A 57,644-nucleotide genomic window follows, 5' to 3' on the forward strand; every position below is an offset into this window, starting at 1 on the left:
TCTACAGTATAGTAATTTTTTCCAAGATCAAAGCTTTGAGGAACATTGTAATTATCCGGGGAATTGGAAGCGCCTTCTGCGCATGATATCATAGCAAGCAATAGAAAAGAGATTATTATCATTTTTTTCATTTTATGCCTCCCTCCTGAAGAGACGGACACCTGCAGTGAAAGTAACAATAGCAAATAGTGAAAGTATTATCAAATCCGTAGATATGGCGTTCAAACCCTGACCCTTGATCATAATAATACGCATAGCATCTATTGCATATGTCAGAGGCAAACAGTAAGCTATATAGCGCATCCAGTCAGGAACCGAACTCAAGGGAAAAAACACACCTGTAACAAACATTGATGGCATAGTAACCAGCATGTTTAACTGAAAGAAAGATTCCATATCTTCTACCCTTGAAGACATGACTATCCCCATCCCTACGCCACCTAGAGTGAAAACAATAAGCACCAGAGAAATAAGAAGCCAGCTACCATTCATATTGAATCCCAACAGAAAATATGCTGCAAGTATCAGGATAACAGCTCTGCCCAATTGCAGTATTAGCTGATATATCGTTTTCCCGAGAATTACAGATCTCTTGCTGATAGGCGTCATTAACATACGAACAAGTGTACCATCTTCTTTTTCTCCTGCAATAGCAGAACCTGTGGTTGCTACAGAACCCATAAAAACGGTGAGGGCTATAACACCTGGTATAAGGAAGTCCAGATATTCCAGATTACCGTAAATGTTGGGAATGTTTAAAGACACTGACCCTGTTTTCGACAACAATTGTCTCATATAATTTACAATTATGCTACTTGTGGTAGTGTCTGAGGAATCAGTAAGGAGTGTCAAAGTCGTACTTTCGTTTTTCGTTGCGCTCTCACTATATTCCGGCGGAATGATCAGAACGCCTTTATACATTCCATCATTTATTTTACTTTCAGCTTCTGACTGTGACATGTCCTTTGTGTAGGTTACAGAGAACATCGGGTCTCCGTTGTATTTCTCAGTAAAGCTTCCAATTTCCTGAACAAGAGAACTTGAGGCTCTGCCGGTATCATCATTGACTATGAGAATAGGAGCTTCTTTGACTGTTCCACCCATGCCGTAGCCAAAAAAAACTATCATGATTATAGGGAATAAAACAAGAGGGATTATGAGCGCTTTTTTTCTAAAAAGTATTTTGAATTCTTTTTTTGCTACAATTAAGGAATCCATTAGCTCAGTTTTTATTGTCATTTAATCACGTACCTCTTCTCCTGTAAAGCGTACAAAAACTTCTTCAAGATTTGTACTCCCAGTTTTTTCCTTTAAAATCTCCGGGTTATCGAGAGCTACCAATTTGCCTGAGTCCATCACAGCAACCCTGTCACAGAGATTATCTGCCTCCTCCATGTAATGGGTTGTAAAAATAAGGGTTTTCCCTTCGTCGTTGAACTTTCTGGCAAGTTTCCAGATAACATTTCTGGTCTGGGGATCAAGCCCGGTTGAAGGCTCGTCCCAGAATAAAATTTCAGGATCATGTAATACTGCAGCGATTACTGATAGTCGCTGCTTCATGCCTCCAGAAAAGCCTCCAGTAAAACGATCGGCACTCGCTTCAAGACCTACAAGTTTCAGATAATAATCAATTTTTTCTTCCATTTCCTTTTTTGGAACATTATAGAGATTACCCATAAGTTCCAGGTTCTCTCTTGCTGTAAGGAGTGGGTAAAGGCTGAGCTTCTGAGGGACTATACCTATTAGTGGTCTTATTTTATCGTCCTGTTTGTCAACATTAAAGCCTGAAACTTTTATACTGCCGCTTGTAGGCTTTATTAACGTGGTAAGCATGGAAAATGTGGTGGATTTGCCAGCTCCGTTTGGTCCTATCATGCCAAAAATTTCTCCTTTGAATACATCGAAGCTGACATCGTTCACTGCGGTTATTTTCCTTCCTCGTGAATGAAAAACTTTAACAAGATTTTTAACCTCAATAATTGGTTCCATTTACTCACCTGTTTTTCAGTTCTCTTCAACCTTCAGGATACCTTTAGTAAATATGTCAATAAACCGTTCAATTTCCTCATCATGTTCACCAAAAAAACTGTCACCAAATACTTCTCTTAGTAAAGATGTATAAACAAAATAACTGACAAAAGTTATTGCTGCAGACCTGGAGTTTGTAGTACGCATTTTTCCGTTTTTAATTTGCAAATCGAAATATTCGCTCAAAGGCTTGATATTCATTTGAAGAAAAGATGATAGAGCCTCAGAAACTTCAGGTCTCCGTCTTCCTTCTTCAAACAACATGAACATAAACATCCGGCGTTTGCTATCCTTCTTTTTATCTCTCATAGCTTTTGCAATATTTTTTCCCAAAATACGAAGCTCTGTTTCAAGGTCTACATCTTTTTCGTTTTGAAACAATTGGAATAAGTCCTCCAGTGATGAAAAAACAGTTTGATTGTTAATTAACACCTCTTTCAGCAGGTTTTTTTTTGACTTGAACTTTCGGAACAAAGTTACCTCGGCAACGTTTGCCTCTTCCGCAATTCTTCGGGTAGTCGCACCCGTAAATCCTTCACTGGCGAATACTCTCAAAGCTGCGTCTAAGATTCTTTGTTCTGTATCATCCATGTAAGTAAGTAATTACTTACTTACATTTAAATATATTGTTAGTATACTAAATAATTTTTTTTAATCTACATAAAACATCGAAGCTTGTTTTAACTCGATTGTGAACAAAATAAAGCGGAACTTTGAGATATCCGTTTGAAAATACAGATTCTAAAACACGTATCTCATTATATATTGATTAAACTATATATAAACTGTTATGGTACTTACTTTCTTAGACTTTATTCGACACATTTTTTATATTATTATATTTATACTTAGGATCTAATAAAATCGATATGATTTAACTGAAAAATCAATAGCATCAAACCGCTTTGAATCTTTAACTGTTAAAATTGGAGGGAAATGAAATGTCAAAAAGTAAACTTATATATGCAATTTTCATTTGTATTCGGTTAAGGATTTTGAGCTGCTGATCTCGATTTCGACGGAAAAACTCAAACCCAAATGTTTAGTGTTTAAATTGAAATCGATATCAGATTCCAGTTTTGCATTTGATGAATAATTTAACAAATTTTATGAAAATCAATTCAATTGATAACGATTTTTCCTTAACCGATGACCAATGATGCAATTTTAGTGCTTTCTCTGATAGTGGGGGCAATTCCACTTGTGTTTGGTCAAATTGCTGAGAAAAAAGCTTCACCAAAAAACACATCAAATAATACATCTTTAGAAACAAGAGAATCCTTGTCAGAAAATGTATCGGTATCCACACCTTTGGAAACGACAGAAGATAAATTATCATCATCACCTGAAAATGTCACGGAAGCACCTGTTAATGCCACAGTCGCCAGTTATGGTTATACACAAGACGTGTATTATGATGTACAGGTACGAACCATAGACACAGTAGACGATACAGGTCTTACAAGTGTTATGCTTCAGGATAGTTCCGGTAATCCACTAGGTTGGTTCTGGATTAAGTGTCCGCACGATACCCAAGAAATAGAAGTGTATTCAACGCTGCTATTATCCAGACAATTTCATGATTACGTAACTGTATATACAGATGAAGATGGATATATTTATCGGGTGACATATTAACACAAGATAACATAAGGATTACATATTAACACAATAAAACAAATCTGTAAAATCTCAGGAAACTGAACTCATATAGGTTCGAATCTATATGAAAAAAGACTGTAAGATATCTAAGGCTTTACAGAATTACACTTCAGAACTACACTTCTACAAAACTATTTATTTTTCTTTTTAAGAGCATATAATATATTTATAAAACTCTTCCACTAGTCATCGGTTAAATAATTTTCGTGCTGAAAGTTATCGATTTTGCATTAGAGGTCGGCTTTAAATTTTGGTCTATTTGCATGGAATCTATACTTTGTTCCATCTCGTAATTTATTAAAATATTTGACAAATATTGAGGAAATTGATGAATTTGTCACGATTTCTCACTTAACCGAAGACTCATGAATTCCATCCAAGTAATTCTCTCTCAGAGGTAATTCAATATTTGAAAGGAGGCAGTTCTTACAGCTATTCAAGCTCCATCCTGATCTAAAAAACAATATTGGAATAGAAGTCTATGGTTAAATGGCAAATTCTATCGATTCATTGGAAAAGTACTGCTGATACAATCAAGCATTACATTAAAAAATCGCAAGGAAAACCGGGTGAAGAGTCTCAATTACATAGGTTCGTGAGATCAGAGCAAGGAAGACTTGATGATTTCTAACTGCCAGACTACCGGGCGGGCGGCCCGAAGCATACCCCATCCTTTTTTAGGGTGGGGTGGCTGCACGCAATTTGATTTCAATCGTAAGTCACGAGTATAAAGTTCAGGCTCTATAAAAATCCTCTAATCAATCACTAAAATCTAACTTTGTACCTTTAGTTATCTATTTGGAAATTCATAAGCCCGAAGATTTCTACGAAAGCCCGGATATGCCATATGAATCTCCTTACAGGTAATGAGGATAATTAGTTAACCATTTTTCAGAATCAATTACAACTGGATATTCTGCATTTACCCATGCTGTAAGGCCGTCTTGAATATTATATACTCTCTTGTAACCGGCATCAACTATTATTTGACTTGCAATGCTGCCTCGTTTCCCGGTATAGCAATAAACAACGATTTTTGTGTTTTTGTTTTTTGGCAGTTCATTAATTCGATTGGGCAGTAACTGGTCGTCGGACAAATTAACAGGATCATGTGCAGGCACGTTTTTTAATGGTATTAATATCGCTCCTTCAATGTGAGAATAGTTATATTCTGCAGGCGTACGAACGTCCAAAAGAAATACGTTTTTATTTTCCAGTATGTTTTTAGCTTGACAAGCTGTGATATTCTTATAATCTGGGACAATACAATCAGTCTTAGGTGCTGCTCCTGCAATGCTCGGAGCAATTATGAGAAGTGCAATCAGAATTGCAATAAAATATGATATATATTGTTTATTCAACTCTACTCCTCCAGTAATACATTTTACCTTCTTTAAACTTCAGGGAGAACATAGAGCCTTAGAAATACTTTGAAATAGCGCGTTATATAACGTTTTACTTCTTAAAACACCGCCAAACCTAGCTCTCCCTTAAAAATATTTTTATTTTAGGTAAAATATTTATTGAGCCTATCCCAAAACATTATCTAATCTACTATTACCGCCAATATTATAACTACTATTCTGGCATTATATTGGTTTTGGGATAGGTTCATTTTAAAAAATACAAAATCCACCAGGAGACAAGTGATATTTTCCGATAAATATTTTTGAAACCTTCAGTTACTAAGTAAACGAAGATTATAACTGAAATACATTCAAAGATATTTAATAATTTGGTTTTCAATTCAGAGAGTCGAACATTACACAATAAGAGAAATTGCCCTTTAAAAAATAAGTTTTGAAGGAATCCTAAACTTTAAGGTTTTATAGATTTTAATGAGAATTTAATTCCAGTTAATATCGATAAAAGGATAATTCTAAAACTTAAAAATGTTTAAAAAGAGAAAATAACGTTTATTTTTGCCAAAAAACGTTTTCAGAACCAGGACAGTAAAGAGTTGTTTTTCTCTTTTTCATCCTCTGCCATTAAACTATCAACCTTTCCTTCTTCGTTAGACATATAATACGATTCTGCAATTAATTTTTTCAGCTCTGGTGTTTCTTCAGTGAGATTTGTTAGGCCCATGATTCCGTAATAAACTATGAAATAATCTTCTCGAGTTTCAAGGAAAGGTTTCTCATACACTAGAAAATATCCCGAAGTCTCAGGGCTTTGATATCCAGTTGCATTAAACGAGTGAGAACCAATAGTTGGACCCCAGGAATTATTAGCTTCATCTCTCTTAATCTTTTCTTGAAGCTCTGTACTAATATTTAGTTTCTGCTGGAAAACACTACCATTTGCGTTTAGACATCGATAAAGAGTATCTTCCCCTTTTAAAAATTCAGATTCATCGTCAAAGTACCAGACATTTATAAATTTACCTTCGGAGTACTTTCCTAAATTACAGTAAGGGGAAATTTGCGGAAAGAATGAAGTACATCTCTGCACATTTCCTCGCCAGGCTCCAGGTATGTACCATTTAGGCATTGACTCTGAACGGGGCAGCCCTGGCCCGATTAAAAGAGTATCGAGAATAAACCATATTCCAACAAGAGCGACTATTAAGAATACCAGAAAAGCTATCTTTTTATTCACTTTGTTGTAAAACATATGCTTGGACCAGTCCAATGAAATTATAAAGTGATTAAGTCTGACCTGGATAATTTTTATGAAAAATTTATCCATTTAACATAAAGAATCTATTTCTGTTATCTATGCAGTAAAAAGAATAAGAAATTTATTACTACGGGAACGCAGAGGGTCACGAATACCCGTCCTTCAGGAGTTGTCCGACAATTCAAATTCAGGGCAAAAATCTGTAAAAAAATAAGGCTTTTAAAGCCTTTAAATAAAAAAAGGAGGAATTTTATCGCTAACTACGGTTGTGAAACAGCCTGTGGAGGTTTGGGTATTCATAATTCTTCGCGCTCCCAATTTAATTGTTGGGAGTTGTGAGATCAGCTCAAAATTACTTTTCTAGATCTTGTATCCCACTTTCCGCACTTGAACACAAATGTAGAATTTATTTGCCTAATTGCCCAAAATAATTCGTTTAAGGATAGGCTAATCTTAATCTACTGCCATACTGGGAAAGTTGATTGCGTTTTTGTGTGCATCTGCGGAAAGTGGTTTTTTTGTAAGTAACTGTTCGAGCTTCTGAATTTTGGATTCCAATCTTTGATGCCACCTCTGATTGAATTCCAAACATTACAATTTTTAAACACCTATATAATCTGTATTACCAAAGTCTCTAACAATTAACACTTTAATCAACTTTATAAACATTGGTGATTGAAACAAATCAGTGTGTTAATTTTTATCAATGCATCCGTTGTGGGATGAGTTCATAATAAATGTATAACGAATTAAGGGGAAATCAAGAGAATAATAATCTCTATCTAATTCCTTTAAGTTGAAAAGCTACGAAGGAGAAATCATCCTACTAAACGTTAGATGGTATATCACATATCTTGTAAGTTATGGAAAAATGATTTCAGAGTATGCTGGATAACACCGTTTTTGGCTGTCCTGTAGGACTTCTCTGTAAGTTCCACACTTCCTTTTACTTCCATAATTTCCGTGTTGAAAGTGCGGGCAAAATCCTGGACATTTTTATGGAAATCAGGATCGTATGAAAGGCCAGTATCAAGTTTTACAACTCGTGAGTACCTAGGGTCCTTCAGGAAATTATCTCTGAAATTCCGGGATTTCTTTCTTTCTTCTTCCATCTGCTTCCAGCTCGAAGCCCACATGGACGTGAAGTAGAGGGCGCCAGTCCCCCTGCAGGCGTACATGATTTCGTCGTAGGCGGCGTTTCCACCGAGAGCGGCGCTTATGCAGTCTGCCACAACTTCCCCATTTCCGTCTTTCAGCCAGTAAAGGGGGCAGTCAAGTTCCGAAAAGTTTTCTTCCAGATTCTCAAAGGCTTCTCCGCAGCTGCAGTAAAAGAGGAGGATTCCATCCGAAAACGAGGCCATTTCTTTGATATTTTTGTAGATTTCAGACTTAAGGATATTAAGATCATCATGAAGCCCCAGTCTAAGGGGGGGGTTTACGACCACCGTCACCCTGTGAGCCGCTTTGAGTTTTATCTTCTCGTGAATTTTTCTGAAAAAAGGAAGTATAAACAGGAGTTTTGAAATCGTCATCAAGCCAGAGTCGTTCCCGTTTCCCAGGAGAAAGGGAACCTTGTCCAGGGGCGTTGTTCTGGGCAGGCAGTTATCGGATTTGAGCTTCTGGAGTAGCCCGAAACTATCCTTGCCTTCCACCACAATCAACTGCTCCAGTTCTCTATCACTCTAAATGATATGGGAAAGTTCGTCCTCAAACATCCTGCAGGCGATAATACTCAGTATGGGCATGTGAAAACCTCTTTCAGACTGTTTTTTATTCTGCTTCCAATTTAGGTAGTTTTGCATATCCCGTCATAACGGTATATTTGCATTTTGTATGCTAATATCACTGTTTTGGGTTACGTTGCAAAAATTGTGAGGAAATTCAATGGGATAAACAGAAGCTCAGGAGTGAGCTATTCCAAAACTCAGTATTGAATCTCTAAGTTTCAAATTCCTATAAAATTAAGTTTTTAATCATGAAAATTATTCCGAAATTCACCTTATAATCTGAAGTTCTCTATTGATTATCCTTAATTTGACAAGTCATTTTGAGTTTTGGGATTAACTCCTATAAAAAAATAGGTGTCATCAGTTACCTGTTAAAATTAAATTTTTCTTTATAAGGTTATAAAAGTATAAATAACATTATCATGTTACAAGGTAATAACAAAAACGACATAATTTAAATGAATATATTACGAATTAATATAAATATGATAAAAATGAGGTGTTAATTATTATGTTAAGCCAAGAATGTATGTTAATTACTGAAAGTAAAATCGATATACACAATATTCAAGACACGTGGAACGCAGCGATTGCTCATCAAAAAAATGGTGATTATGATACAACAGCAATGGCTGACATATACAGGCGTATGGATCCCAGCCTAACGATGAAAGATATTGCTAATGTATTCAGTGCGGTATATGCGGATAATTATTGGAATGGAATAAAAATGGATTCGTCTTTACTTGCTGCTTGTATGGTGAAGTCTGTAGGCTATGATCCAACACTGGCTCAACAATATGCGTCTTCTGCCATGCTTCAGTGGAGAGGTATATTGATCAGAAGGCTTCAATCGGATCAAGGAAAAATTCCAGAAAATGACAATTGTAATTGCCTGGATATAGTGTGCAACGAAAATACTCCTCTTGATGCAGAACAGTTAATTACAAATTGGAACAATAAATTCTGGAATAGATCGCAAACTGACAAAAATTATGTATATGTTCGTTGTCAAAATCTTCAATTTTTGGGAGCCCTTACTCCAAAAGTAAAGGTGTTTAATGCTGATCCCGGTTTTAATCAAAGGCCATCAGACTGGGTACAGCTGGAAACTGTAAACACTGGAGATATTGAAGGAGTTGTAAATCTTATTAATGGAAGTCCGGGTCCTATGAATATTAATGTTCGTGGAGTTAGTGAAGCATTTATGTTTGACCCTAAAACTGCAAAACATTCATGCTTAGTTGCTGCAATTACCACGGATTTCTTTACCAAATCCGATCCTTTAACGATATCCGGGAATTGGGACGCAGCAACCTGGCGTAGAAATAACGGAGCGAGTGGGTGGCTTAACGTAGATCCTATTGCAGTTGAGTCAACTCTCAAATTTAATAACCTGGATGGCCGTCCTGAAAAATTTGCTTTTGAAGCCCATTGCAATAAAGTGCCGGAAGGTACAGTGGTAGCTCTTAGATGCAAGGACCCTCAATTGTCTGATATAGATAGCGGCGATGTTAAAGTATCGCGTGGATTCCAAATTGTCTCTACCGAAGGTGTGGTTCCTGCGAATTATAAAGGTGATCTGGAAGTGTTGATAAAAACTCCAGATAACATGCCAATTCCTAAAGAATCTTCTGTTGAGGTGAAGATGATATGGATTTTAGATCATAATCATGACCGATATTTAGATGCCGCTGATATGCTTGATTTTAATGAAGGGGCTAGAGCATTGAGAAGTGTAAGAGTACCTATGGGCAGCTTCACTTTCATGGGGTCTCTTAAAGAATAGATGTGATAACGTAGCGATGTAATTATGGATCATATTAACTGGATGGCTCTTCATAAGCAAAAAGGATTTTAGAGTCTGTTGATTGGTCCATATAGGACTTACGCGGTTAAACCCAAAAAAGTGACATGGAACATTAAACTTCACTTCATGCGTCTTCGGTTAAGTGAAGAATCTTGATAAATTGCCCCCACTTCCTCAATAGTTGTAAAATTTTTGATTCTATTGTAGGCTGGAACAGGGTATCGATTTCATGTGAATTGGCCAAAATTTAAGGTAGGCTTCTGGTGCAAAATCGATAGATTTCGGGCAAGAAAATTCCTTAACCGATAACCAATGAACTTCACTTTCTACATTACTTATTGCAGAACGGCTTATACTTTATATAGTTCATTTACTGCGTAAGTCCTACCACAATTAAATCTTAACATCCTTACTATTTTTCATGATTAGGTTAAATTAGGTTAAACAGTAAGGATGGCAATGTAACCCATATTTCACAGTACTTTTTTTGAAAATCAATACTTTTGTAAAACTAGTCGAATTTTGAGACAGCCTGAAAAGGATTTTTTAGTTTGGTTCTTAACAAACTTTCTCAATAATCTCTTCCAGCGTCAGAAGTTCCTGTTCTCCTGATACCATATCCCTCAGCGTAAGCTTCCCTGCTTCTAATTCTTTTTCTCCGACTATGACCACGTAGTCGGCATTGATGGTATTTGCATAGGAGAGCTGGGCTTTGAAGTTACGTTCCATGAGGTCTACATGGACCGGCACATATTTTCTTAATTCATTTACAAAACCTATCGCTTCCAGATGGACATCGGGTTTCGAGATCAACATAATGGTTTTAGGGGCAGGAGGAGTGAGAGGGCAGATCTCCATAATCCTGTCAAAACCTATCCCGAAGCCGGTTGAAGGCACATCTCCGCCTCCGAAAAGCTGGATAAGCTGGTAAGAGCCTCCACCGCATACCTGTTTCTGGGCACCGAGGCCTTCGGCATAGACCTCAAAAACCATGCCTGTGTAGTAGTCAAGCCCGCGTGCAATCCCGAAATCAAGGGAGTAATCGACTTCGTATGCGTCGAGAAGCTTGAGGGTCCTTTCAAAGCTCACAAGCTCAGGAATATTTCCTACGATTTTTATTACTTCAGGAAGAATATGCCTGCCTTCAAGCTTGATCAGGTGAAAAAGGTCGGATTTGAGCTGTTTTTCGGCCCCTATCTCTTCAAGCAGGGCTTCGAGACCTGCATACTCTTTCTTGTCCACAAGCCGCATGACATTGCTCACGATTTCGGGTTCAAAACCGCTCAAGAGCGTACGTATGACTGCAAGGTTTCCGAGCTTCATGTCACCCTTCACTCCTACGGCTTTTAACATGGCGTCGGCAAGGGCAATAACCTCGGCATCGGAATCGGGTTTTCCGCTTCCTATAAGTTCAACCCCGAACTGCCAGAACTCCCTGAAACGACCTTTCTGGGGACGCTCATAGCGGAAACAATTCTCGAAATAAAACAATTTCAAAGGTTTTGGAAACGGCTGAAGTTCGTTTATATACAGGCGCATGACAGGAGCAGTAAGCTCAGGCCTGAGAGTCATTTCCCTGCCGCCTTTGTCCGTAAAGTTGTAGAGTTCCCCTATAATCCCTTCCCCTGACTTCAGGGTGAAAAGATCTAGATGTTCAAACGTGGGTGTAATAATCTCACTGTAGTCCCATTTGCGGGCAACGTCTCGCATAACACTTTCCACGTATCTTCTCCGGGCAGTATCGGCGGGTAAAAAGTCCCGGGTACCTCTTGGTCTATTAACTGTCATTCTTAAATGCACCTGATAATAAATTAAAACAATTATTTTAAAACATAATGTTGTAAGGCATAACTTTAGGGCATAATATTAAGGAGCAGTATTAAGGCATAGGCATGAGATTAGGCATAAATTGCCAGTCCATAAGATAATCTGGGTAATCTCTGGTTTACTGACACACATATTTCTGATTTACTGATATTCTAATAAGGGCCTTATTACTTATCCGAATTTTACGCTGCTTAGCTTAATTGATGATATGCTTTTTAGCGATTCTGGAAGGTAGTAGTTAAAAGCAAACTATTTTACTTTTTCGATACTATATAAATTCGGCAAAAAATAGTAACTTGAAGTTGGCAAAAAAATGGCAGCTCAAGGAAGAAGTTTGAATGAACCGAAAAAGGCTGAAAGAAATGAAATTTTTGAGTAGTGAAGAAAGAGTCTTAAGTAACAAAGATTAAAGTTGGAAAAATAAGTAAAAAATAGTTCAATGAGTTTTGTAATTTGAGATTCACGGCTCTAATGCAAGCAATAACTTCAAGGTTTGAGGTACACAGGGCAAGAATCTCTTCACGTTTTATCAAGGAGAAAAGTGACTCGCTTTATATCCAAATTTTCCCTGGAAAGAGAAAGTTGTGTAACCGTAGCAAAAATGCTGGCAATATGCTGATTTTTCTGCATATCATTATTTCAGGAACTGCTGGGTAAAAATTCCATATTAAGATGTCAATTTTCTCCATAGTATGTAAAAATTTGAATTCAAATTTACAGCAAATAATAAACACTGCCAATGAGAATCAAAGAAATAAGGGCATTTCTTATGAACTATTAAAGAAAAATTTCAAACAAATGAAAATTGATGCTCGGAAACACAACAAAATAAAACTCTCCCAAATAAAACTCCCCTACATTCCAAAAAATATAAAAACGTATGGTCCAATATAATAACATGAAACATCTAATGGAAAATTTGCGTGTTAAAACAAATATTCCCTTAAATTTAGTTAAAAAGGTTCCACGTAAAGTTATTACAAGTTTATCAGATGACCAAGTCTATCCACAATCATGTCTCAAAGCAAGTAATGACTATAAATTTTTCGTTAATTTTAGGAGAGATCCAATTTATAATCGGGTTTTAGAGCACGTTTCTTGCGATCAGGGAAGTGAATACCTTAAACTACTATATGACCGTAACGATGCTGAGATATTATATTCAATAAGCTCATTCAAGAAGAATGACCTCTACGGAAATCCAAGAATGTACGAATACCACAAAATTGGCATGATCTCACCCACTACCCTTCGATATATTAAGGTTCTTTCCGACCTTAAGATTCATTTTCAAACACTGAACAACTTCAATATTTGTGAAATCGGCGTTGGATATGGAGGACAGTGTAGGATTATCAATGCTTATTATAAACCAGCAACATACTGTTTAGTAGATATAAAGCCAGCTCTTGATCTCGCTCAAAGATTTTTAGATAATTATATTATCCCCTCTACTTTGTCTTATAAAACAATGAACGAATTGGATCAAAAAAACTATGATTTGGTCATAAGTAACTATGCCTTTACAGAGCTTCCTCGTGTTATTCAAGACGTTTACTTAAACAAAGTAATTTTAAACTCAAAAAGAGGTTACATAACATATAACGAAATCACTCCAGAAGAATTTAATTCGTATAAAGCAAATGAACTAATTAAAATAATTCCTGGCTCCATAATATTAAAAGAGGAGCCTCTTACTGATCCAAAAAATTGTATAATAATTTGGGGTTAACATATAAGCAATTGCCCTAACATTTAGAGTTCTCTAAAAAAGTTTTTTCAAGGGTTTTGAGTCTTACTAGCCAGATTAAATTATTTACCAGATTAAATTACTTATCAGATTAAATTATTTACTAGATTAAATTATTTACCGGATTAAGTATAGTAGGCAGCTCTTTAATAAAAGTACATATTAAAAATAATTTTTTTACCTTTTAGTAGCTTTAAATTTTCCTATTTTTGCGATTAAACTCATTTTCCGTAGTAATACACAAAACTACTATCACATAAAAACTACTATCACACAAAAACTACTATCTCAGCTTCTTAATTGCAGGTAGATTAAAAATGAATTAATCAGCCAATCAAGTTTTTTAGGCAATTTAGCAAATAAATCTCCATATAATATCTTTGCAGAATGCGGAATTAATATTTACTACTATATTTAACCCTTAATTCTAAATTGATCCAATTTTAATTCGTTTTTATTCGTTGTTTATATGCTTAATTCTTACTACAAATCTATAACACTGGAGATTTACGTTTGGATTTTAAAGAGCTTAATAAAATTAATTAATATCTTTCATCTGTAAAATAAAGTATAATGGATTCCGAAAGCCTAAGTTTTCGCAATCAAACAATTGTAAAGCAAATAAAGGCAAGTTTACGTTGAATAATATAATAAGCAGATTAATATACATGATTCACACTAAATATTTGCGATTACCGTGTCCGAGCAAAGAAGTGTACCTTTAAGGAAACATCTACTGGACCTGAAGCCCTGCAGGCATGGAGGGTTAGTTCAGGAAACATCTGAAACTTACGGGATTCCTGAAAGTGAAATTCTTGACTTCAGTGCAAACTTTAATCCTCTGGGAAATCCTTTTGAGCATCCGGAAAGCGGATTGAACTTTGGTGAGATTCTTAATACTGGCTTTAAGAAACTTACCGAATATCCTGACAACAGGTATCCTGAGTTTCGGGAGGCTGCTGCAAAGTTCGTAGGGCTTGGAGTAAGCCCAAAGAATATTATTCCGGGTAACGGTTCAACGGAAATTATCAGACTTGTAGTGGAATGCGTGGTTGAAAAAGGAGATATTGTCCTTCTGCCCTGGCCCACTTTCGGAGAATACGAGATGCAGTGCCGGATTATGGGAGCAGAACTGCAGTACCCAAGCCAGGATGAAGTCGAAACACTTCCTGATGAGCTTCTGGAAAAAGCAAAAATTCTCTTTATTTGCAACCCCAATAACCCGACAGGTAAACTCCGTACCCGAGAAGAAATCAAAGCTCTTGCAGAACGCTGTACTAAGCATAAAACCCTTCTTTTCGTGGATGAGGCTTTTATCGAGCTATCTGATCCTTTACAGAGCGTTGCAGACCTTGCAGCAAACAACAATTACGTTTTTGTCATGCGTTCTCTCACAAAGGACTTTGCAATCCCGGGAATCAGAATGGGCCTCGGAATAGCTTCCCCTGAAGTAGCTGAAATTCTGGATACTGCCAGGCTTTCCTGGAACCTCGGAACCGTAGCAAATGCTGTAGCGACCTCCCTTCTTAATATTGAAGGCGGGATTGAAAACCCATACCTGAAAAAAGCAAGAACTATGATCAGGGAAGAAGGAAAGATTTTTAAAGCTAAACTCGACAGGATAAGGGGTTTTCAAGCCGGAGAAGTGAATGTAAACTTTATTTTAGTTAATATCAGCAAATTCATGCTTGATTCAACGGAATTAACTGCACGTCTGGCAGCTCGCGGAGTCCTCATAAGGGACTGCTCTTCCCTCCGCGGTCTTGGAAAGGATTACATAAGGCTTGCAGTCCGGACCGCAGAGGTAAACGACAGGCTAATTGCCGCAATCGGGGATGTAATTACCCAGTGGGGTAAAGAACAGGCAAAGCAAGAACTGAAGAATGTAATAGAAAAGGCTTCTGAAGAAGGCATTGGAGGCAGGAAAACCTGCGAATATTATCCCTGCCATTTTGAAGGCCAGAACTGTACCTTCTGCTTCTGTCCATTCTATCCCTGTGAAGACGAACGTACAGGAGGAAGGTGGATCCAGAGCTCAAGAGGTGGAAAAGTCTGGAGCTGTGTTGACTGTCATCTGGTTCACAAAACCGAAACTGCGCAGAAAATCCTTGACTGCCTTATGCAGGAAGGAGATACTGATGAACTCGTGAAAGTTGCCTGGAAGAAAGTAATGGAGCCTATCCTATGATTGTGCCAGACAGCGGGCATCTTGCCCTGGTGCTTTTGCTTGCAGCCGCTATAGATATAGTTTTCGGAGAGCCGCCTGCTGCCGTGCACCCTGTAGTATGGATAGGAAAACTAATCAATGTCTTAAAAAATGCAGCTCCTCAGACCCACAGGAAAGCCTACGGAGTTGTAATGGCTCTCTGCTGTGTTTTTTTTACAGCTTTACTGGGTTACTCCGTGCTGTACATTACAGCCCTTCCGGGAATTCCCAGGGTGCTTGCCCTTCTTATAGAGGCTTATTTCCTAAAAGCCACCTTTGCTATTAACTGCCTGCTCAGCCCTGCAAAAGATATTTACGGACATCTCGAAGCAAATAGGTTTGACAAAGTCCGGGAAATGCTCCCTATATATGTAAGCCGGAACACTTCAAAACTTACCAGGACCCAGATGTCTTCTGCAGTTATCGAATCTGTGTCCGAAAACTATGTTGACGGCATCCTGAGTCCCATTTTTTATTATGCCCTTTTCGGAGAATTCGGGCTTGTGGCGGCATATGCGTTTAAAGCCATAAGTACTCTGGATTCTATGGTTGGGTACAAAACCGAACCTTACAAGGAACTTGGATATTTCTCAGCGAAATCCGATGATGTATTGAACTGGATTCCTGCTCGCATCTCAATCATATTCATTCTGGGAGCAGCCCTTATAATGAGTCTGCTCCCGAAAAAACTGGGGAAAATTTCCCCTCTAAATAGCATAAAAAGTGCCTTTGAAGACGGAATGAAAACTCCGTCTCCTAACTCCGGCTATCCCATGGCAGCTACTGCAGGAGCGCTCGGAGTCAAACTCGAAAAACCCGATACTTATATACTTGGGGCCTTATACCCTCCAACCGAAGTAAAAGATATAATACGGGTATCCCAATTAATAGCAGTTGCTTCAGGCTTCTCGCTTGCTGCCTGTGCGGCAGTAATTCAGTTAGCAGGAGTATACCTGCATCTGTGACCCTCCCTTTGCTTGCCAGAGCCCGATTCCTGATATAATGCGAATTCTATGCGGAAATAGGTTCTATGCGGAAATAAGTTATGGGGAAATAGGGTTTTGAGAAAAGCCAGTGTATAGCGTTAAAGATTTTCGAAAACTAATAGAACCGTTTTAACAACCCCGAAGTGATCATATGAAGTTATCCGATATTGAGGAAAGAGACCTGAAAAAAGGGCAGCCCGAGAAAGTAGAAGAAAAATCTACAATCAACATCCTCGATGTCCTTGCTGAAGAAGGCATCGGTGTTCAGGACCTTGCTGATACGGCTCTGGAAATGTATGTCCCGCATCCAGGTTTAGAGACTCGGGAGAAAGCAGACGCTTTATTTAAAAGGGAACTCAAGTACGCACTTTCGGATCCAAACCTCTGCCTTCTAATCTATTCCGGGGTCCTGCTGGAGCGAGAAGGCAGGGCAGGAAACCTTCCGAACCTGAGCAAAAGTTCCTATGAAAAAGACCTCACTTTTATAATTGCGGATGAAGTGCTCGGCACAAGTATTGCAACATATATCAGCGGTTCCAAGGGTGCTTTTGAGTTTGTCAGGTTTGACAAACAGAAGCCTGGAATCCTTGCAAAGCTCGGGCCTTTTATGGATGACGTGATCGGGGGCCTTATAGGAGGCGTGTCTTCCAATATGTACTCAAGAGGTATGGCAGAATTTGTAGGAAAGGACTGATAGAAGGAAAGGATTAAAAAACAGGCGGTTCGCAATGAATTCATATTTTCTTGCTTTTAAATCTGGGTTTGGATTCCTGTCAACGATTCCTGTGGGAATTAGCATGGAAGGAATCGATGAACTCATGAAGAAAATCTACTTTTATCCCATTGTGGGAGCAGTACTCGGGCTTCTCATAGGGGCAGTTGCATTCATAGGGCAGGTAATATTTCCAGGGCCTGTGCTTGCAGCCCTCATCATGGGATTCATATATTACATTACAGGCTTTAACCATCTCGATGGAGTCACGGACATAGGGGACGGTTTTATGGCCCATGGGTCACGTGAGAAGAAAATCAAGGCCCTGAAAGATACGACAATAGGGACAGGAGGCGTGTCCTTCTGTATTCTCTTACTACTTACTCTGTACAGTTCGATAAGGGCAGTCCAGCAAGTAGGCTCCGCTGCTTTCGGGGTTAACCTTCCTACTTTAATGTTTGCATCAATGTTTATTGCAGAGGTCAGCGCAAAACAGTCCATGCTAACTATTGCTGCTTTTGGGAAGCCAATACCTCCTCAGGAAAAACAGGCTTATCCTGGCCTGGGAGCTATGACTATAAACGGAGCAACCAGAAAGAATTTTCTGATTGGATTCATATTCGGGGCCATCGTTTGCCTTTTGCCTTTCGGGTGGATAGGACTGCTGCCTTATCTGGGAGCCTGCATTTCGGCTCTGGTGATTCTTAATCGAAGCTATGTCCATTTTGGAGGCTTAAATGGCGATGGAATCGGTACTGCTAACGAAATTGGTAGAGTAACTGCGCTCATTGTTCTTGCAGTTCTCCTGAATTTTTCACTGAACGGATACATGGGAGGTTTAAAATGGACGCTATTGTAATGGCAGGAGGATTCGGACAGAGGCTTGGAATGGGGGAAAAGCCCTGTGTTGAATTGCTTGGAAAACCACTTATAGCCTATGTGATAGATACCCTAAGGGCCTCAGAGAATATAGACAGGGTTTTTGTAGCGATCTCACCTGTTACTCCCAGGACCGAGATTATGATTCAGGAACGCTATAAAGGCGAAGTTCGTGTAATCAGGACTTTTGGCGGAAATTATGTAGGGGATATGATTCATGCAGTAGAAACCGCAGAAACGGTTGGGCCTGTAATGATTATTATGTCAGATCTTCCCCTGATAAACCCTGAGATTATCGATTTGGTAATCAAAAAATATAAAGAAGAAGGAAAGCCGGCACTTTCGGTATATGTCCCTATTAATGTTTGCAAAGGAGCAGGAATCAGGCCGGATACGGTCTTTAACAAGGATGGGAAGCTGATAGTACCTGTCGGAATTAATATTCTGGACAGTTCTCAAATTCGAAAAGAACAGGAAGACTTTAATCTAATACTTGATAATCCCAAACTAGCAATAAACGTAAATACGGTTCAGGATTTGCAGCACTGCAAGGATTTGCTGCAGGGCTAAGTAAAAAACTTATAGAGGTGTCGTAGATTCTATCTTTAAAAAACCTGGTGTTGAGCCGTGATGGGAAGAAAATCCTCCGAGGGGTCAATCTCGAGATAGGCGACAGGGAAATTCACAGTATTATTGGCGCGAATGGTGCAGGAAAAAGTACTCTTGCCTATACTCTGATGGGACTCCAGGGTTACGAACACGAGGAAGGCAGCCTCATCTTTAATGGGGAAGATATTTCAAAACTTTCGATAACCGAGCGTGCAAGAAAAGGTATTACCCTTGCCTGGCAGGAACCTGCCCGCTTTGAAGGACTGAGAGTCAGAGATTACCTGGCAATTGGAGCAAAAGGTAGTGGAGGCGTTACTGAAGAAGAGCTAAAAGAAGCTCTAAGGAAAGTCGACCTTAAACCTGAAAAATACCTGGATAGGGAAGTTGGAGAGGCGCTCAGTGGAGGCGAGAGAAAACGCATAGAACTTGCTTCCATAATTACAATGAAGCCGAAACTTGCAATTCTTGACGAACCCGATTCCGGAATTGATGTAGTTTCCTTAAAGGAAATTGTAAACCTGATCCAAACTTTCAAAGAAAACGGCTCCTCGGTACTTGTAATTACGCACAGAAAGGAAATTGCAGCCGCTTCCGATAAAGCATCCCTAATGTGTGAAGGGGTTATCCTCAGGAGCGGAGACCCTCTGGAAATCAGTGAATTTTTCAAAAACAGGTGTATACCTTGTGACAGCAGGGTATCACCACCAAAGGCGGCCTGAAAAATGACTCAGATAACTCTTAATACACTTTCCAGCGAAATCAAAGATATGGACGCAGCCTATTCGGCAGCCGGGGGAGATGCTGCGGTTCTGCATAAACATGAGCTTTCAAGCCTTGTGATAAGTGGAAACAAAGTGCTTAATGCGAACGGAACAGAGGGAATCGTACTCGAGACACAGGAAACCGAACATGGAGTGGACGTTAAAATGACCATTAAGAAAGGGTACAAAATTCCACTTCCTGTTCATCTTTGCTTCGGACTTATTCCTGAAGACGGGCTCCAGAAAATAAATATGAATTTCACGGCCGAAGAAAATTCAGCTGTTGAACTTGTTGCCCACTGTACATTTCCTAATGCTGTAAAGATTATTCATAAAATGGACGCTCAAATGCATGTAGGAAAAAATGCCTCTCTAAAATACACTGAAACTCACTTTCATGGCCCTCATGGAGGAATTCAGGTAATCCCAAAGTCCCATATAAAAATAGAGGAAGGAGGCAGCTACTACACAAATTTCTCACTTGTTTCGGGCAGGGTAGGGTATCTGGAATTTGACTACAGTGTGGACGCCGAAAAAGACTCGATTTGTGAGATGGTTACCAAGGTCTATGGGAAAAAAGATGATAAAATAAAAATCCTGGAGAAAATATCCCTTAATGGGGAAAATGCCAGAAGCGTAATCAAGAGCCGATTGGCCATTACTGATAATGCAGAGTCGGAGTTCAGGGGGATCACTGAGGGTCACGCCCCAAGATCAAGGGGACACGTAGACTGCATGGAAGTTATTCAGGGCAATGCAAAAGCCGAAGCTGTTCCTATTGTACGAGTAGATAATCCTCTGGCCAAGGTAACTCACGAGGCTGCAATAGGGTGTGTGGACAAAAAAGAGGTCGAAACCCTAATGGCTCGCGGTCTTGAAGAAGATGAGGCTATTGATATTATTGTAAAGGGAATGCTGGCTTAAGCCTTTTTATTCCCTTTTACAGGCCATTATTTCAGTTCAACCAGAAACATTGGAAGTTACTCAGGAACTACTCAGGGAGCTTGAAATTTAAATTGAGTAAGAGGTGGGAAGTATAATTGGCGAAATCATTATCTTTGAGAAAAAGTATTCCGAAAAAAACCTGCAACTTATTAGCGGAAAAAAAGATATATCCTCACACTACCAGGATATTCCTGAAGAGATGCTACTTTTAAGTGAAGTTATAGAAGATCCCCTCAAACTTCCTTACCTCCTTGAAACTTTCTATACTACGCCGATTAAGAATGAAAAAGCCTTTCATTTTGCTCTCGTACGAGTCCAGGTAGATTCTGATCTCAGGATGCACGAGGATATCCAGAAGTACCAGCAAAGGAAGTATGTAGCCGAAACTCTCGAAAAGCTGCTTTACGGAGAACTCATGCTTTCAGTAGAAAACTCAGGCATTGAAAATGACTAATTCTTTACTTTCCTTCTTAAAGCAGACTTTTTTTCTAATTATAAATGTTATTTTTACTCAATCTGAATAGTTACGTTATTTGTCACATTACAAGTGTCATTTTACTCAATCTGAATAGTTACTAAGTTTTGAGCTTAGAGATATACTTTTTTAAATTTTGATCGTATTCTAATTTGGAATATTATATAAAGATAATTATATATCGTAAAAGAAGAATCTACTTTTACCAAACCTGTTAGTTAATATAGGAAAAATTATTATCTGTTTACATACAATTATTTTTCATAGTTCTGTGAAATCTTGTTCATGCAGTCGTTTTTATAGCAGCACTTAGTTGCGATAACCAGCTTACCCAAAAAAGCTCTGACTTCGATAGATTGCTATACTATCTTTTATAAACACCAGTCAAATTTCAGGGTTGCTCAAAATCCCGGTAAATTCAAAATGATCCATATACTGGCGGTCTAAAATGAAAGGAAAGAATTGTGTTAGAAGGTTTAGGGGACAGACCTTAAATAAAGTTTTGGGGATAACGGTACTTACTTTTTTAATGTTGGTGAGCATTGCAGGAGCCTCGCCATTTGCATACATTACAAATTCAGAGAGTAATAGTGTCTCTGTAATTGATGCGACTACAAACAAAGTTACAACTACAATACCCGTAGGATCCAACCCTATTGGAGTTGCAATTAACCCGAATGGGACAAAGGTTTACGTAGTAAGTGCTCGTAGCAGTGATGTATCTGTAATCGATACGGCAACAAATAGTGTTGTAGCCACTGTGCGTGCAGGAAATTCTCCCCAGGGAATTGCAGTTAGTCCTGACGGAAAAAAAGTTTATGTGACAAACCGTTTTAGTAACAATGTTTCTGTAATTGATACCGGTGCAAATACTGTTGTAAGTACATTGAATACTGGAAAATCTCCTGCTGGAGTAGCGGTAAGTCCGGATGGAAAAAAGTTATATGTTACAAATTATGAGGATAACACAGTTTCTATATTTGACACTACCACAAAAACCGTTATAACCACGATATCCGTAGGAAGAGGTCCTAAAGAAATTGCGGTCACACCGGACGGAACCAGAGTGTATGTGGCGAACTCAGATAGTGAAAGCATTTCTGTGATTGACACGGCGACAAACAGCGTTACAAATACATTGACGGTAGGGGGAGTTCCTTCTGGAGTTACAGTTAATCCAGATGGAAAAAAGGTGTATGTGACCAATAATGATGAGTATTTCAGCACTGTCTCTGTAATTGACACTGTAACAAACAAAATTACAGCTGCGATCCCTGTAGGCTCCGATCCTATGGGAATTGCAGTCACCCCGGATGGAAAAAAAGTATATGTAGCTATCAGCTTCTATAACACTGTCTCTGTAATTGACACTGCAACCAATGCTATTACAGCCACGGTGCTTGTAGAAAACAGCCCTTATGCTTCGGGCCAGTTTATAGGTTCTATCCCAATAGAACCAGTTTATCCTTTAGCGAATTTCAGCAGCAATATCACATCGGAATATGTTTTCCCTTCTGTACCTGTGCAGTTTACGGATCTCTCAAAAGATGCAACTAAATGGGTCTGGGATTTTGGAGACGGGTCTGGTTCAACAAAGCAGAACCCTGCGCATACTTATTCTGCAACAGGAATCTATACTGTTAGCCTGACAGTAAGCAATCCAAACGGCACAGATTCAAAGCTTGCTACGGTAAATGTTGTACCAAAAGGTTTTCCTGCACCTTCGTATGCATTTATTACAAATCTCAACAGCAACACTGTTTCTGTAGTTAACACAGGAGATAACACCCTTACAGCTACAGTGCCCGTAGGGACCGAGCCTTTTGGGGCTGCAGTGAGTCCGGATGGAACAAAAGTATATGTGACAAATACCAGGTACGGCAACAGGGGTACGGTTTCTGTAATTGACACGGCAATAAATAAGGTTACAGCTATAGTGGATGTAGGCTATAAATATAGTCCCTGTGGAATTGCAGTCACCCCGGACGGAAAAAAGCTGTACGTGGCAGATCGTGATATCAAAGGTGTCTCTGTAATTGATACGTTTACAAACACTGTTATAGCCACGGTGCCTGTAGGAGTTAATCCGCTAGGGGTTGCAATTACACCGGATGGGAAAAAAGTATATGTGGCAAACCGTTATAGCAACACTGTCTCTGTAATTGACACCAGCACAAACGCTGTTATAGCGACTGTGGAAGTTGGATCTGGCCCCTGTGGAGTTACAGTTAACCAGATGGGAACAGTACTGTATGTGACTAATTGTGAAAGTAATACTATTTCTATAGTTGATACATCTACAAACACTGTTACAGCCACAGTGCCTGTGGGAGAATGGCCCATGGGAGTTACAGTAACTCCTGATGGAACAAAAGTGTATGTGGCAGATGAAGGCAGTAACAATGTCTCGGTAATCGATACCGCAACAAAAAATGTTATAGCAACTGTGAAAGTCGGAAAAAACCCTTATGGAATTGCAGTCACTCCGGATGGAACAAAGATATATGTAGCAAACTCCGGCGATAGTGATAATCTCGGAAGTACTGCCTCTGTAATTGATACGGTTACGGATAGGGTTATATCTACAGTAAACACAGGTTTCAGTCCTACTGCTTTCGGTCAGTTTATCGGTCCTCTCCCGGCGCAACCAGATTATCCCGTTGTAAACTTCAGCAGCAATCTCACATCAGGTTATGCTCCTCTTTCAGTTCAGTTTACGGATTTCTCGAAGAATGCGGATGGTTGGAACTGGAATTTTGGAGACAAATCCACTTCGACACAGCAGAATCCAGTACACACTTATTCCAGAGCAGGGAATTACAATGTAACACTTACAGTAAACAATAAAAACGGTACTGATTCGAAAATTGCTACAATAACCGTTCTAGCAAAGCCAGGGTTCTCTGTATCCCCAACTTCAGGAACGTCGCCACTTAGCGTTAGTTTTACTGATCAGAGTACAGGATCACCAGCCTCATGGAAATGGGATTTTGGAGACGGGACGAATTCAACAGAAAAGAATCCTGTGCACATATATCGAAAATCAGGTAAATATTCTGTTACATTGACATTGAACGAAACTGGAAACAAAACTGAAGTAACAAAATCCAGCTATATAACTATTTCAAATGGATATGAAGCTCCTATTGCTGCTTTTTCTGCATCCCCAACTTCAGGGAAAACACCTCTTACTGTTAGTTTTACTGATCAGAGTACAGGATCACTAACCTCAACGAAGTGGACTTTTGGAGACGGAACGTATTCAACCGGGAAGAACCCTGTACATACGTACAGCAAAGCAGGATTATATTCTATTACATTAGCAGTAAGTAATGCCGATGGCAGTAGTACATTAACAAAAACCGGCTATATTCTTGTTTCAAACGTTTTAAATCCGCCTGTCCCAGGCTTCTCTGCATCTCTTACTTCAGGAAAAGCGCCTCTTACGGTTGACTTTATCGGCCAGAGTACAGGCTCGCAAACTGAACGAAAGTGGAGTTTTGGAGATGGGAATACTTCAACAGAAAAAAATCCTGTGCACACATTCAACAAATCAGGACTTTATTCTGTAACATTGACAGCAAGTGATGAAATAGGCAGTAATGCCTTGACAAAAACCGGCTATATTGCTGTCTCAAGCGATTTAAATATACCTGTTACCAGTTTCTCTGCGTCCCCAACTTCAGGAAAATCGCCTCTTACTGTTAGTTTTACTGGCCAGAGTACAGGGTCACCGACTGCATGGAAATGGAATTTTGGAGATGGAAGTAATTCAACAGAAAAGAATCCTGTACATACATACAACGAATCAGGGCTATACTCCGTTAAATTGACAGCGAGTAACTCAAACGGCAGCAACGCCTTGACAAAAACCGGTTATATTGCTGTCGTTTCAAACGTTTCAAACACTTCTGTTACCAGCTTCTCTGCATCCCCTACTTCAGGAAAAGTGCCTCTTACTGTTAATTTTACTGACAAAAGTACAGGAAAGCCAATTTCATGGAAATGGACCTTTGGAGATGGAGGTAATTCAACAGAAATGAATCCTGTACACACATACAATAAATCAGGGAATTATACTGTTGCTCTGACGACGACCAGTGAGGGAGGTAGTGATAAGGTGCAAAAATCAAACTATATAAGTGTAGTTTCTGTGAACGGTAGTGTGGTATCGAGTCCGGACCATATTGTTCCTGTCACCGCCTTTTCAGCAACTCCGACTGCAGGAAGTATGCCTCTTACTGTTAGTTTTACTGACCAGAGTACAGGTTCGCCAGCTTCACGGAAATGGGCTTTTGGAGACGGAACCACCTCAGCAGATAAAAATCCTGTACACACATACAATAAATCAGGACGATATACCGTTACATTGACAGCGAGTAATGCAAACGGCAGCAATACCTTGACAAAAACCGGTTATATTTATGTGTCAAATATTTTAGCTGCTCCTATTACCAGCTATTTTGCATCCCCTGCTTCAGGAAGCATGCCTCTTGTTGTTTGTTTTACTGGCCAGAGCACAGGAGCACCAACTGCATGGAGATGGGCTTTTGGAGACGGAAACACTTCAACAGAAAAAAATCCTGTACACACATATAATAAATCCGGACGATACACTGTTACATTGACAGCGAGTAATGCAAACGGCAGCAATGCCTTGACAAAATCCAGCTATATTGCTGTCTCTAGTGTTTTAGCTGCTCCTGCTGCCAGCTTCTCTGCATCTCCTATTTCTGGAAAGGCTCCACTGGCCGTTGGTTTCACTGACCAGAGCACAGGTTCGCCAAATTCATGGAAATGGGATTTTGGAGATGGAAGTAATTCGACAGAAAAGAATCCTGTACACACATACAATGAATCAGGACTATACTCTGTTAAATTGGCAGTAAGCAACTCGAACGGCAGCAATGCCTTGACAAAAACCAACTATATTGCCGTTTCAGGTATTTTAAATGCTCCTGTTACCAGTTTCTCTGCATCCCCTACTTCAGGAAAAACACCTCTTACTGTTAGTTTTACTGACCAGAGCACAGGCTCGCCAACCTCATGGAGGTGGGTTTTCGGAGATGGGAATACTTCAACGGAAAAGAACCCTGTGCACACATATAATAAGTCAGGCCTATATTCTGTTACATTAACAGCAAGTAATGCAAATGGCAGTAATGCGTTGACAAAAACCGGTTATATTGCGGTTTCAAATTCTCTTGCTGCTTTTTTTTCAGCATCTCCAGGTTCAGGGCCTGCACCGCTTAATGTCAGTTTTACTGACAATAGCACAGGATTGCCAAATACATGGAAATGGGATTTTGGAGATGGAAATAATTCAACTGAAAAGAGTCCTGTATACGTATACAATAAAGCAGGACGATACACTGTTAGTTTAACCGTAAATAATTCGGAGAGCATCAGTACTGAAACCAGGTCCAGATATATTGTAGTTAACAATTGAATATCTTAGATCGAAAAAAGAGCTTTGTAGAAACCTATCTACCAGTTGCAAGAAGCAATGATATAATGAAACATGACGACATTCAGTTTAAATTAGCAAAGATCCATTATTTCTTAGGATTTCTATAGAGCCAAAAAACATATTTCAACTGGATATGCAGTAAAAACAGTGTTTAAATTAATATTAGCAAGAAATATTCAAACAACAATTTTTTTAATAAATTGTTATACCAAATATAAAGGACCAGCCAAAAACTGATGTTTATCGAAATTCTCCTAAAAAAAGAGAAAAAGAAAGTGCTTAGTTTTAAAGAAGGTACCAATCAGTGTCATCAACCGAAATATCTTCTTTAAGTCCTACTTTTCTCCCTGGGAGTTTAAGAGCATCCGTAATTGCGTCTGAAAAGTCCTGAAGGTACTCTCTTGAGGATAGGCTGTTATAGATAAAAGGTTTATCTGGCTGGATCATTTTCTGAATAGTTGATTCTTTCGGCACGATATCAACTTCTATGTCAACCATTTCCACGGCTTTTTCCATTGCAGTTCGGAAATCTCCTATACAGTAAGCTATTCTGTGTTTGTAATTATCCCTTGTTTTTTCAAGGTAAGCGGCAAGTCTTTCGCTTTCCATTTTTATAAAATCTCGTTTAATTTTTGCCACGTTACATTTACCCATCATAAAGCTGTAATGCATGAACGGATATTGAGTATCAAGTTCCCTGGGGGTAATTCCGCATGTCCCGAAGGTTACTATATGTACATCCTCAGGTTTTGCAATTCCAAAAATTATTCTATCAAATTTTTTGTGAGAAGGACTTTCATGATAGGGTTTCCTTTTGGCACAGGGAACAAAAATACAGAGTTCCTTATAAGGAGCTTCATATTCGTTCAGGACCCATTCATTAGCCCTTATCATATCCGGGTGATAAATTACCCTATCAGTGTCAAGAGGTTCTTTAGAACGCTCATCTTCAGGAATAATGGGTTTCATAAACGTCAAGCTAATTGAGCCTGGATATCGTATATATAATTAACTAACTTCGGCAGCAGTAGGGGTTATAACTTTGAGAAATGTCCTAAGTTAAACTGAACATGAGCAAAATAAGAAGCAATAAAAAGGTAAAACAATAAAAGAGTAAAACAATAAAAGAGTAAAACAATAAAAGAGTAAAACAATAAAAGAGTAAAGCAATAAGAAAGTAGAGCAATAAGAAAGTAGAGCAATAAGAAAGTAGAGCAATAAAAAAGTAGAGCAATAAAAAAGTAGAGCAATAAAAAAGTAGAGCAATAAAAAAGCAAAGAAGTAAAATAGAAATATAAGACAAAAGGGACGGAAAGTCTGCTGAGTTTACTGCTTTAAACCGTCCACAAAGTCTTCCATTCTATCTAACGCTTTTCTAATATCATTTGTAGACGCCGCGTAGGCGCAGCGCAGGAAGCCTTCACCTGCCTCTCCAAAGGCATCTCCGGGGATTGCAACGACTTTCTTTTCATCCAGAAGGCGTTCTGCAAACTCAGAGGAAGAAAGGCCGGTATTTCCTATATAGGGGAAGGCGTAAAATGCACCTTTAGGGTTGCAGCACTCAAGCCCTATTCTGTTAAAGCCTCTTACAATAAAGTGCCTGCGCCGGTCATATTCCCGAACCATCCTCTCCATTTCATCTTTTCCGTGACGAAGTGCTTCGATTGCGCCTACCTGAGCAGTTACGGGAGCACACATCATGCAGTACTGATGGATCATCATCATTGAATGGATGATCTCCGGAGAGCCCATTGCAAAGCCGAGCCTTAGTCCTGTCATTGCATAGGCCTTGGAAAAGCCATTAAGCATAACAGTCCGCTCTTTCATGCCTTCAAGTGAAGATAATGGGACATGCTTGCCTTCATAGGTAAGGCACTCGTAAACTTCGTCCGAGATAACAAACAGGTCATTCTCCACAACCAGGTCAGCAATATCCTCGAGTCCTTCCTTTGACATAATCGCTCCTGTGGGATTATTAGGAAAATTGAGAATTATTGCTTTTGTCTTGTCCGTGATTGCGGGTTTGAGGGATTCTGCAGTCAGGCTAAACTCATCGTCCCTGTGGGTGGAAACTATAACCGGTTTACCTCCTGCAAGAATCACCGAAGGCATATATGCCACATAAGAGGGCTGGACGATAATAACCTCATCACCAGGGTTGACTACGGTCCTTACTGCTATGTCCAGAGCTTCACTCACACCTGTTGTAATGAGGATCTCGGATGAAGGGTTATAGTCCAGACCGTAACGCCTGTAGTAGGTTCTGGTAAGTTCGTCTCTGAGTTCCGGAAGCCCGTAATTTGAAGTATACGAGGTTTGCCCTTTTTCCAGAGAGTGAATACACATTTCACGGATATGCCATGGAGTAATAAAGTCAGGCTCTCCTACACCAAGGGAAATTACATCCTCAAGTCCGGAAACCAGATCAAAAAAACGGCGTATTCCTGAAGGAGGAATTTCTTTCATAACGTCGGCAACAAACTTTGAAGGATCACATGAAGGTCTCAAGCAAAACACCCCATAAAAATTATATAAGTATTCTGGAATGTAAAATCTGATAGGAAAATCAGGCTCTGAACCATCTCGTATCAAAATGAGACTGGTAGCCTTTGAATCGTTTCAGGTTCATGGAGGATAACCCCATCTTCTTTATAGGTTTTCAGCACGAAGTGGGTTGATGTGCTTTGTACCTGATCGAGGGTTGCAATTTTCTCTGCTACGAAAAAAGCCACATCCTTCATCGATTTTCCTCTGACAGTCAGGGATATGTCATAATTTCCAGATAGGAGCCTTACTGACCTGACTTCTGGAAACTTGTAGATTCTTTCTGCAATTGCCTGATAGCCCTGATTACGCTCGAGAGTAACCTTCAACTCAATAACTGCATAAACATAGTTTTCCCCAACCAGATCCCAATCAACTATGGTTTTGTAGTGCCGGATAACTCCCGTCTCTTCAAGTTTTGCAATTGCCTGGGAAACTTCCTGTGCAGACATATCCGTAAAGGATGCTATTTCCTCTGGACTCGTTCGTGCGTCATTCTCAAGAATTTCCAGTATATGTCGAATCTTTTCATCCATATTAGTCACCGGCACAAGGTAAGGGAATTTGATAAAGAATCCCCGTTTTGGGGTAAGTTAAATTTTAATTATTCAATTAATACAGCATTTACAACTCCTTCCTGCCCCGGTCTGCTTGTAACTTTAGCAGTTCCGAGAGAAGTCCTTATTACTGAGCCTTTTGTCAGAATGTTACGCCTGATGTAGTGCTTGTTTGCAACGTTGTCGAGAACTGTCTCAATGGGAGTTGAAGTGGTTTTTCCGTCTTTGGGATTGGTTACGTTTGCAGTATTGCACTGAAGAAGTCTTACTTTCCTGTTGCCTCCCATAGTGTGAACATTTTTCCTCTTTGTTTCACTTATACGGGTTTCTGCAGACTCACGGCCCATTTCGAACTTGCGCTTCCCACGGGCAGCAATAACTTTCCCACCAGTCACTTTTCTTCTGGAGCTACCTTGCCATCTCATTTTAAAACCTCATCATGTATTGAAATTATAATTAATGCTTATCTTTAATGATTATTTATGTATTTTCCTATTGTAATTCTATATTTTTCCTATTGTAAATATACTGTAATCCTGATCTGGTGATCGTGTCAGGGCATAAGCATTACTTATCGCTCTGATTATATATTAATTATATTAGCAGGAGTACTTAACTAGCATATTTGCTATGGACTAATCAATACAAATAGGATCGTATAAGAACTTTACGATCAGAAAACCAGGAAAAAATTCAATTTTACATCCTGCCTGTATCTGTAAAATGAGATTAAATTAGAGAGCTGTAAATACAGATACAGAGGTGTAAATACAGATACAGAGGTGTAAATGTGGATACGGAGATGTAAATACAGATACAGAGGTGTAAATGTGGATACGGAGATGTAAGTATGGATTATAGAGGCGCAATTAATAATGCTGCAAATATGGATTACAGAGTTGCAATTAAAAATGTTGCCGAGTCCTAAACAGAAGTTCTATAATACGTTCACAGGCGCAAGTGAAAAAAAGGTATATGCTAAAAATTATATAAATATAAGGTAAATGAATCTTTTGCAGGTTAAAGTTGGGATATTAATTTCCAATTTAAACTCCATGCTAAAAAAGGTCCGATATCACGGGAAAAATAACAATAACGAGGAGAGATAATGGTTACAGAGATTTCATTGAACACAATATGTGGACATACGACAAAGATAATTGCCACTAAGGAGGGAAAAAGTACTCATATACATATTAAGTCTACATGCGAAAAACTCCGAAAATGGGGCACACGTTTTGATGTGGAAATGAAAGACCTTATGGGGGGTCCAGAAACTATACTTGCCAGGAAATCAGCTGAAATGCCTCTTACGCCTACCTGTCTTGTTCCGGCAGCAGTAATGAACGCTTGCTGGCTTGAAAACGGCATGATTTCGAAGAATCTTGCTCGAGAAATGGGAAAGATGGAGATTATTTTCGATAAATTAGAGTGAACTTTCCCATAAACCCCCTTATTTCTTTTGGAAAGATCCTCCGAGATTCTCAGTACTGAAAAAAACAGCCGAAAATAGTAGTACTGTGAGAAACTGCCTGTATACATATAAACTTGGGAATGCTTATATCGAATCTTATCATGTATTATTTGCCTGTAACTGATAAGAATTGACCTTAACCGATAAGAATTTGTCCGTAACTGATAAGATAATTCTAAAGTTTCCAGTAAAAATTTGATAAAAATTGTCATGTCTTATTTGTCCCGAACTAGACAAACAAGTTCTAAAAATACTTTGGAAATTATAAAACGGTATTATTGTCTTAGAAGTGACAAAAGTTTCAAAACCCGAGTTGAGAATATGGATGTAAAAGAGATAAACAAATATGGACAAGAACTTATAGATTGTTTGAAACTGAAGACTTCCCCTGTTGCCGTGAAACTGGTCCCAAAAGGAGGAGAAGTTCCGGAGGGAATAAAAAAAGTAGATGAGACTATGAGGCATTGCCAGCTGGTTGATAGAGTTAGAAGAACAGGTGAGGAGTTCTATACTCTGGGTGAAGACCAGATGTGCAAAGGTGGAGCTGGCGCAATGGGTCTTGGAGAAATGCCTCCTAAAGTCGCAAGTGGAGAATTTTATTTTAATAAACTCAAACAGTTCAGCACCCAGGGCGCTGCCAGGCGCACCCTTGAAGGAGTCACCAAGCTTCCCCCAAACTCAACAGAAGCCATTCTGTATTCTCCCCTGGAAAAAACCACGTTTACTCCGGATGTTGTTGTAATTATCTGTACTCCCAAACAGGTTATGTTACTTACACAGGCGATGATGTACAAAATGGGCGGCAGAATCGAAGCGAGTTTTGCAGGAAAGCAAAGCTTATGCTCGGATGCGGTTGTGAAGACATATAAAGAAGGCAAAGTGGGAGTCACAGTCGGTTGCAGCGGCAGCAGGACGTACACCAAGATCTCAGACGAAGAAATGATTATGGGAATTCCTATCGAACTTCTGGCTGATGTAGCAGCTGGCCTTAAGGCAATTTGCCCGAAGTAAAATCTAAAAATAATATTTTTCTCTTCAAAAGTAAATTCCTTCATGTTCAAGCCCTTTGACAAGATTTTCAAAACAACATGAAAAGGGCTTGTCAATATATAAGCAAAATATTTGTCAATACATAAGCAGAGGTAGTCCACCAGTAGTCGATTGACAATTATTCCAAATTAATCGAAATCCAGTTTCTGCTCTTTCTGTTCCCACATTTTTGGCGCCCCACATTTTTGGCGCTACTGTGTTCATCCTGCTGTACGAGCAAATAAACGCACGCAAAAGCCATGCTGAAGAGAACGTTATGAAAACATCAATCACGTATTAGTGAACGACCTAAGCAGAACACTTTTGCTATATTTAACTCAAAAAACATCTTTAGTTTTATCTTTTTTGAGCAAACACTAATCTTTTCTTGTCATTCAAAGGTGTAACTCATGAAAAATAAACTGGATCATAAATTAATCATTTAAGAGGAGCAAGATTCAAAACCATAAATTAGTCCTCTTAAGTGATGAAGCATAGCAAAAAGGATAACGGGCCCCTTATATGCAGTTTGGGTAGCAAAACTCAGGTTGTGAAAAGATGTCAGTTGTTTAAATGCTAGTGCCAAAAGCTTGCGCTTTATTTAGCCAATCTCCTTGTAAAATATCTCCTTTTGCTGATACGCTAGTAGCTATTAAGATACCCCTGTCTTTCCATTTCATATAATCTGCCGTATGCTTGTAAGTATCTATGGCGCCGCTGAAAAATCGTTCTTCATCGCACTCTCCACACATAATTAAAGCAGATTCTTTTACCTTAAGAGATTTTTTACGGCTATCCACACAGTAGGCACAAAACCTGTCAATTACAGCCTTTAACTGTGCAGAAATCCCAAAAAAATACAAAGGGGAAACCAGTACATTGGTCATCGGTTAAGGAAAAATCGTTATCAATTGCATTGATTTTCATAAAATTTGTTAAATTATTCATCAAATGCAAAACTGGAATCTGATATCGATTTCAATTTAAACACTAAACATTTGGGTTTGAGTTTTTCCGTCGAAATCGAGATCAGCAGCTCAAAATCCTTAACCGAATACAAATGGAAACCAGTACAAGCATATCTGCACTCTCGAGTAATGGTTCAATTTCTTTCATATCGTCACATTGAACACAGGCTCAATCCTTTGTCCAGCACATAATACAGGCTTTGCATCCATTAACATTGAGTTTTGCCACTTCTATTTTATTTACTGTATGCCCCTTTTCCTTTGCTCCTTTCATAAAGGCATCTGCCAGCATATCGCTATTCCCGTTCTTCCGTGGACTACCTGTAAGTATCAGTATATTTTTATTCATCATGTAGCATCTCTAAAAAATTAATTTTATCTTTTTCTGTAATTTTGCGTTTGACCCTACACGGACTGCCAACAGCTACTACATTGGCCGGAATATCCTTTGTTACTACACTTCCAGAACCGATGACGGCGTTATCGCCAATGGTAACACCAGAATTCACAATAACGCCACCTCCAAGCCAAACACTGTTGCCTATAAAAATAGGGAGGGCATATTCCAACTGTTCATTCCGTATATCAGGATGTACGGGATGTCCTGCAGTAAAAAGACTCACATTGGGTGCAATAAAAGCGTTGTCACCGATGATAACTTTAGCGCAGTCGATAATCGTGCAATTATAATTGGCGTAAAAATTCTCCCCTATGGAGATATTATATCCGTAATCGCAGCGAAAGGGCGGTTCAATAATGAAGTTTTTACCTGTTTTGCCAAAGAGTCTTTGAATAATTTTGTTTCGCTGCTCAGTTTTACCTGGATGGAGAGAATTAAATTCAAAAATCAATTCCTTTGCAGCCTGACGTTCTGCGATCAGTTCTTCCTCAAAAGCTCTGTAAGGTTTGCCTGCTATCATTTTTTCTTTTTCTTTCATTTTAAATTCCTTATATATTTCAATATGATGATACCACTTTAAGCTTTTTGATTGTAGTAGGCAGCAATTGTCCCTTATGAACTCACATTATCTTTTGATGTACAAATTTTGGAGTATACCTTTTATATAATTACGAAACAGTGACTATAAGTAGCGGACGATTTTTCACACTGAAACAAATTTGGCAAAATAGAGTTTTGAAACTTCGTATGAGATTAGTCTTTTTGAGTAAGCGAAACACAAATGAGCAAAACAGGTTCTTGCTTCCTATTCCGAATTTGAGACACACTAAAAGAGCTGCCAGCTGCTGAAAAGAGCGCAGTCTTCCCGAGACGAAACTAGGGCTGTAGGGCCGCAACTCTGCCGGGATGGGACTCGCGGGAATCAATTATATACTAAAAGAGAAAAGAGAAGAAAAATGACCTATTACATAGCAGACTCAGCGGTTTTTATAATGGGAAACTGTGACCTGGACAGTTCTCTCATAATTACCGTTCCTTCGGTTGCAGAAGAATTAAAAAGTGGGGATGCTTCCCTTCGTTTTGATCTTGCAAAAGAAGGAGGGTTACGTGTAGAATGGCCAGATCCCGAAATGGTAAAAGAGGTTCGGAAAATGGCTGAGCTCACGCGGGACTCGGAAGAACTCTCAAAGACTGACCTGGAAATCCTTGCAAAGGCTCTTGAATATAGGGATAGGGGCTTATTGCTTACGGATGATTATGCAGTCCAGAACGTTGCAGTGCAGCTTGGGATTCAGGTTAAGCCCATTGCCCAGAAAAAAATAAAGGATATTATTATCTGGCAAAAACAGTGTATAGGCTGCAAAAAAACTTTTGACAAAGGGGATGTTTGCCCTATCTGCGGTTCCCCTCTTAAGAAAAAGAGGAAAAAAAGTAGAAAAGAAAAGAGTTATTTTTGAGCTAAAGAAAAAGATATAATGCTTGATAATGTAATAGTGTCTTTAATTGAGAGAATATACATTTGAACATAGTTTACCAGGCAGTATTCAAGGCAAGTATTGCGAATAAGTTGTAAAATCGTGAAAAAAATGCAGAGAAAAGTGCCGAAAAATACAGCCAGATAAAAATTCAGGTGGGAATGGAGGCATGAAGAACATAGAAGATTTAATCCAGAAAGCTGTGGAATTGCAGAGTAACGGGCTTGTAACCGGCCAGATTGCCGACGAACTCAATGTTTCAAGGGAAACTGTGACCTGGCTTTTAACCCGTTCAAAAAAAGAAGTAGCAGCCCCCGCTCCAAAGGATATTTCCGTAAATTGGAGCAGCATAGGGAAAAGTGCTACACGGCTCCACTACATCTCACTTGCGCTCTGTGACATGGTACTTGAGACTCTGGAAAAAACAAACACCGAAGTCGACGTTGTTGTCGGTGTCGCTGCCAGCGGCATTCCCCTAGCAAGCATGATGGCAAATGAACTGGGAGCTGACTTTGCCCTCTATCATTCCCGTAAAGGACAGGATGTAGTCCAGCCAGGTCATAAAGGGACAATAAGCAGAAACTTCGGAAGCGTTGCAGGCAAGAACTGCGTGATCGTGGACGATGTTATTACCACAGGTTCCACAACTATGGAGGTAATTGAGCAGCTTCGGGAAATGGGCGCCAAACCAAGGGCTGTAGTAGTTCTTGTAGATAAAAAAGGCGCAGATATGATTGCTAATGTCCCGATCCAATCCCTTGTAAGGATTGTACGCCTGGACTAAAAAGGCAAGACAAGAATAAATCGTAGTATCTTTTTGAACTGAAAGCCTTTCCAAGTGAAATGTGATGGAAAGGCAAGCCTTTTTAACCTTTTACTTCTTTTTTCTTTTTATGGGGAATGAGCTGGAATACTGGCAAAATTATTTTGACAGTGCACAAGTTAAGATGTTAGGCGAAAATTATGCGGCAATTCGAAAGCATGTTCGGCAACTAAAAGCAGCTGGAATGCGAGAACGCACTCTTGTGAACCATTACCAATTCTTAACGCAGTTTGGTGTTTGGTGTAAGGTGCCTTTCGAAAGATTGACTGAAGATGATATACTAGATTTTTGCGAATACCTTGACAAACAGGTATACAAAGGAAAAAATAACCCTCAAAAATATAAAGAGGGAACCAAATACGTAAAGCTAGCAACAGTAAAAGCTTTTTTAAAGGGCATAAACAATGAAGCTGCGAAAGCAATAGCAATAAAGCCTCAGCAAAGTAGAAAGTTACCTGAGGACTTGCTCACGCAGCCAGATATTGAAGCACTTTTAAATAATTGCGGTAATAATAGAGATCGGGCTCTGATTGAAAAGTAGCTTTAGAAAAAGTTTAGAAAGAAAAGTTAATTTTCTTCCTTTCATAGAAATTTTTCTGAAATTCTACTTTCTCAACAGTCTCACAAATTCCATGTTAACTAATCATCACAAAAATTATGTAGCCTTAAAAGGCTACTTAAACAGATGATTTGTTTTTAATTGCGCTCAATAGTTCATCCTGATTGACAGTTTTATCACGTCTTACCGCTTTCCCATCATCAGTCAATGTGAACTTACCTAGCATACATCCTGTGGCTCTAAAATGTTTTGGCCCTATTTTACTAGTACCTGCAACAACATCGTCCGTCAAAAAAAGTAGAACCTTTTCACCTGGTTTGAACGTTGGTTCATAATCAGCTTCTAAAGTATCATTTCCTACTGTCCCGCCATCTAGTCTCACTGTGACTTCTTTAGATGAAGACGGGTTTTTGAGATACTTGTCTACATTTATTGTGATATCGGTGTAGATGGAGTTCTCCAGGCTAAATGAATCAATGCCCTTAGGTCTTTTACCGTCAGCAGAAGTCCATTTGCTTGGAAGTGTTTCTTTCACTGTACCTATTATAATCATTTCAGAACGGTTACTCAATTCTTCATTATCTAGTAGTGGAAGGGACGCACTGGATTTACTATATAAAGGCATATCATTATTTGAAAGTTTAGTGTTATCTTGTGAGGGACTGTTTGTATTTTTAATAACATCGTGTGAGCCGGACAATGCTAGAGAACTTAATATTATCAATGAAACTGCTCCAAAAAAAACAATCATATATTTTATGTTCTTATTCATTGTCATCACCCCTTAAGGATAAATATGTTTGATTCCGTTTATATCGTCTGAATCAAGAGTTCTCTTCTTTATTTCGTTGCTAGCTGTCCACTCATACATTGTTTTCTCAGAATCTGTAGAATCGTATAAATCATACAAAGTTAACCAATGCCCGAATTCGTGAGTAGCCACACTCTGCACATCCCACTTTCCAGATTCTCCACCTGATGCGGTTGACCAAGAATAATCAGTGTTAAAACACGTTTTATAACCTATGTTATAATTCCCATCACGGGTTGGAGTAGATTGTCCTAAATATGTATCTCCAGCACTTGCGCAATATACCTTGTTGTTGGCTAGGCTTGTTATCCATTTGAAGGTGAACGCTGCACCTGCATTATTCCATGCAGTTGCACCTGCCTTTATAGCAGTTGTCCAAGAGCTTGGAACTGAAGAGTCTATCTTAGGAACTACATAATTTGCGTTCCATTTATATCCACCATACGAGTATGCTGACGCCGGAGCTGCTAAATTTACCAGAAATATAGTCAATAACAGCATTCCCATTAACAGTCTTTTACCATGCTTCATTTTATGCCTCCTGTATATTTTTCCCCAGGAGGCAAAAGTAAGCAAGCTTAAATATATGCAAAGCTAACTTATTATGCCTCCTGGGGCGTATCTTATGGAGTTTAGAGAACTTGGAAGGTGCTTTCAAACTCCATAAACTCATTTTTATTAATTCTTTATAACTTTTGTGTACAGGTTCCCTAACAGTGCAATTTTCAAACGAATTCTGAGTCTGGATTACTTTCCAACACTTATACTATTTAATGATTTAATCATAAATTATTTATTTGAGTATATGCCTCAACTCATATTCAGAAATAAGTATAAAAGAAAACATTATTCAATCTTAGTGTATATAAGTCTTTTTTAAGTTAAAAATTAATATAAACAGCGTTTTTTGTCTATAAACAGCTTAACTCTGACTATACTGACGTAAGCAATTCAAGAGTTCGAAGAGTGTAATTTTTTACTTTATATATATTAACTTTCAGTCCAAAACAATGAACAAATGTGAAAACTTTCTTTTTGATTAGGCTCTTGCAACACCCTAATTTTTATTGCAAAAACTAACTGAAATAAGGAATTTTATACCCTTGTTTTAGTCGTTTTCTGAAACAATTTTTTTCGTAGATACAAAAACACTATCAAAATATGATCCTTGCAGAATGACGTACAATTAATAATATAATAATCTTAGAAGGTACTTACTATCATAACTAATAGTTTAGACATGCTTGTCATGCCAGAAGTACCTCAAGAACCAATCAAAAGCAAAGGATCCATACAGACGCCTGCTTGAAAAGCTTCAAAACAAAAACAAGGACTAAGTAAAAGGTAGGCGGGCGGGAGCTCAACCCCGCCCAGGCTGAGGTTAGAACAGATTCGATGAAAGTCTGTCCCAGAAGACCCACTAATTAGGGTCTACATAATAATATCAGTATTAAAAATATTTAAATGTTTTTACAGTACTTATTTCAGAAGTCCTAGCCTAGTCAATCGTTTTCTTCTTTGAGATAGCCTCATATAATACCCGTCCTATTTATAATAAACTTAAGTAATTTTTTATTCCTAAAGGTCATAATAATGATATGCGCCCTCCCAGTGTTTTTGAGAGATCTTTATATATAATTTTTGCAATATTTATGACGTATATCTTTTTTGTGTATATTATCCCGGGCTCGTTCTGGGAACTTCCAAGGGCGCTTGTTATTATCTTATTTTACTCGATAAACTTCATTTGGCTAATGCTCGCTAACAAAATTAGAAACTATCTTAATCTTATTTGAAAAAGAGTGTTAGTTGGGGACGAGCAGGCGTATAAGAAGTACAACCATTTTAAATAATCCCAAAATTTTTTCTCAGCCTCCCTTTCTTATTTTTGCAACGGAAACACATATACTCCTAAATTTCTAATTATTCAGTAAATCCCTATCATAATTTTTTTCGTAACGGAACTGAATGGATAGAAAGTCGAATTATACTGCAATCGATGGTATAACTTCTCGTCGTATACCTTTTCGGGGGCATGTGCAAAAATACTCAACTTCTTGTCGCACTTACAGAACTTTAGGTACACTGCCCGGAAAAAGCTAGTGATAGATAAAAATGCAATAAGTTAATCTAAAAACTTAATTTTTTTGGCTCGGCGGGCACACTTACTTTGACGATGTTCTCGTCGATCCCTGCTTTACTAGTTTGGATCATAAACGCAAAATAACTCTTGAGATAGCTTATTTTGCTTGCCGGAGGCAGCCCGGAAAATCCTTTTTATTTGGGGGATTGTAAAGTGACTTACGCCTGCTGCTTTTGCTACTTCTTCACGGACGTCAATGCTTTGAACTTCCAGTTTCGCAGAATTCTGCGAAACTGGGTCTATATAGTTTTCTTTGTTTACATGTTTTCTATTTATGTTAGAAGCAATGACAGCTTTAGATCTATTCTCCTCAGCTTTTTTCTTAAAAAATACGTCCAGCTTCAAGCCCAGCTCCCCACGTACAAAATTTGTGAGATTACGTCTTGCAAACTGATTTTGGATCATCCAAATACATACATCGTTCTTGGTTTCAAACTGCTTTTCAACAGTTCTGAAGGACAAGTTGTGCTTGCTGCATATGGAGTAACGGTTATGACCGTCAATTATGAAGTCATTCCAAAGGATTATTGCTTCCCTGCAGCTTTCTTCAAGTATACTTTTTTCGTCCCTGAGCTTGTTGCAGTAAAATGAAGATTAAAAGAAAAAGCTGAAGCAAAGGATTATAAACATTATCTTCTATTAAGGTATATACATAAAAAGTCCTTTTTTAAATTAAAAATTTAGTGTTTTCTAAAAAGACAAAATCTTTAAAAGGCTGTGGTCACTTTTCCACTTCCAAGTGAAATGTTTCCTAAATTTTTCCATTCTTTTTTGAAATTTTTGCAGCTGTTTAAAACTATCTGCTTAGTTTTAAGAATAAACAGTATGTAGATTCAAGAATCCAATTTTTAAAAATAGACTATTTAAGAATGAAATTTCTCTATTCAGAATAGAAGCAAAGGAAGAAAAGAGTATTAAAACCATTTAATACTCGACATCGGTGGATGCTATCTTTTCGGCAAGTTTCGATAACACCTCAGTTCTCATTCCTTCCACAAATTTGATACTACCTACAACCAGATGTCCTCCTCCGCTGACACCTGCGCCTTTCATTTCTTCCCTGAGTTCCCTGACGATTTTTGGAATATTCATAAGCACGCCCTTTGAACGGATGACTGCAAAGTCAGGACCGTATCCGATAGTTACCACGGGTTTATCCGGATACCGTTTGGTAAGTATGTCATGAACTTCGCCTGAGGTCTTTCCTGGTGGCGGGAAGGTGAATTTCTGGGCGTAGTTTTCAACGTCTATCACATTCATAATAGTCCCATTTGACAGTTTTTGAGACTTGACATTAAAGAGGCAGGTTTCAAGCTGTTCCTGTATCATGTTATTTGCCTGTTCGCAGAGCAGGGAAACCAGTTTTTTATGAGTGTCGTGGTCCCCTAGATCCAGAATGTCATCGATAATGCCTTTTCCACTGCTGAATTTCAGCCAGAACTGCTCATAATCCAGAGCCAGAGCCATTTCTTTCAGCTCTTCAAGGGTATAACGGTCCGAAACAAGAGAAATGTACCTTTCAGCTTCCGGAGCCTCTGAACGGTCTCCAACTGCAGAAACTGCTGGAAGATGTTTTATTGTATCGCTAATCTTGGGATTGATCATACGAGCAACTTCAGCACAGAGCATTCCGGCAGTAACCCCGAAATCCCCTCCCACATGCGCAGGATTTACGTGTCCTATCAGGTACTGGTCAACAATCTCATCCGGATGGTGATGGTCAATAACAAGCATATCGATTCCATAAACTCCGGCTTGCCGCATTGAAGGTACGTCTTCTTCCGTTGATCCGTTGTCTACAAGGATTACAAGTGGCATTTTCTGACCGTGCCTTGAAAGATCTTCAAGCGCAAATGAAATATCCCTCGTAACATCGGCAAGTTCATAAAAAGGAGCTTTCGAAGGGGCACGTTTGTAGAAGTAATATTCTGCATCCGTTCCTCCAATTTCCGTAATAAGGGGCAGAATCGCCCTCTCAATTGCAATTGCCGAGGTAATACCATCAGCATCGGCATGATGCCTTAGAATAATCGGGGTTGAATGGAGAATAGCTTTTTTGATTTCTTTGGCGACATGGAGCATCCTGGGTTTAAGTTTCTCCATAATTTCGCTTTTGATAAGGAAAGGGATATCTGCAGGAGCTGCTTTTTCGTCAATTACTCTCTCAACTCTGCTCTTGACAAGTGCTTCCTTCTCTCCTGTCAGCAGTTTCATGCTCATGACCTCGATCTGGATCTGGTCATCTCGCAGAGTCACTTCTCCAGTAATGGAAACAATCATCTCTACATCAATATGCGGATAGGACCTTTTCCCTGCACTCTCAAAGGCTGCACAGGGCACAAAGCCTCCCTCATCGCTAATTGTGAAAATCGTGGGCCCACTCGTCTGCTTTACCTGAATTACTTCTCCTTCTATTCTTAGGAGCCTGCCCTTCATACTGGAGTCGATTTCAGCTGAGTTTTTTAGTGGAAGCTCCTTTTCAAGCTCAATAGTTTCGTATTTTTTAAGAGTTTTAGGGATCAGATCCAGCTTTCCTCCGGTTTTGATGCTTTTTACCAGTACAATCACGGCATCCCCTACTTCAGGAGGAATTCCGACATTGCTAGAATGCATGAGCCCTCTTACGTGAGGGTTAAGATCCACAAAGACCCCAAAAGATGCTTTACTGCTCACTATCCCATGATAAAGTTTTCCGGCCTCCACGTCTTTAAGGTCGCAGGACTCATCAAGGGCATAAACGTACTGAGAATGGGCGCAGGAATCGCATACGTCTTCATCGGGATCCTGAGGGTTCTCAATACGTGCTCCACAAATCTTGCATGTGTATATTTTTCCCAGCCCCTTACATGTTTTACAGGGAGTAGTTACTTCAATACTTCCGGTGCCGTTACATTTCTCACAAGCGGCACCATTTTTTAAAAAGCTGTCAAGATTTTTTTCTGACATTCTCATGAAATCAATTGATTTTGATTTACCTTTGCCCTTGCACTGAGGACATATTTCAGTTGAAACAACTTCATAGCCACGACCGTGGCAGTCTGGACATTCCTTACTCATTAATATCAACACCAATGGTTCTTCCGAACCTGCGTTTTCTTGACTTACTGTTTGCGGCTCAAAACATTTTTGAACCTGACAATATTTATCGTTCCGATTGTCAGTTTTTAAATACGCTGTCCTAACTCTGTGACCTTAGAAGGGCCGAAAACCAATAATATTCTGACCTTTTTCCCTGTCAACTTACTTTTCTCTGTTTTATATTTTCTATGTTTCAAATATAAGTGTTTTCAGAGACAAGTGTTTTCAGAGACAACTAATTCTCAGAATGAGTCTCTTGCAGCCTCTTTATAATTTTACACAATCAGGCATCTGCATTTTTGACACTTATTTCCTTCTCCGATGTTGTTCGAAATCTGAAAAACTGAAGTCAATTGGAAATCTAGAGAAGGAAACAATATAAATAATAATACACTAAATAATAATATAGCCTTTCAGATATTTGTATAATGCGGGGTGTAAAATTTTTGAACTATGAAGACTTACTTTATAGAAACTTTTATTATTGTTTATCTGAACAAAGAGTACTTAATTATTATTAAATCTAATTTAAACATTAATGGAATAAGAGGTCATAAAAACTATGAGTATCTTTGCCAGTCAAATCTATCTTCCTGTATTATTAGTTTTAATATTAATACTCTCACAATCAATAAAAATGGTTAACGAATACGAGAGAGTAGTAATTTTCAGGCTGGGCCGCCTAAGTGGTGTAAAAGGGCCAGGGATTTTCCTGATTATCCCGATTGTTGATAAAGCTATAAAAATCGATCTTAGAGTTGTTGCAATCGATGTACCCAAGCAGGCAGTAATCACAAGAGATAATGTCACGGTTGAGGTGGATGCCGTTGTTTATTACAAGGTCATAGAGCCTGGAGCTGCCATAACTCAGGTTGAAAATTATATGTTCGCAACTTCTACCCTTTCACAGACCACCCTGAGAGATGTTATGGGCCAGATGGAACTCGATGAACTGCTTTCGGAAAGGGAAAATATCAATAAGCAAATTCAGGAGCTTCTGGACAAGTATACCGACCCTTGGGGGATCAAGGTTACAGGTGTTACAATTCGAGATGTTTCCCTGCCTGATACGATGAAGAGAGCAATTGCCAAACAGGCTGAAGCCGAAAGAGAAAAGCGTGCCAGAATTATCCTTGCGGAAGGAGAATCCCTGGCTGCGCAGAAAATGAAAGAGGCCGCAACTCTCTATGAGGGAGTCCCCGCAGCAATCAAATTGAGGGAACTGCAAACTTTAGCCGAGATTGCAAGAGAAAAGAACCTCATAGTAGTTACCCAGTCTCAGCCTCTTGAAACCGGGAATATAGCGGCTTTATCTACGGCTATTGCGGAAAGAAAAGAGCGGTAAAGGCAAAAATAAGCGTAAACAAAAATTATAGCAGCAAAAAGAACTGAAGGAAATGGATGAGCAAGAAAAGATCGATAACCATGCCTGTAGAAAGAGGTTCACATCTCTTCTTTATTTTCTTCCTGTGTTTCATCCTCATAGCCGTTTCTATACCCTCTGTGGATGCAGGACCTGAACAGAAAGTACTTGTGCTTGAAATATCCGAGGCTATAACACCAGCTTCAGATGATGTTGTAGCTGATGCAATAGAAAAAGCTGAAAATGAAAACTTTGAAGCTCTTATAATTGTCCTGGATACCCCAGGCGGAGGACTGGACGAAACTCAAAAAATTATAAGTACAATTGAGAATGCAAGCGTGCCTGTTATCGGATATGTGCCAGAGGGTGGGAAAGCCTGGTCAGCCGGCACACTCATCCTTATGGGGACAGATATTGCTGCAATGGCGCCATTCACGGTTATAGGGTCAGCTCAGCCAGTTCAGATGTCGGCAGAGGGAACAAAACCCATTACAGATGAGAAAATAATAAATGCTCTTGTCAAATTCTCGGTTGCAACAGCCAGTAAACACGGGAGAAACGAGACTTTTGCAGAAGAGGTTATAACGAAAAATAAAAATCTTGACGCACAGGAAGCTCTGAAGAGCGGTGTAATAGAGTATATAGCTCCTTCTATCCCAAACCTGCTAGTACAGATAAACGGGCAGCAGGTAAAACAAAAAGTCCTGCAAACCGAAAATGCAGGAATAGAAATCTATGAACCTCCTCTTTCACTATCCCTTTTAGGACTCATCTCAAACCCGATTATTTCCTCCCTTCTTTTGACTCTGGGAATTTATGGGCTAATTTTCGGAATCTCAAGTCCTGGAGCCGGAGCAGAGATTTTCGGAATCATGTCAATTGCACTTGGGTTAATGGGTACAGGCTTTGATATCAATTTAGGGGCAATCTTCCTCATTCTTTTGGGAATAGGACTTTTGATTGTTGAAATTAAAGTCCCCGGATTTGGGATATTCGGGCTTGCAGGTCTCATCAGCCTTATAATAGGAAGTATACTTCTTGTACCGATGGGAAGCGAAAACATTTACACCCCTGAATTTCAAAAGGTCCTTATCCTGACGGTTGTTGCCCCTACGGTTGTTTTCGGATTATTCCTGGTTTTTGCAATCTACAAAGTAACAGAGATCAGAAAGAAAAAACCGGTAATTGGAGTGTTTATTGGGGAAACCGCCGAAACCATAGATCCTTTAGGGCCTCAAAAGACAGGCTATGTCCGCTATAACGGGGAATACTGGAAAGCCAGTTCAGAAGAGGAAATCGAACCGAATGTAGAGGTCGAAATCACTGGAAAATTAAGGGAAACTCTTTTAGTAAAAAGAAAAATGTAATTGTTCCCTTTTTTCCAGTTCGATTTCTCTTTTGCTAAAGCCCTTTTTACTAAATTTTCGCTAAAAACCTTTTACTAAATTTTCGCTAAAAACCTTTTACTAAATTTTCGCTAAAAACCTTTTTACTAAATTTTCGCTAAAAACCTTTTTACTAAATTTTCGCTAAAGCCTTTTTTTAAAAGGCTTTTTTTTAAAAGGCTTTATTTACTTCTTATTTTTTCGAGGACTTTTTGTTTCTTTTCAATAGCTTCAAGCGCAGCCTTATCAATTGCTGTTCTCATTTCTTCAAAATCCCTGGGATTCTCTTCTCCATGAACTTTTTTGACTGGTGTGTAGGCAGACTCTCTAAATCTTGGTGTAAAATCTTTGCATTCACCATTTAAGAAGATTTCAGCTCCGCTTCCTTTATCAACATGCCCTATAACATCAATTTTAATGCCTTCAGCTCTGACAGCATTAAGAATTTCGTCAGCGTATGCAGGGGGAACAATTATAAGCAGGGCATCGAGAGATACTCCGAGATAGTCGATTTTCAGGTTTTCAAGCATTGAAAGCACTTTTGGGTTCACAAGAGCCCTTATTTTTTCCTCTTCAAAGACAAGTTTTACCCCTGCGGTCTTTGATATTTCCTTGGCATCTCCCCTGATCCCGCCATTAGTAACATCAGTCATCGAATGGACTTTCTTATGCAGTCCGGATTGCAACAGGATCTCACAGGCTTCCAGAAAACGGATATTGATGGTTTCCTCCACAACCTCATGCATCCCGTAGTAAAGCGCAGTTGTAGAAACCGTACCCCCACCTGCGCCTTCGGTCATAAGGATAAGGTCTCCTGCTTCGGTCCGGTTCCGCGAGGTAAGAGAAGAAGTTATGCCTACAGCTCCAACTCCACCTGTCATACGTTCGCCTATGACCATATCCCCGCCGATTCGGAGTGTGCTCCCCGTAATAAGAGGTATTCCGGTAAGTTCCGAAACCGTGGTTATTCCTGCGATATGGTCGAAGATCTTTGCTACATCTCCGTCGTCTGCTACATGAATGTCGGAAAGCATCGCCAGAGGTCGAGCTCCCATAGCATATATATCACGCAAAGCTGCTCGTGCTACATGAAAGCCCGAGAGAAAAGGAAAGTCGCTCAGACGAGAGTGAATTCCGTCAATTGTAACCACGAGGTAGTCTTCACCGATTTTGACAACCCCTGAGTCATCAAGCTGGGAGCTATCCACAACAGCACCTGTCTTGCCTATAACTTCCCCTAGCTTGGAATGGACGTAGAAATCCCCTGTACCCCTTGAACCTACCCCGAATTCACCCATTGAAACTCCTGAGAAAGTGGAGCTTAACACGTCTCCTTTTACATCAAGTGTCGCTTTTGCCTCACAAACAACCGCAGCTGCGATCTCATGAGCTTTTTCCAAGCTTATATGCTTAATTTCAATAATTCTTGAAGCCAGCTTTGCTTCAAGCCCTGCTTCGTTTGAGGGGTCCTCTCTGAGAGCCCGTTTTGCGTAGCCTTCTATATCCATAGTAACCATCTCTTGCGGATCTTTCTGCCCTAAAAGATATGCAGGGCAGGATAGTTTGGCATTCAAGTATCAGTCTATTTTTAGTAATCTGTTATTTTTAGTAATCTGTTATTTTTAGTAATCTGTTATTTTGAGGTATTCCGTTAACTTGAGGTATTCCGTTAACTTGAGGTATTCCGTTAAACTTGAGGTAGTTATTTTGAGGTAGTTATTTTGAGGTAGTTATTTTGAGGTAGCGTGTTGATTTCAGACGCTTCATCGTAAAGTGTGCAGGAACCAGAACTTCATAATCGGGAAAAAGTGAAAAAAACGGTTTTAGCAAAAGGTAATTTCTTAGATAAACCCTTTCAGCACATATTTACAAAGTTTTTCAGAATCTTCAGCCCGATAGTTCCACTTTTTTCAGGGTGGAACTGGGTACCCATAACATTACCTTTGGAGTTTACGACAGATGCTGAAAAGTCGAGTCCATAGTTGCAGGCTGCAAGGGTGTTTTCAGATGCCGTGTCCACGTAGTAGGAGTGGACGAAGTACACAAACGAGTTGTCAGGGATCCCTTCGAATAGAGGGTGATCCTGCTTGATTTCAATATTATTCCAACCAATGTGAGGCACCTTTAGTTCGGATTTTGGAAAGCGCAGTACCTTACCAGAAATAAGATCAAGCCCGTCAGTAAGCTTTCCTTCCTCCGAAGAACTCATGAGAACCTGTTGCCCAAGACAGATCCCGAGCATGGGCTTGCCTGACCGTGCGTATTCTTCTATAGTCCCTTTGATGGGTGCAAGGCACTTCATCGCGTCCACAAAAGCGCCAACACCCGGGAGAATTAAACCGTCTGCGGCAAGAATCTCCTCAGGATCCCCTGAGATTGCGGGACTTGATCCGACTTGTTCAAGCCCCTTTTGGACACTGCGGAGGTTTCCAAGCCCGTAATCGAGAATCACAATTCTTTTCATATTTCTAACAAACAAAGTTAAGATAGATTAACTTTACGAGTAACGAAAAGAGTATCAAGAAGATAATTTAAGGATAGAAGAAACTAATTAAAAGAAAGATAAAAATGAAAATAAAAAATAGGCAATAAATGAAGGGGCTATAAAATCCTTTACAGTTAAGACCTCCCAGCAGGAAGGCTGTAAGAATTGTTTTCACTTTCAAAAGTCACCTTGTATTTGCCACAATGTATACATTCGTAGCGTTTTTCGAGCACTGTTGGCAAAAAGCACAATGCACCGCTTTTCCGTTTCCATTTATGCAATCCTAAAAAACACAAGAAACTACGGTTACGATCCGATTCGTCTGAATCATCAGAGCATTCTTGATTCAAAAAACTGTTTCCCCTTGTTTATGGTTGTTTAGTTTATTCCATAACAGTAAGGAAAATATGGTCAAAAGAACTATATAAATATATAGTTTTTATGGAAAATATCAAGAAGTTCTGCTATGGAACAGTATTTACGTCTAAGAATAAAGAAGTGAATCCATATTATAAAAATGTTAATAATATTTAGCCTTAATACTTTAGCAAAGTCTTTAAGGTTTGTATGCTTACTTCAAAGTTTTTGCAAGGGAACCAATTTGTTGACTTTTCAAAGTCCACTTGATTTTCAAGCTGGTCTTTAATATATTCAAGATTATTTTTAACGTACTCAATTTCGTTTTCTTTAAACATCTCAATCACTACTGACCTTTGATAGGCTTCCATTCTTCGCTTATTTTAAAGCTTCAAGAGAGGTCAAACATTACTGTAATAAAATATTAACAGCGTCGTGTGTTAATAACTTAATAAAATTTTTGAGGGTGGTAACACGTGAAGAAAATTAGATTTATCAGACATGATGAAAAAGCCATGGAACTACCGATTAATATCGTGGTCATACATTGTAAAATTCTATAAGAATTACAAATTGAAGCATTCTTATTGGAAATTTGCTGTTATGTCGTCATATACATACCAATAGACTATAAATATTACTAATCTTTTGAGTTTTCTTGTATGCGTTGCATAGCTCAAGCGAGAGATCTGGTATTTCTCGATAAAAGAATAAATCTAGAAATTAAATTAATTCACATGATTCTAATTCTTTGAGTTTTTTCTCTATCAAACAGGGAATAAGTTCAAATGTAGGTGGTGGACGTATTTCTACTTCTATTTGACTACTTTTAAGATGCTGAACAGAAGGTGATCCAAGTGCAAAAATTATAATAAAAGCCAAAAAAGTTAGTGGTACGGTATTTTCTTGCCAATTAACTGAAGAAAAAAAGTTACCTAAAGAAACGATAACTGAGGATATTACTGATATAAATATTGGAAAACCAGATGTAAATTGAGAAGTAAATATCGGGTTGAAAACTGAGTTATATACATAAAAAATTAACTTGCTCGCTAAAGAGGGAAATAAAGTCCCAAAGAAAGAAAGAACAAGAGTTAAGAATGAAAGCCTCCTAAACCAAGGGTTTATAGGCGAATAAAGCCACCAATTCCATATCGAGGGTCTCATTTTATTATCCCAAATACTACTAAGAATTTGGCAAGAAGATTTCTTTATATAAGAGTCAGAATTTAGGTTCTTGCATTTTTTAAGATAATCAACTGCTGTAAAGTAATCATTAATTTTATAGTAAAAACAACCCAAAAAATAATAATTGTAAGATACAATTTTTGGACTTTCGAGGCTAATTGAGACAGAGTTCATTTTATGTAAGAATCTTACTATTAATTTTTCACTTTTATCAACGTTCTTTTTGTCTAATAGCCTTAGCCTTAAAATTTTACTTTCACTAAAATAAATAAAAATTTTTGTTATAATTTTTACTAAGAGTTTAATTAATCTTTTTAACCAACTCGGGATAATTCTTAAACAGCTTTTATTCTCATAAGAAGCATATATATTTACTTTTTCGAGATCTCTTATAATTGCAAGTATTATATCTTGATACATTTTTTCATTCGACGTAAACTCTAATTCTGCATGTAGATATCTTGCATAAGAGTCCCATAAAAGATATATCGGGTTTCTTAAATCTGAAGAAGTAGCTCTTTTAAAGTATTCACTTGATTTAACATAATCTTGTTCTTCAATTTTGATCTTGCCCCTTAGACCTAGAGAGAACGCATTTTCTTTATCAATTACAAGAGCTTTTTCTACATGTTTTGAAGCGTTTTTAAGATCTCCAAAGGTTAGATAATATTCTGCGAAGAGATTATTTGTAAAAGTAGAATAAGGATTGATGTTAAATGCTTTTTCGAGTGATTCTCTGAATTCGGCGTACTTCTTGGTTTCAAGATGAATTTGTGCTTTATTTAGCCATACATAATCAAGATTTGGTTTTATAGATATCGCTTTTATACTAGCTTCCAAAGCACGATCATATAGCTCTAAATCAAAAAAAATTTTGCTTCTGCCAACCCAAGCATGTCCGTTATCCGGCTCGAGATCTATCACTTTATCAAATGTTCTTAGAGCTTCTTCATATTTATTAAATTCGAATAAAATATATCCCTTTATAACCCACGAAAGGGCATTATCTGGTTTAATTTCTATTGCCTTCTTAATTATTGCTAGAGCCTCTTCATATTTTTTGATTTCACCTAGAACTTCTCCTTTTTTAGCCAATGCAAGAGTATTATCCGGCTCGAGCTCGATTGCTTTATCAAGTGCTCTCAGAGACTCTTCGTATTTTTTAAGTTCACCTAGTACAGTTCCTCTATTAATCCAAGCAAGAGCATCATCCGGCTCGAGATCTATCGCTCTATCAAATGCTCTCAGAGCCTCTTCGTACTTTTTAAGAACATTGGCAAGAAAAGTTCCTCTGCTAATCCATGCACGAGTATCATTCGGTTTAATTTCTACTACTGTATCAAATGCTTTTAGAGCCTCATCGTATCGTTTAAGTTCGTCTAGTAAACTTGCTTTTTTAAGCCATGCATCAATATTATCCCGATCGAGATTTATCGCTCTATCATATGATTTTAGAGCATCTTCGTACTTTTTAAGTTTACGTAGTACAACTCCTCTATTAGTCCATGCAAGCTTACTATCCTGTTTGAGATCTATAGCTTTATCAAATGTTCTTAGAGCCCCTTCATTCTCATTAAGAACATTAGCAAGAAAAGTTCCTTTACTAATCAACGCACAAGTGTAATCAGGTTTGATTTCTATAGCTTTATCAAATGCTTTCAGTGCTTCATCATATCTTTTAAGTTCGCCTAGTAGAGTTCCTTTTTGAAGCCATAAAAGTATATTATCCTGTTTGAGATCTATAGCTTTATCAAGTACTTTCAGCGCTTCATCATATTTTTTAAGTTCCTCTAGTAAACTTCCCTTTTTAATCCATACATTTATGTTATCCTGATCGAGATCTATTGCTTTATCATATGATTTTAGAGCATCTTCGTACTTTTTAAGTTTGCTTAGTACAATTCCTCTATTAGTCCATGCAAGTGCATTATTCGGTTTGAGATCTATAGCTTTACCAAACGCTTTTAGCGCTTCTTCGTATTTTTCAAGAACATTCGCTAAAAAATTTCCTTTATTAATCCATGCTCCAATATAGTCGGGCTTGATTTCTATTGCTTTATCAAATGCTTTCAGAGCCTCTTCATATTTTTTAAGTTTGCCTAGAACGTGCCCAATTTCTCCCCATGCAGTTAAATTCCCCGGTTTAATTTCAATTACTTCTTCATATACTACCAAAGATTCTTCGTATTTTTTAAGTATTTGTAGAATATCCCCTTTTTTAATTAACGCAAGAGTATTCTCAGATTCAAGTTTTATCGCTTGTTCATATGCTTCAAGAGCTTCTTCATACATCTTAAATGCTCGGAGAACATCTCCTTTTTTAATCCACGCAAGCGTATTATTAGGCTCGAGTTTTACCGCTTGTTCATATGCTTTCAGAGCTTCTTCGTACTTTTCAAGCCTTAACAGAACATGCCCTTTTTTAATCCATGCAAGCGCATTATTATCAGGTTCGAGTTCAATCACTTCACTGAATACTTTTAAAGAATTACTTTTGATACTCGAATCCACATTTCCTAGTTCTATATCATTCATTCATTTATTTTAGTTGGGATTAAGCAATATCAAACTATCGAAATTAATCAATAAAAGATTATCTGATGATAAAAAGAAATGAACTCCAGAAAAAAATATAACGTCGGTAACGAAAAAATGGTACTTACAAAACTCCTACCAATTATTCTATATATGCCAAGAGTGAGCTTTACAAAGGTAGTAAAACAAAGATAAGTCAAATTTGTAAAAATTTACTGCGCGCTCGCCGTTATACGCACTCACCCTGTTCGCGTCGAAAACTGAAGAAATATTAAAAATATTAGTAAATATTATCGTGATGGTCGTAGTCTTCTAACGTCACTGTCATTGATTCCTCGTCAACAGAAAAAACTAGGACAAAATGTTTATCGATATGAACTCTTTTTAAATGGTTCATTGGAGATCTCAAATTTTTATATCTGTGAGGGTCCTGGACAATTTCGTCAGCTTTATTTAAGATAATTTCAAGTTGTTTTTTATTCTTTTTTGCTAATTTTTCAAACTTGTTATCAAGCTCCGCTCTGATCCTTAATGTATACATAGGAATCAAAGACCATAACGTTTTCTTAAGTTCTCAACTGTCCCAACTTCTAATACTTCCTGTTTCTGTATTCTTCTCAATTTTTCAATGTACTCAGGTTTTAACTCTGGCTCCAGAATCATTTCTTCATACTCTTGAGCCATTTTATTAATAGCAGCACTTTTGTCCTTTAAACCATACTTTGCTTTTATAATATTCAGAATCCGGTTGGTGTTATCATCAATGTTTATGATTGCTTGAACCATATATACCATATTAACAAAAGATTAATGCCATATTAATACGTATTGTTCCGCAAAATTTTAAGAAATTTATGAAGGCCTTCGAGTGACCCGTTTAACATTCCAGTGAGAACTACTGGAATTGTCAATATCTCTTAAAGGTTACTTATTGTGTTCTCCTGTAAATGCTTATAATCACATTATAATTTTTCATTGGTCATCGGTTAAGAATTTTCTTGCCTGAAAGCTATCAATTTTGCATTAGAAGACTGGCCTTAAATTTTGACCTATTTATACGAAATGATATCCTATTCCAGCTTACAATTTATTATAATGTTTGAAAATGTTGAGTTAATCGATACAATTTTTTCCCGCTTCCTCACTTAACCAAAGACGCATTCTTTCTTTTTAAACTCGAATATACATCTTCGATTTTCTCCTAACTCAAGTTCTGATACTAATCTCTACTAAGCTTCCATTCTTCGCTTGTTTTAAAGCTTCAAGATAGGGCAAACACGACTGTAGTAAAATATTAATAACCTCATGTAATAATACTTACTAAAGTTCTTGAGAGTGGTAAAACATGAAGAAATTTAGATTTATCAGACATGATGAAAAAGCCATGGAACTACCGATTAATATAGTAGTCATGTTGGTTGTCGGGATGGTTGCGCTTGCAACGCTGATTTCGATCATGCCGACTCCTACAAAGGATATGTCGGTATTTGTTGAAAGCACGGCTCTTAACGGAGGTAATTCTGTAAAAGGAAACTCAATAATAGTGAGTGCCAGTACTGCAGAAAACCCTTTTGCCATAACCGCAGTTGTAAAGATAACTGACAGCGATGGAAACCCTGTAAGAAATGCAAACGTTATTTTGAGAGGGCTTGGTGGAGCAGCATCAAACACTACGGATGCTAACGGGGTCACTTTCCTGACAACACCGGAAAATGCAAGGGTAAGGCTTGACCCTAACCAGAATGAAGGAACAATGGACCTGAAGATCGTTGCTGACGGCTTTTATGACTACGAGAAAAAAGATGCAGTTATGATCATCAAGACCAGGTAATTGTGCATCTCCCAAAAGTAAAACTGAAAGGAGGAGCGGTACATGCTGCGTGAAAAATTCAAACACGATGAAGCAGGAACTTTGGGGCTTCCAATAAGGATCGTCGTGCTTACGGTTGTAGGTCTTATAGGATTTTGCACGATTCTTACTGCCCTGAGCAATGCACCTGCTCCTCCAAAACCCATGTATGCTACAACAAATATGAGCGTACTTTCCTTGCCTTCCACTGAAGGGGGCGGCAATAAGGAAACAAACCTGAGCTTGCCTGTAAAAGTGTTTGACAGCGAAAATCGTGGGATAGCAGATGCAAATGTGATTGCCTGGAGCCCGGATAGGAAAAGAGCTTATTCAGGCGTTACCGATCTCAAAGGAAATGTAATATTGAAAATTTCTAATCCCGAACTGCCTTCGGGAAAAGCTGAAGGATATATCAAGATAAAAGTAATGAGAGAAGGATACAGAGATTTCACCAGCGATTATTTTCTGAAGGTAATTCAGAGTTGAATTGTTCTGGATAGATTTATGCTGGAAGAGGCTGAGGCAAAAAACACCGGATCTTGTTTCACCGGATCTTGTTTCTGCGTCATTTCTCCGTACTTCCTGTTCTCTGGATTTTCTATTTTTCATGTTGTTACTTTAATTTCTTACTCGATCTTACTCGATATGCAAACATTAGGTTCGTGTTTCCTCTACTATTGCAAGATCACTTATTATATTGCTAACTGAGTTGGGAGCCTCATACACATACTTTTGTCCTCTCATTGCCGACAGCACTGCAGCTATGCCACAGAGTACAGCTCCGATTATGAACGAAATCCTCAACGCTGGCATGAATGCCTGTTGCAATGTCTGCGGGAACCAGTAGTTGCTTGTCAGTGTTGTCACGATTTGTTGCGGTATTCCACTGACGACACTCGAGCTCATGGAGCTGAGGATTGAATTCATTGGGTTGTAGCCTAAGAAGGCAGAGAACAACGCATTTGTCGGTGACATGCCTGCTAGATAATTTGCGAGTTGCTGCAAAGCCGGGTCAATCTGTCCAGATCCAAGACTTGCAAACGAGCTTTGAACCGCGCCTGGAAAAGCTTGTTGAATTCCCACAATCACGATAGTAAAGAATACTGACATACTCAATGTACTTGCCGAGTTTCCCAGTGTTGATAACATACCCGATGCCACACCTCTGTTCTGAGGTGGCACAGAATTCATTATTGATGAGCTGTTAGGCGAAGCAAACATACCGTTGCCAATGCCCATGAAGAAGATCAATATTCCCAGCTCCCAGTAGTCGAAGTTATATGGCAGCAGAGCAAGCCCTAAGAAAACAAGCGTAACTATAGTCATCCCGGCAGTTGCAATCCATCTAGGCCCGTATTTATCCGAGAGCATTCCGGAAATCGGTCCCATGACCATAAAGCCGATAGTCATAGGTAACATATAGATGCCTGCCCATAACGGTGTGTCCTCAAAGTTGTAACCATGAAGCGGCAGCCAGATTCCTTGCAGCAGAAGGATGAGCATGAACATAGCACCGCCTCGTGCAATAGCTGACGTGAAACTGGCAAGACATCCATATGCAAAAGCTCTGATTTTGAAGAACTCCAGCCTGAACATAGGGTTCTCCACCTTGCTCTCTACGAATGGGAACGCGACCAGTAATGCGATTCCGATACCTAATGCTGCCATTACCCAGGGGTTGTTCCAGCCCATTGCATCGGTTATACCATTATGCTCGTACGGCATCAGGGCATAAGTGACACCTATCAGAAGCGAGGTTAACCCACCAACAAAAAGTAAGTTTCCCACAATATCGAGGCTGGTCCTGGCTGCCCTAAACGAAATATCTTTCATTTTCCAGTAAGACCACACTGTTCCAAGAATAGCAAAGGGAATGTTAACCAAAAAAACATAGCGCCAGTTGTATGTCGCCAGTACGCCACCAAGCAGCAAGCCAATGAACTGGCCGGACATGAAAGCAACCATATTTATGCCCAGGGCTTTTCCTCTTTCGCTGACCGGAAACGAGTCCGTAATTATGGCTGAGCCGTTTGCTATAGTAAATGCACTACCTACAGCCTGTATTAGCCTGAAAATTATTAGCTCAAGTGCACCAGTGTTGCCTGTTCCAGGCGTCAGATAGAGCAAAATTGAACCGATGGCGAATATCAGGAAACCTATCCTGAACAGTTTTACCCGACCATACATGTCAGCCAGACGACCAATAGTGAGAAGCAGTGTAGCCGTTATCAGGCCAAAACCCATAAGGAGCCAGAGCAAGTACTGGAACGCACCTGGGTCCGTCGGGTCCATCTGGATTCCTTTGAATATTGCGGGCAGTGAGATCAGGATGATGCTGCCGTTGATAGAGCCCATTAATGATGCTAAGGTCACATTGAACAGTGCAACCCACTTATATGCAATGCCCTTTCCACTGTGATTTTCACTCAATTTATTACCTTCCGTTTTTATCGTTTTCTTCTTCTTTTTCTTCTTTTTCTTCTTGATCCTGAAAATCACAGTCATGCGCCGTCTCAGACTTCTGTTTACCATTCAGGGTATCATCGTCTTTCATCTCAGCATCACTGTTATCGTCACCTTCAATCACATTGTTGACGATTCGGGACATTTCGTTCAGGAGTTCAAGTTTTTCCTGTGTCATCCGGTCCAGTCCTGCTACTCCCTTGGGAGTGATCGTGTAGACTTTCCTGCGTTCTATTCCTTCGCTCCGGATGAAACCTTTTGACTCCAGTTTCTCCAGGATTGGGTAGATCGAGCCTGCACTCGGAGTCCATCGCCCGTTTGAGCGAAGTTCGACCTTCTTTATGATGTCATAGCCATGAGTAGGCTTTTCTTTAATAATTTTCAGCACGACATACTTGAGAAAAGCTCGCCTGATTTCTGTACACATTTTATTATTGTCGGTACTTTCTTCCATGACTCGCACTCCGATATATTGGTAGACGATATATCGGTAGATGACATAGTATTTATATCTTTTTGGTAACTGCCAAGTCGTCTAAAAAGAGTCGGATTATAATGGTTTTGAAGTGATAGACGTACAAGATAGCTGATAATGAAAAAAAGAAAAAAATGTGATCAATTGATATTAATTAAAGGCGATGAACTCGCTGAAATTTACCAGTTGAATCTCAGTAAAGGAAGTTATTGATTCGGTCTAACCTGGATTGAATAGTTATATTCAAATTAATGTTATGTCCTTTCAAACCGCCTCTTATCCACTTAACCTTGATGAATATAACTATGACAAATTCAAGCACATGTATCAATCATGCATACATACAATCGTCGTTTGAACGCCTCGATGTGAACAACTTAGTTATTATTGGCAAATCGGTATTCTTCACAACAAACAATTCGCTTTTACCAAAACGTACACAGCCTTTGTGTATACTGTAGTTCACCCCTCCTGATTTTAATCTATTCCTTGCTTCATCAAAGTGTTTGTAAGGAACTTGCAAAACGGTGATGTCGGAAGAATTCACTTTTAACATACACTCACTATATGCTTTGTTAAGGTTGCAGTCTTTTTGTTTCGATCTTATTTCAGTTATTATAGCTTCAGCCTCGGCTTTATCCGGAAATACTTTGTCTGCAAACTTCCTGAACTCATCAACAGTTACAAAGATCACAGGAAGCCAGCACTTAATTTGAGTGTTACTTTCAGAAATATCCCAGGCGAGTGGCAAATCTGGAATATTGCCTGAGAAGTGTTCGAAAAGAATACTCATGCAAGGCACAGGAATAAGTTCTCTCTTTTCAATTAATGCATTCAATGCCATGCATACTGGTTCTGAAAGTCCAAAAGCGTGTAAAACATTTCGTTGCTCAGGGTCGGATAAAGTATATTCTCCCTTCCCGAATGTTTTAGATAAATCAGTACTTGTTGCAAATCCTACACTTTCTATATAACAGAGAATCTGTTGTTGTAAAGGACATGACTTTATTATCTCAGCTAGGTCGTCATTCATCTTCTAAACTCCCCCAAATTTTCTAAACATTAATTAGAGTGAAAGCTGCATTATTAGATTATAGACTGAGTAAATTGCAGACTGAGTATATTGCAGACTGAGTAAATTGCAGACTGAGTAAATTGCAGACTGAGTAAATTGCAGACTGAGTAAATTGCAGACTGAGTAAATTGCAGACTGA

Annotated in this window: 47 protein-coding genes and 1 pseudogene; 23 read left to right on the plus strand and 25 right to left on the minus strand. The window is 38.8% G+C overall.

What is annotated here, in order from left to right; genetic code table 11:
• Positions 1-132: 132 nt before the first annotated feature.
• From ASJ81_RS20060 to ASJ81_RS20070, 3 genes are read right to left on the minus strand one after another with little or no spacing between them, the layout of a single operon-like run.
• A complete protein-coding gene (locus ASJ81_RS20060) occupies positions 133-1,239 on the minus strand; it encodes an ABC transporter permease (protein ID WP_095645906.1) in 1,107 nt (368 codons plus the stop codon).
• Positions 1,240-1,989, minus strand: coding sequence for an ABC transporter ATP-binding protein (locus ASJ81_RS20065; RefSeq protein ID WP_095645907.1), 750 nt, complete (start codon positions 1,987-1,989; stop codon positions 1,240-1,242). It abuts the gene before it with no gap.
• A gap of 15 nt (positions 1,990-2,004) precedes the next feature.
• On the minus strand, positions 2,005-2,619 hold the full coding sequence (locus ASJ81_RS20070; RefSeq protein WP_095645908.1) for a TetR/AcrR family transcriptional regulator: 615 nt from the start codon (positions 2,617-2,619) through the stop codon (positions 2,005-2,007).
• Between the two features lie 558 nt (positions 2,620-3,177).
• Here ASJ81_RS20070 and ASJ81_RS20075 point away from each other — a divergent pair.
• Both ASJ81_RS20075 and ASJ81_RS20080 read left to right on the plus strand, forming a co-directional pair.
• Positions 3,178-3,666, plus strand: coding sequence for a hypothetical protein (locus ASJ81_RS20075; protein ID WP_095645909.1), 489 nt, complete (start codon positions 3,178-3,180; stop codon positions 3,664-3,666).
• A 391-nt stretch (positions 3,667-4,057) separates the two neighbouring features.
• A pseudogene (locus tag ASJ81_RS20080) lies at positions 4,058-4,321 on the plus strand (transposase); the annotation flags it as partial.
• A 226-nt stretch (positions 4,322-4,547) separates the two neighbouring features.
• Here the strand turns inward: ASJ81_RS20080 and ASJ81_RS20085 are convergent.
• From ASJ81_RS20085 to ASJ81_RS20095, 3 genes are all read right to left on the minus strand, one after another.
• Positions 4,548-5,051, minus strand: a complete 504-nt coding sequence (locus ASJ81_RS20085; protein ID WP_095645910.1) for a rhodanese-like domain-containing protein — start codon at positions 5,049-5,051, stop codon at positions 4,548-4,550.
• A 577-nt stretch (positions 5,052-5,628) separates the two neighbouring features.
• The gene (locus tag ASJ81_RS20090) at positions 5,629-6,306 is read right to left on the minus strand and encodes a hypothetical protein (RefSeq protein WP_095645947.1); all 678 of its coding nucleotides are present in this window, start codon (positions 6,304-6,306) and stop codon (positions 5,629-5,631) included.
• A gap of 851 nt (positions 6,307-7,157) precedes the next feature.
• Positions 7,158-7,967 (minus strand): DUF1638 domain-containing protein, encoded by an 810-nt coding sequence (locus ASJ81_RS20095; protein ID WP_245860364.1) that lies wholly within the window; start codon positions 7,965-7,967, stop codon positions 7,158-7,160.
• 583 nt (positions 7,968-8,550) lie between these two features.
• Between ASJ81_RS20095 and ASJ81_RS20100 the strand changes: the two genes are divergently transcribed.
• Entirely contained in the window at positions 8,551-9,828 is a 1,278-nt protein-coding gene (locus tag ASJ81_RS20100; RefSeq protein ID WP_095645911.1) for a hypothetical protein, read from the plus strand.
• Between the two features lie 579 nt (positions 9,829-10,407).
• On the opposite strand, the gene hisS is transcribed toward ASJ81_RS20100, so the two are convergent.
• Positions 10,408-11,637, minus strand: a complete 1,230-nt coding sequence (hisS, locus tag ASJ81_RS20105) for a histidine--tRNA ligase (protein ID WP_095645912.1) — start codon at positions 11,635-11,637, stop codon at positions 10,408-10,410.
• A gap of 949 nt (positions 11,638-12,586) precedes the next feature.
• Here hisS and ASJ81_RS20120 point away from each other — a divergent pair.
• The 10 genes from ASJ81_RS20120 (at position 12,587) to ASJ81_RS20165 (ending at position 26,448) form a co-directional block, all read left to right on the plus strand.
• Positions 12,587-13,408, plus strand: a complete 822-nt coding sequence (locus tag ASJ81_RS20120) for a putative sugar O-methyltransferase (protein ID WP_212556120.1) — start codon at positions 12,587-12,589, stop codon at positions 13,406-13,408.
• Positions 13,409-14,123: 715 nt separating this feature from the next.
• Positions 14,124-15,614: a threonine-phosphate decarboxylase CobD gene (cobD, locus tag ASJ81_RS20125; protein WP_095645916.1), complete on the plus strand. Its 1,491-nt coding sequence runs from the start codon at positions 14,124-14,126 to the stop codon at positions 15,612-15,614.
• Positions 15,611-16,597 (plus strand): cobalamin biosynthesis protein, encoded by a 987-nt coding sequence (locus ASJ81_RS20130; RefSeq protein ID WP_095645917.1) that lies wholly within the window; start codon positions 15,611-15,613, stop codon positions 16,595-16,597. The genes cobD and ASJ81_RS20130 overlap by 4 nt, the downstream gene beginning before the upstream one ends.
• 172 nt (positions 16,598-16,769) lie before the next feature.
• Positions 16,770-17,312, plus strand: coding sequence for an alpha-ribazole phosphatase CobZ (gene cobZ, locus ASJ81_RS20135; protein ID WP_095645918.1), 543 nt, complete (start codon positions 16,770-16,772; stop codon positions 17,310-17,312).
• Positions 17,313-17,346: 34 nt separating this feature from the next.
• Positions 17,347-18,189, plus strand: coding sequence for an adenosylcobinamide-GDP ribazoletransferase (gene cobS / locus ASJ81_RS20140; protein ID WP_095645919.1), 843 nt, complete (start codon positions 17,347-17,349; stop codon positions 18,187-18,189).
• Complete coding sequence (locus ASJ81_RS20145) at positions 18,174-18,779, plus strand: NTP transferase domain-containing protein (protein ID WP_095645920.1); 606 nt, start codon at positions 18,174-18,176, stop codon at positions 18,777-18,779. Before cobS ends, ASJ81_RS20145 begins: the two co-directional genes overlap by 16 nt.
• Before the next feature lie 47 nt (positions 18,780-18,826).
• Positions 18,827-19,537: an ABC transporter ATP-binding protein gene (locus ASJ81_RS20150; protein ID WP_245860366.1), complete on the plus strand. Its 711-nt coding sequence runs from the start codon at positions 18,827-18,829 to the stop codon at positions 19,535-19,537.
• Between the two features lie 3 nt (positions 19,538-19,540).
• Positions 19,541-20,503, plus strand: coding sequence for a SufB/SufD family protein (locus tag ASJ81_RS20155; protein ID WP_095645922.1), 963 nt, complete (start codon positions 19,541-19,543; stop codon positions 20,501-20,503).
• Between the two features lie 103 nt (positions 20,504-20,606).
• On the plus strand, positions 20,607-20,978 hold the full coding sequence (locus tag ASJ81_RS20160; protein ID WP_338037707.1) for a hypothetical protein: 372 nt from the start codon (positions 20,607-20,609) through the stop codon (positions 20,976-20,978).
• Between the two features lie 469 nt (positions 20,979-21,447).
• Positions 21,448-26,448 (plus strand): PKD domain-containing protein, encoded by a 5,001-nt coding sequence (locus ASJ81_RS20165; RefSeq protein WP_095645923.1) that lies wholly within the window; start codon positions 21,448-21,450, stop codon positions 26,446-26,448.
• Positions 26,449-26,754: 306 nt separating this feature from the next.
• Here ASJ81_RS20165 and ASJ81_RS20170 read toward each other — a convergent pair whose 3' ends face one another.
• From ASJ81_RS20170 to ASJ81_RS20190, 4 genes are all read right to left on the minus strand, one after another.
• A complete protein-coding gene (locus ASJ81_RS20170) occupies positions 26,755-27,438 on the minus strand; it encodes a DUF5591 domain-containing protein (protein WP_095645924.1) in 684 nt (227 codons plus the stop codon).
• Positions 27,439-27,795: 357 nt separating this feature from the next.
• Complete coding sequence (locus ASJ81_RS20180; RefSeq protein ID WP_095645926.1) at positions 27,796-28,977, minus strand: aminotransferase class I/II-fold pyridoxal phosphate-dependent enzyme; 1,182 nt, start codon at positions 28,975-28,977, stop codon at positions 27,796-27,798.
• 80 nt (positions 28,978-29,057) lie between these two features.
• Positions 29,058-29,549, minus strand: coding sequence for an Lrp/AsnC family transcriptional regulator (locus ASJ81_RS20185; protein ID WP_048107511.1), 492 nt, complete (start codon positions 29,547-29,549; stop codon positions 29,058-29,060).
• Positions 29,550-29,617: 68 nt separating this feature from the next.
• Positions 29,618-29,995 carry a 30S ribosomal protein S8e gene (locus ASJ81_RS20190; protein WP_095645927.1) on the minus strand — a complete coding sequence of 126 codons (378 nt, stop codon included), beginning with the start codon at positions 29,993-29,995 and terminating at the stop codon, positions 29,618-29,620.
• Positions 29,996-30,678: 683 nt separating this feature from the next.
• Here ASJ81_RS20190 and ASJ81_RS20195 point away from each other — a divergent pair.
• Positions 30,679-31,005, plus strand: a complete 327-nt coding sequence (locus tag ASJ81_RS20195; RefSeq protein ID WP_095645928.1) for a DUF6951 family protein — start codon at positions 30,679-30,681, stop codon at positions 31,003-31,005.
• A 360-nt stretch (positions 31,006-31,365) separates the two neighbouring features.
• Positions 31,366-32,055, plus strand: coding sequence for a DUF169 domain-containing protein (locus ASJ81_RS20200; RefSeq protein WP_095645929.1), 690 nt, complete (start codon positions 31,366-31,368; stop codon positions 32,053-32,055).
• A gap of 587 nt (positions 32,056-32,642) precedes the next feature.
• Here ASJ81_RS20200 and ASJ81_RS20205 read toward each other — a convergent pair.
• The 3 genes from ASJ81_RS20205 to ASJ81_RS20215 form a co-directional block, all read right to left on the minus strand.
• On the minus strand, positions 32,643-32,873 hold the full coding sequence (locus ASJ81_RS20205) for a hypothetical protein (protein WP_245860375.1): 231 nt from the start codon (positions 32,871-32,873) through the stop codon (positions 32,643-32,645).
• 337 nt (positions 32,874-33,210) lie between these two features.
• Positions 33,211-33,390, minus strand: a complete 180-nt coding sequence (locus ASJ81_RS20210) for a flavodoxin family protein (RefSeq protein WP_212556121.1) — start codon at positions 33,388-33,390, stop codon at positions 33,211-33,213.
• A complete protein-coding gene (locus tag ASJ81_RS20215) occupies positions 33,383-33,979 on the minus strand; it encodes a sugar O-acetyltransferase (RefSeq protein ID WP_095645930.1) in 597 nt (198 codons plus the stop codon). The genes ASJ81_RS20210 and ASJ81_RS20215 overlap by 8 nt, the downstream gene beginning before the upstream one ends.
• Before the next feature lie 418 nt (positions 33,980-34,397).
• On the opposite strand from ASJ81_RS20215, the gene ASJ81_RS20220 reads away from it, so the two are divergent.
• The 3 genes from ASJ81_RS20220 (at position 34,398) to ASJ81_RS20230 (ending at position 36,280) form a co-directional block, all read left to right on the plus strand.
• Positions 34,398-34,898 (plus strand): NOB1 family endonuclease, encoded by a 501-nt coding sequence (locus ASJ81_RS20220; protein ID WP_095645931.1) that lies wholly within the window; start codon positions 34,398-34,400, stop codon positions 34,896-34,898.
• Between the two features lie 187 nt (positions 34,899-35,085).
• Positions 35,086-35,700 carry an orotate phosphoribosyltransferase-like protein gene (locus tag ASJ81_RS20225; RefSeq protein ID WP_095645932.1) on the plus strand — a complete coding sequence of 205 codons (615 nt, stop codon included), beginning with the start codon at positions 35,086-35,088 and terminating at the stop codon, positions 35,698-35,700.
• 64 nt (positions 35,701-35,764) lie between these two features.
• Positions 35,765-36,280, plus strand: a complete 516-nt coding sequence (locus ASJ81_RS20230; RefSeq protein ID WP_095645933.1) for a phage integrase N-terminal SAM-like domain-containing protein — start codon at positions 35,765-35,767, stop codon at positions 36,278-36,280.
• A 136-nt stretch (positions 36,281-36,416) separates the two neighbouring features.
• Here ASJ81_RS20230 and ASJ81_RS20235 read toward each other — a convergent pair whose 3' ends face one another.
• The 3 genes from ASJ81_RS20235 to ASJ81_RS20245 all read right to left on the minus strand — a co-directional run bounded on the left by ASJ81_RS20235 (position 36,417) and on the right by ASJ81_RS20245 (position 39,597).
• On the minus strand, positions 36,417-37,070 hold the full coding sequence (locus ASJ81_RS20235) for a hypothetical protein (RefSeq protein WP_245860368.1): 654 nt from the start codon (positions 37,068-37,070) through the stop codon (positions 36,417-36,419).
• A 12-nt stretch (positions 37,071-37,082) separates the two neighbouring features.
• On the minus strand, positions 37,083-37,640 hold the full coding sequence (locus tag ASJ81_RS20240) for a matrixin family metalloprotease (RefSeq protein ID WP_095645934.1): 558 nt from the start codon (positions 37,638-37,640) through the stop codon (positions 37,083-37,085).
• Between the two features lie 1,669 nt (positions 37,641-39,309).
• Complete coding sequence (locus ASJ81_RS20245) at positions 39,310-39,597, minus strand: hypothetical protein (RefSeq protein ID WP_170943423.1); 288 nt, start codon at positions 39,595-39,597, stop codon at positions 39,310-39,312.
• Positions 39,598-39,648: 51 nt separating this feature from the next.
• Here ASJ81_RS20245 and ASJ81_RS20250 point away from each other — a divergent pair, with 51 nt between their 5' ends.
• Positions 39,649-39,843: a hypothetical protein gene (locus ASJ81_RS20250; protein ID WP_095645936.1), complete on the plus strand. Its 195-nt coding sequence runs from the start codon at positions 39,649-39,651 to the stop codon at positions 39,841-39,843.
• A gap of 333 nt (positions 39,844-40,176) precedes the next feature.
• Here the strand turns inward: ASJ81_RS20250 and ASJ81_RS20255 are convergent, their stop codons facing one another.
• Entirely contained in the window at positions 40,177-42,309 is a 2,133-nt protein-coding gene (locus ASJ81_RS20255) for a DHH family phosphoesterase (protein WP_095645937.1), read from the minus strand.
• A gap of 583 nt (positions 42,310-42,892) precedes the next feature.
• Here ASJ81_RS20255 and ASJ81_RS20260 point away from each other — a divergent pair.
• Positions 42,893-43,675: a slipin family protein gene (locus ASJ81_RS20260; protein WP_095645938.1), complete on the plus strand. Its 783-nt coding sequence runs from the start codon at positions 42,893-42,895 to the stop codon at positions 43,673-43,675.
• Positions 43,676-43,731: 56 nt separating this feature from the next.
• Entirely contained in the window at positions 43,732-45,060 is a 1,329-nt protein-coding gene (locus ASJ81_RS20265; RefSeq protein WP_245860370.1) for an NfeD family protein, read from the plus strand.
• Between the two features lie 200 nt (positions 45,061-45,260).
• Here the strand turns inward: ASJ81_RS20265 and ASJ81_RS20270 are convergent, their stop codons facing one another.
• From ASJ81_RS20270 to ASJ81_RS20295, 4 genes are all read right to left on the minus strand, one after another.
• Positions 45,261-46,586 (minus strand): AIR synthase-related protein, encoded by a 1,326-nt coding sequence (locus ASJ81_RS20270; RefSeq protein WP_170943425.1) that lies wholly within the window; start codon positions 46,584-46,586, stop codon positions 45,261-45,263.
• Between the two features lie 347 nt (positions 46,587-46,933).
• Entirely contained in the window at positions 46,934-47,542 is a 609-nt protein-coding gene (hisH, locus tag ASJ81_RS20275) for an imidazole glycerol phosphate synthase subunit HisH (protein WP_095645939.1), read from the minus strand.
• 1,101 nt (positions 47,543-48,643) lie between these two features.
• The gene (locus ASJ81_RS20285) at positions 48,644-51,643 is read right to left on the minus strand and encodes a tetratricopeptide repeat protein (RefSeq protein WP_095645941.1); all 3,000 of its coding nucleotides are present in this window, start codon (positions 51,641-51,643) and stop codon (positions 48,644-48,646) included.
• 546 nt (positions 51,644-52,189) lie between these two features.
• On the minus strand, positions 52,190-52,429 hold the full coding sequence (locus ASJ81_RS20295) for a DUF2683 family protein (RefSeq protein WP_095645942.1): 240 nt from the start codon (positions 52,427-52,429) through the stop codon (positions 52,190-52,192).
• 559 nt (positions 52,430-52,988) lie between these two features.
• Between ASJ81_RS20295 and ASJ81_RS20300 the strand changes: the two genes are divergently transcribed.
• Both ASJ81_RS20300 and ASJ81_RS20305 read left to right on the plus strand, forming a co-directional pair.
• A complete protein-coding gene (locus ASJ81_RS20300; protein ID WP_095645943.1) occupies positions 52,989-53,474 on the plus strand; it encodes an Ig-like domain-containing protein in 486 nt (161 codons plus the stop codon).
• A gap of 42 nt (positions 53,475-53,516) precedes the next feature.
• Positions 53,517-53,978 carry a carboxypeptidase regulatory-like domain-containing protein gene (locus tag ASJ81_RS20305; RefSeq protein ID WP_095645944.1) on the plus strand — a complete coding sequence of 154 codons (462 nt, stop codon included), beginning with the start codon at positions 53,517-53,519 and terminating at the stop codon, positions 53,976-53,978.
• A 168-nt stretch (positions 53,979-54,146) separates the two neighbouring features.
• Here ASJ81_RS20305 and ASJ81_RS20310 read toward each other — a convergent pair whose 3' ends face one another.
• The 3 genes from ASJ81_RS20310 to ASJ81_RS20320 all read right to left on the minus strand — a co-directional run bounded on the left by ASJ81_RS20310 (position 54,147) and on the right by ASJ81_RS20320 (position 57,463).
• Positions 54,147-56,024, minus strand: a complete 1,878-nt coding sequence (locus ASJ81_RS20310) for an MFS transporter (protein ID WP_245860371.1) — start codon at positions 56,022-56,024, stop codon at positions 54,147-54,149.
• Positions 55,927-56,409, minus strand: coding sequence for a PadR family transcriptional regulator (locus ASJ81_RS20315; protein WP_170943424.1), 483 nt, complete (start codon positions 56,407-56,409; stop codon positions 55,927-55,929). The genes ASJ81_RS20310 and ASJ81_RS20315 overlap by 98 nt, the downstream gene beginning before the upstream one ends.
• 352 nt (positions 56,410-56,761) lie before the next feature.
• Entirely contained in the window at positions 56,762-57,463 is a 702-nt protein-coding gene (locus tag ASJ81_RS20320; RefSeq protein WP_095645946.1) for a hypothetical protein, read from the minus strand.
• Positions 57,464-57,644 lie beyond the last annotated feature (181 nt).

Origin of the sequence: Methanosarcina spelaei, from assembly GCF_002287235.1 — an archaeon.
In the GTDB taxonomy this organism is placed as follows: Archaea; Halobacteriota; Methanosarcinia; order Methanosarcinales; family Methanosarcinaceae; genus Methanosarcina; species Methanosarcina spelaei.

Coding starts and splice junctions, on each gene's coding strand:
- ASJ81_RS20060 (WP_095645906.1), bottom strand. CDS start 1,239: ATGACAATAAAAACTGAGCTAATGGATTCCTTAATTGTAGCAAAAAAA.
- ASJ81_RS20065 (WP_095645907.1), bottom strand. CDS start 1,989: ATGGAACCAATTATTGAGGTTAAAAATCTTGTTAAAGTTTTTCATTCA.
- ASJ81_RS20070 (WP_095645908.1), bottom strand. CDS start 2,619: ATGGATGATACAGAACAAAGAATCTTAGACGCAGCTTTGAGAGTATTC.
- ASJ81_RS20075 (WP_095645909.1), top strand. CDS start 3,178: ATGACCAATGATGCAATTTTAGTGCTTTCTCTGATAGTGGGGGCAATT.
- ASJ81_RS20090 (WP_095645947.1), bottom strand. CDS start 6,306: ATGTTTTACAACAAAGTGAATAAAAAGATAGCTTTTCTGGTATTCTTA.
- ASJ81_RS20100 (WP_095645911.1), top strand. CDS start 8,551: ATGTTAAGCCAAGAATGTATGTTAATTACTGAAAGTAAAATCGATATA.
- hisS (WP_095645912.1), bottom strand. CDS start 11,637: ATGACAGTTAATAGACCAAGAGGTACCCGGGACTTTTTACCCGCCGAT.
- ASJ81_RS20120 (WP_212556120.1), top strand. CDS start 12,587: ATGGAAAATTTGCGTGTTAAAACAAATATTCCCTTAAATTTAGTTAAA.
- ASJ81_RS20130 (WP_095645917.1), top strand. CDS start 15,611: ATGATTGTGCCAGACAGCGGGCATCTTGCCCTGGTGCTTTTGCTTGCA.
- cobZ (WP_095645918.1), top strand. CDS start 16,770: ATGAAGTTATCCGATATTGAGGAAAGAGACCTGAAAAAAGGGCAGCCC.
- cobS (WP_095645919.1), top strand. CDS start 17,347: ATGAATTCATATTTTCTTGCTTTTAAATCTGGGTTTGGATTCCTGTCA.
- ASJ81_RS20145 (WP_095645920.1), top strand. CDS start 18,174: ATGGACGCTATTGTAATGGCAGGAGGATTCGGACAGAGGCTTGGAATG.
- ASJ81_RS20155 (WP_095645922.1), top strand. CDS start 19,541: ATGACTCAGATAACTCTTAATACACTTTCCAGCGAAATCAAAGATATG.
- ASJ81_RS20165 (WP_095645923.1), top strand. CDS start 21,448: ATGAAAGGAAAGAATTGTGTTAGAAGGTTTAGGGGACAGACCTTAAAT.
- ASJ81_RS20170 (WP_095645924.1), bottom strand. CDS start 27,438: ATGAAACCCATTATTCCTGAAGATGAGCGTTCTAAAGAACCTCTTGAC.
- ASJ81_RS20185 (WP_048107511.1), bottom strand. CDS start 29,549: ATGGATGAAAAGATTCGACATATACTGGAAATTCTTGAGAATGACGCA.
- ASJ81_RS20190 (WP_095645927.1), bottom strand. CDS start 29,995: ATGAGATGGCAAGGTAGCTCCAGAAGAAAAGTGACTGGTGGGAAAGTT.
- ASJ81_RS20195 (WP_095645928.1), top strand. CDS start 30,679: ATGGTTACAGAGATTTCATTGAACACAATATGTGGACATACGACAAAG.
- ASJ81_RS20200 (WP_095645929.1), top strand. CDS start 31,366: ATGGATGTAAAAGAGATAAACAAATATGGACAAGAACTTATAGATTGT.
- ASJ81_RS20210 (WP_212556121.1), bottom strand. CDS start 33,390: ATGAATAAAAATATACTGATACTTACAGGTAGTCCACGGAAGAACGGG.
- ASJ81_RS20215 (WP_095645930.1), bottom strand. CDS start 33,979: ATGAAAGAAAAAGAAAAAATGATAGCAGGCAAACCTTACAGAGCTTTT.
- ASJ81_RS20220 (WP_095645931.1), top strand. CDS start 34,398: ATGACCTATTACATAGCAGACTCAGCGGTTTTTATAATGGGAAACTGT.
- ASJ81_RS20225 (WP_095645932.1), top strand. CDS start 35,086: ATGAAGAACATAGAAGATTTAATCCAGAAAGCTGTGGAATTGCAGAGT.
- ASJ81_RS20230 (WP_095645933.1), top strand. CDS start 35,765: ATGGAAAGGCAAGCCTTTTTAACCTTTTACTTCTTTTTTCTTTTTATG.
- ASJ81_RS20235 (WP_245860368.1), bottom strand. CDS start 37,070: ATGAATAAGAACATAAAATATATGATTGTTTTTTTTGGAGCAGTTTCA.
- ASJ81_RS20240 (WP_095645934.1), bottom strand. CDS start 37,640: ATGAAGCATGGTAAAAGACTGTTAATGGGAATGCTGTTATTGACTATA.
- ASJ81_RS20255 (WP_095645937.1), bottom strand. CDS start 42,309: ATGAGTAAGGAATGTCCAGACTGCCACGGTCGTGGCTATGAAGTTGTT.
- ASJ81_RS20260 (WP_095645938.1), top strand. CDS start 42,893: ATGAGTATCTTTGCCAGTCAAATCTATCTTCCTGTATTATTAGTTTTA.
- ASJ81_RS20265 (WP_245860370.1), top strand. CDS start 43,732: ATGAGCAAGAAAAGATCGATAACCATGCCTGTAGAAAGAGGTTCACAT.
- ASJ81_RS20270 (WP_170943425.1), bottom strand. CDS start 46,586: ATGGATATAGAAGGCTACGCAAAACGGGCTCTCAGAGAGGACCCCTCA.
- hisH (WP_095645939.1), bottom strand. CDS start 47,542: ATGAAAAGAATTGTGATTCTCGATTACGGGCTTGGAAACCTCCGCAGT.
- ASJ81_RS20285 (WP_095645941.1), bottom strand. CDS start 51,643: ATGAATGATATAGAACTAGGAAATGTGGATTCGAGTATCAAAAGTAAT.
- ASJ81_RS20295 (WP_095645942.1), bottom strand. CDS start 52,429: ATGGTTCAAGCAATCATAAACATTGATGATAACACCAACCGGATTCTG.
- ASJ81_RS20300 (WP_095645943.1), top strand. CDS start 52,989: ATGAAGAAATTTAGATTTATCAGACATGATGAAAAAGCCATGGAACTA.
- ASJ81_RS20305 (WP_095645944.1), top strand. CDS start 53,517: ATGCTGCGTGAAAAATTCAAACACGATGAAGCAGGAACTTTGGGGCTT.
- ASJ81_RS20310 (WP_245860371.1), bottom strand. CDS start 56,024: ATGGTAAACAGAAGTCTGAGACGGCGCATGACTGTGATTTTCAGGATC.
- ASJ81_RS20315 (WP_170943424.1), bottom strand. CDS start 56,409: ATGGAAGAAAGTACCGACAATAATAAAATGTGTACAGAAATCAGGCGA.
- ASJ81_RS20320 (WP_095645946.1), bottom strand. CDS start 57,463: ATGAATGACGACCTAGCTGAGATAATAAAGTCATGTCCTTTACAACAA.